This window comes from Cryobacterium sp. TMT2-18-2 (assembly GCF_004402245.1).
Lineage (GTDB): Bacteria > Actinomycetota > Actinomycetes > Actinomycetales > Microbacteriaceae > Cryobacterium > Cryobacterium sandaracinum.
The window spans coordinates 1-48,912 of record NZ_SOFU01000019.1 but is presented as its reverse complement, the minus strand read 5'-3'; the positions used below and the strand labels follow the sequence as shown (position 1 = coordinate 48,912).

Annotated in this window: 48 protein-coding genes, 3 tRNA genes and 1 pseudogene; 30 read left to right on the top strand and 22 right to left on the bottom strand. The window is 65.8% G+C overall.

What is annotated here, in order from left to right:
• On the bottom strand, positions 1 to 418 hold a 418-nt coding region (locus E3O22_RS06305), incomplete at its 3' end, for a sigma-70 factor domain-containing protein (protein ID WP_304988787.1).
• Positions 415 to 687, bottom strand: a complete 273-nt coding sequence (locus E3O22_RS06300; RefSeq protein WP_134396066.1) for a hypothetical protein — start codon at positions 685 to 687, stop codon at positions 415 to 417. The genes E3O22_RS06300 and E3O22_RS06305, both read right to left, overlap by 4 nt.
• Before the next feature lie 157 nt (positions 688 to 844).
• Between E3O22_RS06300 and E3O22_RS06295 the strand changes: the two genes are divergently transcribed.
• From E3O22_RS06295 to E3O22_RS06285, 3 genes are all read left to right on the top strand, one after another.
• The gene (locus E3O22_RS06295) at positions 845 to 1,756 is read left to right on the top strand and encodes a 1,4-dihydroxy-2-naphthoyl-CoA synthase (RefSeq protein ID WP_134396065.1); all 912 of its coding nucleotides are present in this window, start codon (positions 845 to 847) and stop codon (positions 1,754 to 1,756) included.
• A gap of 6 nt (positions 1,757 to 1,762) precedes the next feature.
• A complete protein-coding gene (locus E3O22_RS06290) occupies positions 1,763 to 2,941 on the top strand; it encodes an AMP-binding protein (RefSeq protein ID WP_166784581.1) in 1,179 nt (392 codons plus the stop codon).
• Positions 2,942 to 3,015: 74 nt separating this feature from the next.
• Complete coding sequence (locus E3O22_RS06285; RefSeq protein ID WP_134396064.1) at positions 3,016 to 3,996, top strand: 1,4-dihydroxy-2-naphthoate polyprenyltransferase; 981 nt, start codon at positions 3,016 to 3,018, stop codon at positions 3,994 to 3,996.
• On the opposite strand, the gene E3O22_RS06280 is transcribed toward E3O22_RS06285, so the two are convergent.
• Positions 3,970 to 4,281, bottom strand: coding sequence for a DUF4229 domain-containing protein (locus E3O22_RS06280; protein WP_134396063.1), 312 nt, complete (start codon positions 4,279 to 4,281; stop codon positions 3,970 to 3,972). The two genes, E3O22_RS06285 and E3O22_RS06280, sit on opposite strands and share 27 nt — an antisense overlap.
• 71 nt (positions 4,282 to 4,352) lie before the next feature.
• Between E3O22_RS06280 and E3O22_RS06275 the strand changes: the two genes are divergently transcribed.
• The 3 genes from E3O22_RS06275 to E3O22_RS06265 are packed head-to-tail and all read left to right on the top strand — an operon-like array spanning position 4,353 to position 7,482.
• Positions 4,353 to 4,838, top strand: coding sequence for a PLD nuclease N-terminal domain-containing protein (locus E3O22_RS06275; RefSeq protein ID WP_134396062.1), 486 nt, complete (start codon positions 4,353 to 4,355; stop codon positions 4,836 to 4,838).
• Positions 4,831 to 6,567 carry a 2-succinyl-5-enolpyruvyl-6-hydroxy-3-cyclohexene-1-carboxylic-acid synthase gene (menD, locus tag E3O22_RS06270; protein WP_134396061.1) on the top strand — a complete coding sequence of 579 codons (1,737 nt, stop codon included), beginning with the start codon at positions 4,831 to 4,833 and terminating at the stop codon, positions 6,565 to 6,567. The genes E3O22_RS06275 and menD overlap by 8 nt, the downstream gene beginning before the upstream one ends.
• Before the next feature lie 48 nt (positions 6,568 to 6,615).
• On the top strand, positions 6,616 to 7,482 hold the full coding sequence (locus E3O22_RS06265; RefSeq protein WP_134396060.1) for a PPK2 family polyphosphate kinase: 867 nt from the start codon (positions 6,616 to 6,618) through the stop codon (positions 7,480 to 7,482).
• A 70-nt stretch (positions 7,483 to 7,552) separates the two neighbouring features.
• On the opposite strand, the gene E3O22_RS06260 is transcribed toward E3O22_RS06265, so the two are convergent.
• Complete coding sequence (locus E3O22_RS06260) at positions 7,553 to 8,791, bottom strand: isochorismate synthase MenF (RefSeq protein ID WP_134396059.1); 1,239 nt, start codon at positions 8,789 to 8,791, stop codon at positions 7,553 to 7,555.
• Positions 8,792 to 8,850: 59 nt separating this feature from the next.
• Here E3O22_RS06260 and E3O22_RS06255 point away from each other — a divergent pair, with 59 nt between their 5' ends.
• The 12 genes from E3O22_RS06255 to E3O22_RS06200 all read left to right on the top strand — a co-directional run bounded on the left by E3O22_RS06255 (position 8,851) and on the right by E3O22_RS06200 (position 19,835).
• The gene (locus tag E3O22_RS06255; RefSeq protein ID WP_134396058.1) at positions 8,851 to 9,576 is read left to right on the top strand and encodes a demethylmenaquinone methyltransferase; all 726 of its coding nucleotides are present in this window, start codon (positions 8,851 to 8,853) and stop codon (positions 9,574 to 9,576) included.
• Positions 9,577 to 9,608: 32 nt separating this feature from the next.
• Positions 9,609 to 10,679 (top strand): polyprenyl synthetase family protein, encoded by a 1,071-nt coding sequence (locus E3O22_RS06250; protein WP_369827960.1) that lies wholly within the window; start codon positions 9,609 to 9,611, stop codon positions 10,677 to 10,679.
• A 23-nt stretch (positions 10,680 to 10,702) separates the two neighbouring features.
• Positions 10,703 to 12,088, top strand: coding sequence for an FAD-dependent oxidoreductase (locus tag E3O22_RS06245; protein WP_134396057.1), 1,386 nt, complete (start codon positions 10,703 to 10,705; stop codon positions 12,086 to 12,088).
• Positions 12,089 to 12,093: 5 nt separating this feature from the next.
• Positions 12,094 to 12,726: an A24 family peptidase gene (locus E3O22_RS06240; RefSeq protein WP_241973316.1), complete on the top strand. Its 633-nt coding sequence runs from the start codon at positions 12,094 to 12,096 to the stop codon at positions 12,724 to 12,726.
• A 382-nt stretch (positions 12,727 to 13,108) separates the two neighbouring features.
• A complete protein-coding gene (locus E3O22_RS06235; RefSeq protein WP_134396056.1) occupies positions 13,109 to 13,288 on the top strand; it encodes a Flp family type IVb pilin in 180 nt (59 codons plus the stop codon).
• Between the two features lie 135 nt (positions 13,289 to 13,423).
• Complete coding sequence (locus E3O22_RS06230) at positions 13,424 to 13,813, top strand: TadE/TadG family type IV pilus assembly protein (RefSeq protein ID WP_134396055.1); 390 nt, start codon at positions 13,424 to 13,426, stop codon at positions 13,811 to 13,813.
• Positions 13,801 to 14,784, top strand: coding sequence for a pilus assembly protein TadG-related protein (locus tag E3O22_RS06225; protein WP_134396054.1), 984 nt, complete (start codon positions 13,801 to 13,803; stop codon positions 14,782 to 14,784). The genes E3O22_RS06230 and E3O22_RS06225 overlap by 13 nt, the downstream gene beginning before the upstream one ends.
• A gap of 8 nt (positions 14,785 to 14,792) precedes the next feature.
• The gene (cpaB, locus tag E3O22_RS06220) at positions 14,793 to 15,530 is read left to right on the top strand and encodes a Flp pilus assembly protein CpaB (protein ID WP_134396053.1); all 738 of its coding nucleotides are present in this window, start codon (positions 14,793 to 14,795) and stop codon (positions 15,528 to 15,530) included.
• Positions 15,527 to 16,522: an AAA family ATPase gene (locus E3O22_RS06215; protein ID WP_134396052.1), complete on the top strand. Its 996-nt coding sequence runs from the start codon at positions 15,527 to 15,529 to the stop codon at positions 16,520 to 16,522. The genes cpaB and E3O22_RS06215 overlap by 4 nt, the downstream gene beginning before the upstream one ends.
• The gene (locus tag E3O22_RS06210; protein ID WP_134396051.1) at positions 16,519 to 18,003 is read left to right on the top strand and encodes a CpaF family protein; all 1,485 of its coding nucleotides are present in this window, start codon (positions 16,519 to 16,521) and stop codon (positions 18,001 to 18,003) included. Before E3O22_RS06215 ends, E3O22_RS06210 begins: the two co-directional genes overlap by 4 nt.
• Positions 18,000 to 18,956, top strand: coding sequence for a type II secretion system F family protein (locus E3O22_RS06205; protein ID WP_134396050.1), 957 nt, complete (start codon positions 18,000 to 18,002; stop codon positions 18,954 to 18,956). The genes E3O22_RS06210 and E3O22_RS06205 overlap by 4 nt, the downstream gene beginning before the upstream one ends.
• 9 nt (positions 18,957 to 18,965) lie before the next feature.
• Positions 18,966 to 19,835 (top strand): type II secretion system F family protein, encoded by an 870-nt coding sequence (locus E3O22_RS06200; RefSeq protein ID WP_134396049.1) that lies wholly within the window; start codon positions 18,966 to 18,968, stop codon positions 19,833 to 19,835.
• Here the strand turns inward: E3O22_RS06200 and E3O22_RS06195 are convergent.
• Positions 19,832 to 20,320, bottom strand: coding sequence for a YajQ family cyclic di-GMP-binding protein (locus E3O22_RS06195; protein ID WP_134363544.1), 489 nt, complete (start codon positions 20,318 to 20,320; stop codon positions 19,832 to 19,834). The genes E3O22_RS06200 and E3O22_RS06195 overlap by 4 nt on opposite strands.
• A 25-nt stretch (positions 20,321 to 20,345) precedes the next feature.
• Positions 20,346 to 21,362 carry a LacI family DNA-binding transcriptional regulator gene (locus E3O22_RS06190; RefSeq protein ID WP_134396048.1) on the bottom strand — a complete coding sequence of 339 codons (1,017 nt, stop codon included), beginning with the start codon at positions 21,360 to 21,362 and terminating at the stop codon, positions 20,346 to 20,348.
• 152 nt (positions 21,363 to 21,514) lie between these two features.
• On the opposite strand from E3O22_RS06190, the gene E3O22_RS06185 reads away from it, so the two are divergent.
• The 3 genes from E3O22_RS06185 (at position 21,515) to E3O22_RS06175 (ending at position 23,923) form a co-directional block, all read left to right on the top strand.
• Positions 21,515 to 21,596 (top strand) — tRNA-Tyr (locus E3O22_RS06185).
• Positions 21,597 to 21,627: 31 nt separating this feature from the next.
• Positions 21,628 to 22,461, top strand: coding sequence for an inositol monophosphatase family protein (locus E3O22_RS06180; RefSeq protein WP_134396047.1), 834 nt, complete (start codon positions 21,628 to 21,630; stop codon positions 22,459 to 22,461).
• Between the two features lie 277 nt (positions 22,462 to 22,738).
• Complete coding sequence (locus E3O22_RS06175; protein ID WP_134396046.1) at positions 22,739 to 23,923, top strand: M23 family metallopeptidase; 1,185 nt, start codon at positions 22,739 to 22,741, stop codon at positions 23,921 to 23,923.
• 27 nt (positions 23,924 to 23,950) lie between these two features.
• Here the strand turns inward: E3O22_RS06175 and E3O22_RS06170 are convergent, their stop codons facing one another.
• Positions 23,951 to 24,835 carry a GTP pyrophosphokinase family protein gene (locus E3O22_RS06170; protein ID WP_134396069.1) on the bottom strand — a complete coding sequence of 295 codons (885 nt, stop codon included), beginning with the start codon at positions 24,833 to 24,835 and terminating at the stop codon, positions 23,951 to 23,953.
• Positions 24,836 to 25,086: 251 nt separating this feature from the next.
• A complete protein-coding gene (locus tag E3O22_RS06165; protein WP_134396045.1) occupies positions 25,087 to 26,754 on the bottom strand; it encodes an alpha-amylase family glycosyl hydrolase in 1,668 nt (555 codons plus the stop codon).
• A 173-nt stretch (positions 26,755 to 26,927) separates the two neighbouring features.
• Here E3O22_RS06165 and E3O22_RS06160 point away from each other — a divergent pair, with 173 nt between their 5' ends.
• The 6 genes from E3O22_RS06160 to E3O22_RS06135 all read left to right on the top strand — a co-directional run bounded on the left by E3O22_RS06160 (position 26,928) and on the right by E3O22_RS06135 (position 32,916).
• Entirely contained in the window at positions 26,928 to 28,166 is a 1,239-nt protein-coding gene (locus E3O22_RS06160; protein WP_134396044.1) for a maltose ABC transporter substrate-binding protein, read from the top strand.
• A gap of 96 nt (positions 28,167 to 28,262) precedes the next feature.
• Positions 28,263 to 29,900 carry an ABC transporter permease subunit gene (locus E3O22_RS06155; protein WP_134396043.1) on the top strand — a complete coding sequence of 546 codons (1,638 nt, stop codon included), beginning with the start codon at positions 28,263 to 28,265 and terminating at the stop codon, positions 29,898 to 29,900.
• A gap of 1 nt (position 29,901) precedes the next feature.
• Positions 29,902 to 30,810 (top strand): sugar ABC transporter permease, encoded by a 909-nt coding sequence (locus E3O22_RS06150; RefSeq protein ID WP_134396042.1) that lies wholly within the window; start codon positions 29,902 to 29,904, stop codon positions 30,808 to 30,810.
• 7 nt (positions 30,811 to 30,817) lie between these two features.
• Positions 30,818 to 32,683 carry a glycoside hydrolase family 13 protein gene (locus tag E3O22_RS06145; protein WP_134396041.1) on the top strand — a complete coding sequence of 622 codons (1,866 nt, stop codon included), beginning with the start codon at positions 30,818 to 30,820 and terminating at the stop codon, positions 32,681 to 32,683.
• Positions 32,684 to 32,737: 54 nt separating this feature from the next.
• Positions 32,738 to 32,809, top strand: a tRNA-Thr gene (locus E3O22_RS06140).
• Between the two features lie 33 nt (positions 32,810 to 32,842).
• Positions 32,843 to 32,916, top strand: a tRNA-Met gene (locus E3O22_RS06135).
• A gap of 776 nt (positions 32,917 to 33,692) precedes the next feature.
• On the opposite strand, the gene E3O22_RS06130 is transcribed toward E3O22_RS06135, so the two are convergent.
• A complete protein-coding gene (locus E3O22_RS06130) occupies positions 33,693 to 34,229 on the bottom strand; it encodes a hypothetical protein (protein ID WP_198410576.1) in 537 nt (178 codons plus the stop codon).
• Positions 34,230 to 34,834: 605 nt separating this feature from the next.
• Positions 34,835 to 36,382 (bottom strand): bifunctional UDP-sugar hydrolase/5'-nucleotidase, encoded by a 1,548-nt coding sequence (locus E3O22_RS06125; protein WP_134396039.1) that lies wholly within the window; start codon positions 36,380 to 36,382, stop codon positions 34,835 to 34,837.
• 952 nt (positions 36,383 to 37,334) lie between these two features.
• Here E3O22_RS06125 and E3O22_RS06120 point away from each other — a divergent pair.
• Entirely contained in the window at positions 37,335 to 37,931 is a 597-nt protein-coding gene (locus tag E3O22_RS06120; RefSeq protein ID WP_198410575.1) for an SOS response-associated peptidase, read from the top strand.
• A 227-nt stretch (positions 37,932 to 38,158) separates the two neighbouring features.
• Here the strand turns inward: E3O22_RS06120 and E3O22_RS06115 are convergent, their stop codons facing one another.
• Complete coding sequence (locus tag E3O22_RS06115; protein ID WP_241976539.1) at positions 38,159 to 38,326, bottom strand: restriction endonuclease; 168 nt, start codon at positions 38,324 to 38,326, stop codon at positions 38,159 to 38,161.
• 268 nt (positions 38,327 to 38,594) lie between these two features.
• On the opposite strand from E3O22_RS06115, the gene E3O22_RS06110 reads away from it, so the two are divergent.
• Positions 38,595 to 39,062 carry an N-acetyltransferase gene (locus E3O22_RS06110; RefSeq protein ID WP_134396038.1) on the top strand — a complete coding sequence of 156 codons (468 nt, stop codon included), beginning with the start codon at positions 38,595 to 38,597 and terminating at the stop codon, positions 39,060 to 39,062.
• On the opposite strand, the gene E3O22_RS16700 is transcribed toward E3O22_RS06110, so the two are convergent.
• From E3O22_RS16700 to E3O22_RS06090, 3 genes and pseudogenes are all read right to left on the bottom strand, one after another.
• Positions 38,984 to 39,625 carry a transposase gene (locus tag E3O22_RS16700; protein WP_370448449.1) on the bottom strand — a complete coding sequence of 214 codons (642 nt, stop codon included), beginning with the start codon at positions 39,623 to 39,625 and terminating at the stop codon, positions 38,984 to 38,986. The two genes, E3O22_RS06110 and E3O22_RS16700, sit on opposite strands and share 79 nt — an antisense overlap.
• Positions 39,567 to 39,806: pseudogene (locus E3O22_RS16695) on the bottom strand (transposase); the annotation flags it as partial. The pseudogene E3O22_RS16695 and the gene E3O22_RS16700, both read right to left, overlap by 59 nt.
• A gap of 176 nt (positions 39,807 to 39,982) precedes the next feature.
• Positions 39,983 to 40,387: a heavy metal-responsive transcriptional regulator gene (locus tag E3O22_RS06090; protein ID WP_134396036.1), complete on the bottom strand. Its 405-nt coding sequence runs from the start codon at positions 40,385 to 40,387 to the stop codon at positions 39,983 to 39,985.
• A gap of 54 nt (positions 40,388 to 40,441) precedes the next feature.
• Here E3O22_RS06090 and E3O22_RS06085 point away from each other — a divergent pair, with 54 nt between their 5' ends.
• Positions 40,442 to 40,750, top strand: a complete 309-nt coding sequence (locus E3O22_RS06085) for a thioredoxin family protein (RefSeq protein WP_134396035.1) — start codon at positions 40,442 to 40,444, stop codon at positions 40,748 to 40,750.
• Between the two features lie 84 nt (positions 40,751 to 40,834).
• Here the strand turns inward: E3O22_RS06085 and E3O22_RS06080 are convergent, their stop codons facing one another.
• From E3O22_RS06080 to E3O22_RS06045, 8 genes are all read right to left on the bottom strand, one after another.
• Entirely contained in the window at positions 40,835 to 41,698 is an 864-nt protein-coding gene (locus tag E3O22_RS06080; RefSeq protein ID WP_134396034.1) for a permease prefix domain 1-containing protein, read from the bottom strand.
• Positions 41,695 to 42,027 (bottom strand): PadR family transcriptional regulator, encoded by a 333-nt coding sequence (locus tag E3O22_RS06075; RefSeq protein WP_134396033.1) that lies wholly within the window; start codon positions 42,025 to 42,027, stop codon positions 41,695 to 41,697. Before E3O22_RS06075 ends, E3O22_RS06080 begins: the two co-directional genes overlap by 4 nt.
• A gap of 833 nt (positions 42,028 to 42,860) precedes the next feature.
• Positions 42,861 to 43,334, bottom strand: coding sequence for a hypothetical protein (locus tag E3O22_RS06070; RefSeq protein WP_134396032.1), 474 nt, complete (start codon positions 43,332 to 43,334; stop codon positions 42,861 to 42,863).
• 438 nt (positions 43,335 to 43,772) lie between these two features.
• Positions 43,773 to 45,596 (bottom strand): family 43 glycosylhydrolase, encoded by a 1,824-nt coding sequence (locus tag E3O22_RS06065; RefSeq protein WP_166784579.1) that lies wholly within the window; start codon positions 45,594 to 45,596, stop codon positions 43,773 to 43,775.
• A 484-nt stretch (positions 45,597 to 46,080) separates the two neighbouring features.
• Complete coding sequence (locus tag E3O22_RS06060) at positions 46,081 to 46,866, bottom strand: acetoin reductase (protein WP_134396030.1); 786 nt, start codon at positions 46,864 to 46,866, stop codon at positions 46,081 to 46,083.
• A gap of 216 nt (positions 46,867 to 47,082) precedes the next feature.
• The gene (locus E3O22_RS06055; protein ID WP_134396029.1) at positions 47,083 to 47,688 is read right to left on the bottom strand and encodes a PHP domain-containing protein; all 606 of its coding nucleotides are present in this window, start codon (positions 47,686 to 47,688) and stop codon (positions 47,083 to 47,085) included.
• Positions 47,689 to 47,832: 144 nt separating this feature from the next.
• Complete coding sequence (locus tag E3O22_RS06050) at positions 47,833 to 48,048, bottom strand: hypothetical protein (protein ID WP_134396028.1); 216 nt, start codon at positions 48,046 to 48,048, stop codon at positions 47,833 to 47,835.
• Between the two features lie 585 nt (positions 48,049 to 48,633).
• Positions 48,634 to 48,912 (bottom strand): recombinase family protein (locus tag E3O22_RS06045; RefSeq protein ID WP_134397083.1); only part of this gene is annotated, 279 nt, incomplete at its 5' end.

Sequence of the window (48,912 nt, the reverse complement as noted above, 5' to 3'; positions counted from 1 at the left end):
CGGAGTAGTGCTTGGCGATGCTGACCACCAGGCGCAGATTCGATTCGATGAAGCGGTTCTTCGCGCGGCGGCCATCATGGGCAAGCCAGGCCAGCTCGCGGGCCAAGGACGGGTCGTCGACTCCGCGGGACAATTTTTCGCCGGCGAACAGCCCGACCTCGATGCGCTGCGCAAGGGTCACCTCGTCGACGGCGGTGAGCAGGGGCCCCTTGCCGATGCGGCGCGGGTAGTCGCCGAAGGCATCCGTCGATGAGCTGTAGCGGGCGGGAGCGGTCGACGGAGCGGTGGTGAAATTCGCTGGCGCTGGCGCTAACGCTGGCGCTAACGCTGGCGCCGAGGTCGGGGGCTGATCCGCGGCCGGTGTCGGTCGGGAGCCCGAGTGCTCCGGGGGTTGAGTCTCTTGAGTGGCCGTGCTCATCGCAGGGCCGTTCCGGTGGGTGCCGGACGGAGGGCGAGACTGGCCGTGGCACGGTCAAAGGACGAGAAGTACGCTCGCTCCCGGGGGCGGCCGAAGTCCGTCACTTCGAAGGCGTCGTCCACGCGCTGGATGAAGCCGACCAGGGCGGCCGGATCGCCGTCGGCGATCATCCGGTCGCTGATGCGCCATTCCGTGGGGGAGAGTTCATTGATCCCGATATTTCTCGCGGGTGGAGTGGGGTTCGTTTTTCGTGTGCCACTGTCGGCCATCACTGCCTCCGAGTATTTCTTAAGAGTTCAGTACACAGCGTGGAAACGACGGCCTCAAGGGGCTTGACTTTGCCGCCCAAACGGGGGTGCGAACCAGCTTCCGAGAGGCCTATGGCCAGCAGCATTCCGGCGCCGCAAGCCCGCGTAGGCTAGGAGCATGATCGAACAGGTTTCCGAAATCTTCGACCCGACCCAGTGGCGGGAAGTCGCGGGCTTCGACCGCCTCACCGACGTCACATACCACCACGACGTGACCGGGAGAATCGCCCGGGTGGCGTTCAACCGGCCCGAGGTGCGGAACGCGTTCCGCCCGCACACCGTCGACGAACTGCACGCCGCCCTCGAGGATGCGCGCGTCAACCCGCGCATCGGGGTGGTGCTCCTGACCGGCAACGGACCCAGCCCGAAGGACGGCGGTTGGGCGTTCTGCTCAGGCGGGGACCAACGCATCCGAGGCCGGGATGGCTACAAGTACGCCGAGGGAGAGACCGCGTCCGGGATCGACACGGCGCGCGGCGGCCGGCTGCACATCCTCGAGGTGCAGCGGCTGATCCGGTTCATGCCCAAGGTTGTCATCGCGGTCATCCCCGGCTGGGCGGCCGGCGGCGGGCACTCTCTGCACGTGGTCTGCGACCTCAGCATCGCCAGCGCCGAGCACGGCAAGTTCAAGCAGACGGATGCCGACGTCGGCTCCTTCGACGCCGGATACGGCAGCGCCTACTTCGCCCGCCAGGTGGGGCAGAAGACCGCGAGGGAAGTGTTCTTCCTGGCCCGCGAGTACTCCGCGCAGCGCGCCTTCGAGATGGGGGCCGTGAACGCCGTGGTGCCGCACGCCGAACTCGAGGTGGAGGCGCTGGATTGGGCCCGCACGATCCTGACCAAGTCGCCTACCGCCATCCGGATGCTGAAATTCGCTTTCAACGCCGTGGACGACGGCCTGGTCGGCCAGCAGGTGTTCGCCGGGGAGGCCACCCGTCTGGCCTACGGCACCGACGAGGCGGTCGAGGGGCGTGACGCGTTCCTGGAGAAGCGCGACCCCGACTGGGGTCCCTACGACTGGCAGTTCTAGGCGACCATGACCCGGCGGCTGAGGGTCGTGCCGGTCGGTGACCCGCTCGACCTGATGACCCCGTTGCGCCTCGCGCTGGCCGACACCGGCGACGCCGTGCTGCCGGTCCCCGGCCGGCCGGAGGCCGCCAGACGGGCGAGCCTGGCGCGCGTGCCCCGTCAGGTGGCGGTGGTGATCGAGACATCCGGCTCAACGGATGTGCCCAAGCGCGTGATGCTCAGCACCGACGCTCTACTTTGCAGCGCCGCCGCCTCCAGCGTGCGCCTCGGCGGCCCCGGTCAGTGGCTGCTGGCCCTGCCCGTGCACTACATCGCCGGGGTGCAGGTGCTCGTGCGCTCGATCGTGGCCGACACCGTCCCCGTCGTGCTGCCGAGCGGCCACTTCGACCCGGCCGTGTTCGCTGCCTCAGCCGGACGCCTCACCGAGCCGCTGCGGTTTACCGCCCTGGTCCCGGTGCAGCTGGCCCGGCTGGTCGCCGCGGCCGCAGACGACCCTCACCTGCTGGCCGTGCTGCGCCGCTTCGACGGCATCCTGGTCGGCGGCCAGGCGCTGCCGTCGCAGCTCGCCGAGCAGGCCGTCGACCTCGGCCTGCACGTGTTCGCCACCTATGGCTCGTCGGAAACTTCCGGCGGTTGTGTCTACAACGGCACCCCGATCGGCAACTCCGAGGTGCGCGTGGTCGACGGGCAGCTGGAGATCGCGGGCTCCGTGCTCGCCGAGGGGTACCTCGGTGACCCCGTGCGCACCAGCGACCGCTTCCTCAAGGTGCACGGGGGACGCTGGTACCGCACGGGTGACCTGGGCGAGGTGGACACCGCGACGGGCCTCGTGCGCGTGCTCGGGCGAGCCGACAACGTGATCATCTCCGGCGGCGAGAAGGTGTCGCTCGATGCGGTCGAGCGGGTCGTCCGGTCGCTGCCGGGCTTCGGCGAGGCGGTGGCGGTGGGCCGGCCCGACGTCACGTGGGGTCAGGTCCCGGTGCTGGTCGTGCCGGCGGAACCCGGTGCGGAACCCGGTGCGGCCGGCCTCCCCGAGGACTCCCTCGAGAGAATCGGGGAAGCCGTGGCATCCGCGCTGGGCAGGGCGGCCAGGCCCGCGCGCCTCGTGCGGGTCGCGTCGATCCCGCAGCTTTCCACCGGCAAACCCGACCGTCTTGCGCTGGGCCGGATGCTCGCCGCTCTCTGAGCTACCGAGCTACCGGCACGTACTATGAAGGCGTGGCACACGGAGCGCGGCCGGTCAGGCCCTCACAACAGCGATTGAACCCCTCGGCAGCGACCTCTTCGGCGGCCCGGAACGGAAAGTCGGGCAACCCGGCCCGGCGCAATGCCGCCGCCGGCCGCGGCCCGGCGCGAACCGGACCGGCCACGGCGGGAGACTGGGTCTCCGGAGCACGCCTGCGCACCCTCCCCCTGGCTATCGCCCCGGTGGCCCTCGGCACCGGGGCGGCGATCGTCGTGAGCGGCCCCGGCGTCTTCCATCCGGTACGGGCGGTGCTCGCCCTGATCGTGGCCCTGTGCCTGCAGATCGGCGTGAACTACGCGAACGACTATTCCGACGGTATCCGCGGTACTGACGCCAACCGGATCGGCCCGGCCCGGCTGACCGGCAGCGGAGCCGCTCAGCCCCGTGCCGTGCTCACGGTGGCCCTCGCATTCTTCGCGCTCGCCGCGCTCGCCGGCCTCACCCTGGTGGTGCTGACCGGTCAGTGGTGGCTGCTGCTGGTCGGTGTCCTCGCCATCATTGCGGCCTGGTTCTACACCGGCGGACGCAAACCGTATGGCTACTTCGGTCTCGGCGAGGTCTTCGTCTTCGTGTTCTTCGGCCTTGTGGCGACCGTTGGTACCACGTATGTGCAGGTCGGCACCGTGAACACCGAAAGCTGGCTGAGCGGCGTCGGGATCGGCCTGATCGCCATGGCCGTGCTGATGGTCAACAACCTGCGCGACCTGGAGCCGGACCGGGCATCCGGCAAACGCACCCTCGCGGTGCTGATCGGGAGCATGGCGTCGCGGGTCGTGTTCTGCCTGTTCCTGCTGCTGGCGTTCGCGATCGTCGCCTTCTTCGCGGTCTTCTACCCGCTGGCCTGGCTGACATTTTTCGTGCTGCTGCTGGCGGTGCCGGCCGGGTTGATCACGGTGACGGCGACGACCTCGACCGAACTGGTGCTGGCCCTCAAGCTGACCAGCGTCTCGGCGTTGGCCTACGGGCTGCTACTGGCTCTCGCGTTCGCGCTGTAGGTCGGCTTCGGCCGCCCGCGCATCGGCCCGGTCGAGGGCAGCGTCCTCGGACACGGCGTCGGGGTGCGCCGGCTCCGTATCGGGATGCCGCGCCTGGTACAGGCCCAGCGCGACCTTCTCGCGAGGCTTCCGCAGAAAGATGAAGGAGAGCGAGGCTCCGATCACAGCGGCGGCGATCGCGGCAATCCACCACTCGATCCGGAGGAAGAGCATCAGCGTGAGCGGAACGGCGAACAGGAGCACGCGGAAGACCGAATAGGACACCCAGGCGGGAACAACATTCATGGCCACAGTTTAGATCGCCGGGCTGTGCGCTCACTCACCGATCTCACGGGTGGGAGCCATACACTGTGGGAATGGTTCGCCTGTGGTTCGCTCTTGGAGTCGTCGTCGTCGTCCTCACCGTCTATGCGCTGGTGGATTGCGCGCTCCTCCAACGATCCCGGGTGCGCGGGCTGCCACGCTGGGTGTGGATGTTCGTCATCGTGCTCATTCCCGTGATCGGGCCGGTGCTGTGGCTGCTGATCGGTCGCGGCCGTGCCAGCACGGGCAAGATCGTGCGGTCGTTCGCCCCCGACGACGACATCGACTTCCTCAAGGGTTTGGACCGGGCCACGTCCGACCAGGAACGACTCCGCGCCCTCGAGCAGGAGCTTGCCGACCTTGACGCCCCGGATCCCCGGGACCTCGGTGCGGCAGGAACCACCGACACGACGGGAACCTCCGGCACGCCCGGACAGGGCAGCCAGGGCAGTCAGACCGGCCAGAACGGCCAAGCCGGGTTCGAGCCGAAAAAATCCGAGCCGGGCGAAGGCGATCTGCCTGGCCGGCGGGATGCCTGACATCGCCTCGAGCGGTAGCCCGGCCACAGACTTCAGCGTCTCTCTCCTCGGTGAATTCGTGCGCCTGGGCGTACGCGACCTGGTTCTCAGCCCGGGCGCCCGGTCGCAGGCCCTCGCCCTGGCCGCTGCCGAACTGGAGCGGATCGGGCTGATCCGGCTGCACGTGCGCCTCGACGAGCGCGGCGCGGGCTTCCTCGCTCTTGGCCTTGCCGTCGAGGCCGGCCGGCCGGCGCTGGTCGTCTGCACCTCGGGCACGGCCGTGGCGAACCTCCATCCCGCGGTGCTCGAGGCGCACCACTCGGGGGTGCCCATGATCCTGCTGACGGCCGATCGGCCGAGCGAGCTGCGCGGCATCCGTTCGAACCAGACCACCCTGCAGCCCGGCCTGTTCGGTGTGGCGACGCGCCTGTGCGTGGATGCGTCCGCACCGGAGGGTGCGGCCGGCGAGCACGCCGATGCCATTGCCCTGGCCCGACAGGCGACGGATGCCGCCACCGGTGCCACCTCACTCGATCCAGGCCCGGTGCAGCTCAACCTGGCGTTCCGGGAGCCCCTGTCGGCGCCGGTGGCGCTGACTCCCGAAGCGATCTCCGGCCCGGTCGGACTCGGCGAGTCGGCCGCGGTGCTCGCCGCGCCCGTTTTGGACGCGTCCCCGACCGAACCGGTCTTCCCGGTCACGGGCGGACCGCGCACCGTGGTCATCGCCGGCACGGGCGCCGGCCCCGAGGCCGAGGAATTCGCGCGTACCGGCGGCTGGCCGCTGCTGGCCGAGGTGTGCAGCGGCGCCCGGTTTGGCCCGAACCTCGTCTCCGCCTACCGCGAGCTGCTGCTGGCCTCCGACCTCGGTGGGCGGGTCGAGCGCGCTGTCGTGTTCGGTCACCCGACGCTCAGCCGCGAGGTGCCGGCCATGATCGTCCGCGAGGGTGTGGAAACCATCGTGGTGGCTCCCACCGGCACCGAATGGTTCAACCCCGGACACCGGGTGCGCGTCTTCGCCCGCGCCGCCGCCCCGGACGCCGCGGCCATCGCAGCGGCCGAAAGCCTCGAGGGGCGGGAATGGCTGGGCCGCTGGGTGATGTCCAGCCGGCACCTGCTGGCCGCGGGAGCCGCCCGGGAATCGATCCCGATCGGCGATCGCGGAATCACCCGCGAAGAGCTGGCCGCCATGCGCGCGCCGGTCACCCGGCCCATGCTCGTGGACGCCGTCTGGCGCGCCTCCTGGCCGCACGACCGTCTCGTTTTCGGTGCCTCCCGGTTGGTGCGGGTGGCCGACCGCCGCGTTCCCGGCAAGAAGATCTCTGTGCACTCCAACCGCGGTCTGGCCGGCATCGACGGCACGGTCGCCACGGCCGTCGGCATCGCCCTGGCCAGCCAGACCGGTCCGACGCCGCAGTCCACCGGGGTCACCCGCCTGGTGGTCGGCGACCTCACCCTGCTGCACGATGTCGGGTCGCTCCTGCTCACCCCGGGGGAGGCGCTCCCGCGGCTCCAGATCATCGTCGGCAACGACGGCGGCGGCACCATTTTCGACGGTCTGGAGGTGGCGGCATCCGCCCGCGCCGACGCCATCAACCGGGTACTCTTCACCCCGCAGCAGGCCGACCTCGCCAACCTCGCCGCCGCCTACGGCTGGTCATACGGTCTGGCGGCCACCCGGAGTGACCTCGAGCGCGCGCTGACCGCGCCGCACGCGGGGCCGAGCATCCTCGAGGTTCCGCTGGTTCGCTAGGTTTGCCGGGGCGTCTGCGGGACACTGTTCTGCAGCGAAGGGTGCACCGTGGCTGAACGCAGCGAACAGGAATTCTGGGCCGGGGAACCGAGGGGGTTGCTGCGGGTGACGCCGGGGTTCCGGCTCGCGGGCGTGGACCCCGCCTCGACGCCCGGCTTTGACGGGGTGGAAAAGGACAACGCGGACGAAGCGCTGGCCGTCGGGGCCGGCGTGCTGTCGGACCTGCAGGAGATGCTCTTCGCGAACAGCCGGTCCGGCGACCCGCGCCGCGTGCTCCTCGTGCTGCAGGCCATGGACACGGCCGGCAAAGGCGGCATCGTGCGCCACGTCGTCGGCGCTGTCGACCCCCAGGGCATCCGTCTGTACGCGTTCAAGGCGCCCACGGAGGTGGAACGGTCCCACGACTTCCTCTGGCGGGTGCGCAAACGGCTGCCCGACGCCGGCCTGATCGGGGTCTTCGACCGTTCACACTATGAGGATGTGCTGGTCGGCCGCGTACGGGCGCTGGCCCCGGCGGCGGAGATCGAGGAGCGCTACGGCCTGATCACCCGGTTCGAGCAGGAACTCGTCGACGCCGGCACGACGATCGTCAAGGTCATGCTGCACATCGGCTCCGACGACCAGAAGAAGCGCCTGGCCGAGCGGCTGGAACGCCCGGACAAGCATTGGAAGTACAACCCGGGCGACGTCGACGAACGCATGCAGTGGGCCGCCTACCAGGAGGCGTACCAGCTCGCCCTCGAACGCACGTCGACCGTCGCCGCGCCCTGGTTCGTGGTGCCGGCGGAGAAGAAGTGGTACGCCCGCCTGGCCGTGCAGCACCTGTTGATCGACGCCCTGCAGCGCCTCGACCTGACCTGGCCGTCGGCGACCTTCGACGTCGAGGTTGAGAAGGCCCGCCTCGCCGCGACCTGAGTGTGGCCGTTCCGGCCGAGCGTGACCCCCGGAGCGGGGATCCTCGCTGAACGGAGTCTGCGGAGGCTGGTCAGCCGAAGGCCTCCACGACGGGGCGGAACTTCATGCGGGTTTCGGCGAGCTCGCGCTCGGGCTCGGAGTCCAGCACGATGCCGCAGCCGGCGTAGGCCGTGACGCCGCCGGCGGGGCTGACCTGGGCGCAGCGCAGGGCGATTGCCCACTCGCCGTCGCCATCGGCGCCGACCCAGCCGACCGGGCCCGCGTAACGGCCCCGGTCAAACGGCTCGAGTTCGCGGATCAGGGCGAGGGCCGTCTCGGTGGGCGTGCCGGCGACCGCGGCCGTCGGGTGCATGGCGGCGATCAGGTCGAGGGAGTTCGATCCGTCGCTCAGGGTGCCCTCGACGTCCGTTGCCAGGTGCCAGAGGTTCGGCAGCTTCAGGGTGAACGGGATTTCGCTGGTGGTGAGGTGAGAGGTGTGCGGGCGGAGCGAGGCCAGCACGCTCTGCACCGCGAAGGCGTGTTCGTCGCCGTCCTTGGCGGAGGTGGCCAGCTGGAGGGCTGCCTCCAGGTCGGAGGCGGCATCCGCGCCCCGCGACATCGTGCCGGCGAGCACGCGGGCGTTGACCTCGCCGTGGTCGGCGCGGATGAGGGTCTCCGGGCTGGAGCCGACGAGGCCGTCGACCGCGTAGGTCCAGCAGTCGGGGTAGCCCAGCGCCAGCTCGCTGATGGCGCGGCGCAGGTCGGATTCCGTCGGTAGCCGCCCGACCAGGTCGCGGGCCAGCACGACCTTGTTGAGGTCTCCGGAGGCGATGCGGGACACGGCTTCGCCGACCGCGTCGCGGTACCCGGCGGGCGGCAGGGCGCCCGGCAGTAGGGAGATGCGGTATTCGGTGCCGAGGGGACGGAGCGCCAGGGGAATCTCCGGAGGCGTGGTGCCGGTCGGCCAGATGCGCGTCACCCAGCATCGGCCGTTGTCGCGACCGATGATGACCTGCGGCACGATCAGCACGCTGGTCTGGGCCGAGGAGGCGTCGAAGGCGAAGGCTCCGAAAGCGAGCAGGCCCGTGCCGGTGCTTGCGATCGGGTCGGACACGGTGGCGGCGGCCGCGACGTCGCGCCAGGCGGTGGCGGCATCCGTCAGCCGGGTCGCTCCGGAGAACTCGAGCCGCAGGGCCGTGCCGATGCCGGCCAGACCCTGGTTGCGCCGCATCCAGAGCAGCGGTGCTCGGGTATCGAGCAGAAGAATCAGTTGGCGGATGTCAGCGATGGGGGTGGTTTCGACCGTCAGAGCCTGAGCATTCACCTGCATAGCCTATGCCAGAGGCTGTGGAGAGCGCGGCGCGTCCGCGGGCAATCTAGACTGTGGGGGTGAGTAGAGCAGACCTCAATAAGCAGCCAGAGCAAGTCGCTGCCATGTTCGATCAGGTCTCCACCCATTATGACCGCACGAATGCCGTTCTCTCGGTAGGAAACGCGGCCCTGTGGCGGATGGCCGCGACCCGCGCCGTGAACCCCCGGCGCGGCGAACGCATCCTCGACATCGCCGCCGGAACGGGCACGTCCAGCGTCGCGCTGACAAAGACGGGCGCGCACGTTGTGGCCGCCGACTTCTCGGAGGGCATGATCGCGGTCGGCCGTTCACGTCACGCGGACAACCCGCGGGTCGAGTTCGTTCAAGCCGACGCCACCGCGCTGCCGTTCGCCGACAACGAGTTCGACGCCGTGACCATCTCGTTCGGCCTGCGCAACGTGGTCGAGCCCAAGAAAGCCCTGGCCGAGTTCTACCGGGTGACCAAGCCCGGGGGGCGCGTCGTGATCTGCGAGTTCTCTACGCCGCCGTTCGCACCGATCCGGCTGGGCTACTTCGCCTACCTCACTCGCGTGATGCCGATGATCGTAAAGCTCGCGTCCTCCAACGCGGAGGCGTACGACTATCTGGGCGAGTCGATCGCGGCCTGGCCGAACCAGCAGACCCTCAGCGCCTGGCTGCGAGAGGCGGGCTTCGACGCCGTCGCCTACCGCAACCTGACCGTGGGTATCGTGGCACTGCATCGCGGCGTCAAGCCGACGGATGCGTCAAACGCACCGTCTTGAATCCTCCCAGATCCGATCGTTAGGCTGACAGAGTGAAACCGAGCATGCCCCTGTTCCGTCGCGGCTCATCCGTGACGAGCCAGCTCGGCCTCAGCGATCGCATTTTCTCGACCGCCCAGGACCGTGGCCTTGCCGCGGGCATCGACGGGGGAATCGATCAGGTCGAGGCCAGTCTGCTCGCCGAGGTGACCTTTGCCGACGAGATCGCGAACGTCACCAGCCGCTACCTGCTCAACGCGGGCGGCAAGCGCGTACGCCCCATGCTGGCGCTGCTCACTGCCCACCTCGGCAGCGGCAACCACGCGGACGTCATCACCGCGGCCACCGCGATCGAGATCACCCACCTGGCCTCGCTCTACCACGACGACGTGATGGACGACTCGGACAAGCGCCGCGGGGTGCCGAGCGCGCAGACCGTGTGGGGCAACTCGGTGGCGATCCTGACCGGGGATCTGCTCTTCGCCCGCGCCAACCAGCTGATGGCACGGCTGGGCGAACGGGCCATCCGTTTGCAGGCCGACACCTTCGAGCGCCTTGTGCTCGGCCAACTGCACGAGACCGTCGGTGCGCAGCCCGGCCAGGACCCCGTGGAGCACTACATCCAGGTGCTCGCCGACAAGACCGGGTCGCTGATCGCGGCGGCCGCCCAAGCAGGCATCATCTTCTCCGACGCCCCGTCCGAGTTCGAAAAGCCGGTGATCGCGTTCGGTGAGAAGATCGGCGTCGCCTTCCAACTCATCGACGATGTGCTCGACCTCTCCCCGCAGCCGGAGGAGACCGGCAAGGTGCCCGGCACCGACCTGCGCGCCGGGGTGGCCACCCTCCCGCTGTTGCGCCTGCGCGAGCGTGCCCCGCACGACGCCGACGCCGCCGCCCTGCTCGAACGCCTCGAACGCGACGTGATGGCCAGCAACGGCGTCGCGACCGCCGCGGCGGACTCCGCGATCACCGCGCTGCGCGAGCACGACGTGACCGGGCAGACCCTCGCCGAGGCGCACGGCTGGGCGCATGACGCGGTCGAAGCCCTCGCCCCGTTGCCGGACGGCTCGGTCAAGAAGGCCCTCACCCGTTTCGCCGACACGATCGTTGAACGATCCAGTTAGACGATCAAGCTAGAAAGGCTTCCATGACCAAGTTGCGATTGGCCATTGTCGGCGCGGGACCTGCGGGTATCTACGCCGCCGACATCCTGCTCAAGGCGGAACGGAACTTCGAGGTTTCGATCGACTTGTTCGATCACCTGCCGGCGCCCTATGGACTTGTGCGCTACGGCGTCGCCCCGGACCACCCCCGGATCAAGGGCATCATCACGGCCCTGCGCGATGTGCTCGACCGCGGCGACATCCGTGTCTTCGGCAACGTGCGGTTCGGTATCGACATCACCCTCGACGATCTGAAGAGGCACTACAATGCCGTCATCTTCGCGACCGGGGCCGTGCGCGACGCCGACCTGGACATCCCGGGCATCGACCTGGACGGGTCCTACGGGGCCGCCCGCTTCGTGAGCTGGTTCGACGGGCACCCCGACGTGCCGCGCACCTGGCCGCTGGAGGCTCAGGAGGTTGCCGTCATCGGAAACGGCAACGTGGCACTCGACGTCGCACGTATGCTCGCCAAGCACGCCGACGACCTGCTGAGCACCGAGATCCCAACGAACGTCTACGAGGGACTCAAGGCATCGACGGTGACGGATGTGCACGTGTTCGGCCGCCGTGGACCAACCTCCGTGAAGTTCACCCCGCTGGAGCTGCGGGAACTCGGCGACCTGCCCGATGTGGACATCGTCCTCTATGACGAAGACTTCGACTACGACGATGCCGCGCGGGACGCCGTGGCCAGCAACAAGCAGGTCTTCGTGATCGACAAGGTTTTGAACAAGTGGCGGGAGCGCCCGGCCGGCACGGCCAGCCGCCGCCTGCACCTGCACTTCTTCGCCAAGCCCGTAGAGATCGTCAACGACGGCGAGGGCCGGGTCGGCGCCATCCGTTACGAACGCACCACCCCCGACGGGCAGGGCGGCGTCGTCGGCACCGGCGAGATCCGCCAGCTGCCGATCCAGGCCGTCTACCGTGCGGTGGGTTACTTCGGGTCGTCGCTGCCGGGCGTTCCCTTCGACAGGAAGCGCGGCGTGATCCCCAACCGGGAGGGGCAGGTTCTCTGGAAGGGTGACCCGTCGTTCGGGTCGAAGAGCGCCAACACGCAGCTGTACGGCGTCTACGCCACCGGGTGGATCAAACGCGGACCGGTCGGGCTGATCGGGCACACGAAGTCAGACGCCATGGAGACCGTGCGGCACCTGATCAACGACCTCGGCAACTGGTGGCGCCCGGAGTCGCCCTCCGAGCGGAGCATCGTGAACCTGCTCGACGAGCGAGGGGTGCAATACACGAACCTCGACGGCTGGCACCGGCTCGACCAGCACGAGCTCGCGCTCGGCTCCGACGAGGGTCGCACGCGAGTCAAGGTCGTTCCCCGCGACGAGATGGTCACGATTTCCCGCGGCGAGAGCTGACGCGCGTGGCGCCCGGGCTGTCGATTATCGCCGGCCTGATCGGCGCCGCACTCGGGATTTTCCTGACCGGGATTGCCGAACGGATGCTGCGCATCCGCCGCCGCTTCGCGTGGCCGGTGCGTGCCGCGGTGACCGTGTCGACCGGACTGCTGGTCGCCCTGGTCGTGTGGAAGTTCGGGACAGGGTGGGAGCTGCCGGCGTATCTGTACCTGGCACTGATTGCAGTGGTGCTCAGCGTCGTCGATTTCGCCGAGAAGCGACTGCCGAACGCGCTGGTCTACCCCTCGCTGATCGTGCTGCCGCTGTTGTTGACGCTCGCGGCGGCGGCATCCGGGGCCTGGCAGGCCCTACTCGGGGCCTTCCTTGGCGGCGCCGCGCTGTTCGCGTTCTATTTCGTGCTCGCCCTGATCTCGCCCGGCGGCATTGGCATGGGCGACGTGAAGCTGGCCGCGGTGATTGGCCTCGCGCTCGGATATCTGGGCTGGACCCCGTTTCTCGTCGGCGCTTTCGGTGCCTTCCTGATCGGCGGCCTGGTTTCGCTGGTTGCCCTTGCGCTTCGCCGGGTGACCCTACGGAGCTCCATCCCGTTCGGGCCGTCCATGCTCGCGGGTGCCTTCCTGGGCGTGTTGCTGGCCTGAATTCACCCCGGAAGGGGGCCAGGACGCGCGTTGAGACGGGGCTACGGTGACGCTGTCGCCGCCCCTGCGGCGAGTTCGCTTCACCCGAGGAGCACCTGTGTACCCGAATCTTTCTGCCCGCGGCGCGCCTGGAGACACCTCCCGCACGATTCCCTGAGCCACTCGAACTGACCGGCCCGAACCCGAATGACGGCCTCACTCGCGACAAACCCACGTCGCGAGTTGTTGTCCTGCCGTTTTCAGAATTTCCACAGCTTTCGCTCAGCTACCCCCCAGACGGGGAGCCCCTTCTCTGGGGAGTAGTGAGGTTTTCTCGGCGAACGTAACTTGTGGTCATTCGCTCGGCCGCCCTGGCCGGCCCACACAGAACGGACAACCCGAGATGAAGTTCTACACCAAGATCCAGGCCCTCATCAACAGCATGCGCACCGACGAAGAGGGCGCCACCGCGGTGGAGTACGGCCTGATGGTCTCGCTCATCGCCGTCGTCATCATCGGCGCGGTCGGAGCCATCGGCATCGCCCTACGCGCAATGTTCGTTGGTGTCGAAGGCAACCTCTAACCGATGCAAGCCCGGCGCCTAATCGTCGCCGAACCCCCTGCGCCGGCGGCGGCTCGCCATGGCGAGCCGCCGCCCGCACTCACCCCCCCCCCGACTTTCACCCGCAACGCCAGGCCTACCCGAAGGGGCCATTTCATGATTTTCAGGCGCACCGTCACAAGCGAGCGCGGAGCGGCCGCCGTCGAGTTCGCGCTCGTCCTTCCCCTGCTCCTCCTGCTCGTACTCGGAGTGATCGAGTTCAGCCGGGTCTACAACGTGCAGATCTCTCTGAGCAATGCGGCCCGTGAGGGTGCCCGGACGATGGCCATCCACAACGACCCCGCGCGGGCCAAGACGGCCGCCAGCCTGGCTGCTCCGTCGGTCAACCCCGCGCTCACCACGGGTGACATCACCGTCAGGCCGGCCGATTGCGCCGCCGGATCGGCCGTGACCGTCACCATCGACTACGAGGTAGACCTGCTCACCGGGTACTTCGGTGTGACGCTGCCTCTCACCGGTAAAGGAGTCATGCAATGCGGAGGATAACTGCACGTCTGGGCAATGAGCGCGGCGCGAGTGCCGTCCTGGTGGCGGTACTGCTGGTGCCGCTCCTTGGGTTCGCGGCAATCGCCGTGGACGTCGGTGCCCTGTACGTCGAACGCGGCCAGCTCCAGAACGGAGCGGATGCCGCAGCGCTCGCCATCGCCCAGGGCTGCGCCACGGACGGCGTCTGCACCGGCTCCGCGGCCACAGCCGCCGCCTTCGCCGACGCTAATGCCAACGACGGGGCCGCCAACGTTCTCACCCCCACCTTCCCGACCAGCAACAGCGTGCTCGTCACCTCGAGCACTCGGGTGGCCGACACCAATGCGGATGCCATCAGCCACCCGTTCGCCCGGTTCATCGGCATCGATTCGACGACCGTGCACGCTGCCGCCACCGCCGAGTGGGGCCCGCCGCGGGAGAGCATGATCGTCTTGCCGCTCGCCATCTCGCTGTGTGAATTCCAGCCGGCCCTGGACGGAACCCTCGTGCTCCTTCGCTACGACCAGAACCCGGCGTGCACGACCCCGGACGGCCGCCCCATTCCCGGTGGATTCGGCTGGCTCGACCGGGTGGAGGACGAGTGCGAGGCCGCCATCGACCTGACCGTGGCGCGCGCTCCGAGCGAGCCGGGCAACTCGTTCCCTGGTATCTGTGACGACACGCTGACCGATCTCGAAGGCCAGACAATCCTGGTGCCCATTTTCGACCGGGCCTACAACCCGAGCGGAAACGAAGTGACCAGTGGCCAGGCGGCGTCGTATCACCTCTACGCGTTCGCTGCCTTCACCATCACCGGGTGGAAGTTCTCCGGCGGCCCGGCACTGACCAACACCGATCCCGCCGCCCCGAGGTGCGCCGGCAATTGCCGTGGAATTCAGGGGTACTTCGATCGTTGGGTGTCCGTTGACGCGGCAGGCGCGGCTATCGGTGGCCCCGACCTCGGCGTAGACCTCGTCAGACTTTCAAACTAGGAGATCTCATGAAAACTCGACTCATTGGCGCGATCCTCGCGATCGTCCTGGCCGTTGTTGGCACCGTCGTGCTTACCGGCTACGTGAACAGTGCTGACGCGCGAGCGGCCAACGGGGCTGAGTTCGTGGAGGTTTACCTGGTAGCGGCTGAGATCCCAGCCGGCACCGAGGCGAGTGCGATCAGCGACCTCATCACTGCGAAGCAGATTCCGACCGTCGCCGCCGTTCCCGGACGCGTGGCGAAGCTGAGCGACCTGAAGGGCCTGGTGGCAGACACCGCACTCATGCCCGGCGAGCAGCTGCTCGAGTCGCGCTGGGTGACGCCCGCCGAGCGGGCAGCCAGCGGAGACGTTGCCCTGCCGGAGGGGATGCAGGCGGTCAGCATCGCGCTTCCCGTCGAACAGGTGGTCGGCGGCACTGTCAAGCCGGGCGACACCGTCGGTGTCGTGATTTCCGCGACGATCAAGGGCACTGACGGCGCCGAGGACACGCCGATCAGCCGCCAGGTCTTCCACAAGGTGCTTGTCACCGCGGTACGAGAGGGAAACAAGACTCCTCCTGCCGAGGGAGCGGACGCGGCAGCCGAGCCGTTCGACACGGTCATGGTCACCCTGGCTCGGTCGACCGCAGACATTCAGAAGCTAGTCTGGGGCCAGGAATTCGGCAGCGTCTGGCTCACCATCGAGCCGAAGACGGCTGACGAAACGGGTTCAGCGGTCATCGGTGGCAGCACGGTGTTCGAATGAGCCGCCCCCGACTGAGCCCCTGGCGTGACGGGGTGCTGGGGTCGGTAGCGCAGACGGCCGTTGACGTCGAAACCGGCGACCAGGACCAGGACGAAACCCCGGGCGAGATTGGGCGGGCGGATGTCACCGCCCTCGACGCCTGGCCGGCCGTCGATGAGCAGTGGGAACCCCCCACCGTCGACCCGCCCACAATCGAGGTGACTCCCCAACCGGAGGTCATCCCGCACCAGATCATCGCGGTGGCAGCAGCCAAGGGCGGTGTCGGCAAGACAACCGTCGCGACCAACCTGGCCGTGGGCCTCGCCCGGCAGGCTCCGCTGTCGGTGGTGCTCGTCGATGCCGATGTGCAGTTCGGGGACGTGGCCATGGCCCTGTCGCTGACTCCCGTGCGAGCACTGCCGGATGTTGTCACCGCTTCCGCGGCGGGCGACGCCCTGGTGCTCAAGGCCTATCTCACTCCGCATCCGGACGGCTACTACGTCGTGTGCGGCGCGGAGTCGCCGGCCGACGGGGACCGGGTCACCGGCGAGCAGCTCGGTCACCTCATTCGCCAACTCGCCGGAATCTTCCGGTTCGTGATCATCGACACGGCGCCTGGCCTGGGCGAGCACGCCCTGGCCGCCCTCGAGGCCGCCACCGACGCCGTGTTCCTCTGCGACATGTCCGTGCCGGGCGCACGCGGCCTGCGCAAGGAGCTCGCAGTTCTCGCCTCCATCGGCATCCTGCCGCCGGCCCGTCATGTCGTGCTGAACTTCGCCGACCGGGTGAGCGGGCTGAGCGTGAAGGACGTCGAGGCAACGATCGGTGTGCCGGTGGACGTCGCCGTTCCCCGGTCGAGCCTGGTGACGCTGTCCACGAATCGAGGCATTCCGCTTCTCCAGAACAGAAAGAAAAATCCCGCGTCGGCTGCCCTGACAGAGCTGGTGCGCCGATTCGACCCCAGCGCGTCACTTAAACGCGGTCGCTTGCATCGAAGGGTGGTTGTCGCATGAAACTGACCGACCGAGTGGAGGCGGCACGCCGCGATGGTCCACTGCACAAGCTCGACAAGAAGGCTGGCAACGGCAACGTCTCTGCATCGAGGGCGGTGACGGACGTTGCCCTTCAACCCTCCACCGAGGCCACAGCTGCACCGGAGGCAGAGACTCCCGACGCGGAACCCGCGCCCATCCCGGCGCCGCCGGTAGACCCGCTGGCAGAACTCAAGGAGCGGGCGGCGCAGGAACTCTTCGGCCGTATCGGCACGCGCCTGAACGACCCGAGCCTGAGTGAGGAACAGCTGCACTCGTATGCCAGGGCCGAACTCGGCAGCATCGTCGCCGCCGAACAGGTTCCGCTCAGCCCGGAGGAGCGAAGCCGGCTGATCGCCGAGATCGGCGCCGACGTGCTGGGGTACGGCCCGCTGGAGGCTTTGCTCGCCGACGTCGGCGTGACCGAGATCATGGTCAACGGGCACGAGCAGATCTTCGTCGAGCGGGAGGGCCTTCTCACTCGCAGCGCTGCCCGCTTCACCAGCGAGGCCCAGCTGCGCCGGGTGATCGAACGCATCGTCTCGAAGGTGGGGCGCCGCATCGACGAGTCGTCGCCGCTGGTCGACGCGCGCCTCGCCGACGGCTCGCGGGTGAACGCGATCATCCCGCCGCTCGCGGTCGACGGCTCCTCGCTCACGATCCGCAAGTTCGCGCGCGAACCCTTCACCGTGAACGACCTCGTCGGCTTCGGAACGCTGAGCGCCGAGATGGCCCAGGTGCTGGATGCCTGCGTGAAGGCCAAGCTCAACATCATCGTGTCCGGCGGCACCGGAACCGGGAAGACGACGCTGCTCAACGTGCTCTCCGCCTACATCCCGTCCAATGAGCGCATCATCACCATCGAGGATGCGGTGGAGCTGCAACTGCAGCAGGACCACGTCATCCGGCTGGAATCCCGGCCGGCCAACATCGAGGGCAAAGGCGAGGTCACCATTCGTGACCTGGTGCGCAACTCTCTCCGGATGCGGCCGGACCGAATCGTGATAGGCGAGTGTCGTGGTGGCGAGAGCCTGGACATGCTGCAGGCGATGAACACCGGGCACGAGGGTTCGATCTCGACAGTGCACTCGAACTCGCCGCGCGACGCGATCGCCCGGCTCGAAACCCTCGTGCTGATGGCCGGAATGGACCTGCCGCTGCGCGCGATCCGAGAGCAGATCTCGTCGGCGATCGATGTGATCGTCCAGATCACCAGGCTCAAGGACGGCACCCGCCGCGTCACGCACGTGACGGAGGTGCAGGGCATGGAGGGTGACATCGTCACGCTGCAGGACGCCTTCGTCTTCGACTACAGTGCCGGCGTCGACGAGGCCGGACGACTGCTCGGCCACGCGGTGGCGACCGGAGTACGGCCCCGGTTCGCCGACAAATTCCGGGACCTTGGCATTCCGTTGTCCCCGAGCGTGTTCCAGGCCAACCTCGTCACCCGGAGCCAGCGATGAACGAGTTAGCTCTCTACGGAGGCATCGCCGCCGCGCTGATCGCCCTGTTCGTGATCGTCTTCCTGGTGATCGCACCGCCACGGCCCCGGGTGCCGCTGGAGCGCCGTCGAGCGCCGGGCGCGGTGGACACATCGACCCTCACCCGGGTGACCGACCGCACGGTCGAGGCCATCGAGGGGGCGATCCTTCGTCGCGGCCGCGCGCCGTTTACCGCGGAGGAACTGGAACAGGCCAGCATCCGGATGCAGCCGTCCGGCTTCGTGCTCATGGTGCTCTCGACGTCGACCGTGCTGGCCTTGACCGGCCTGCTCCTGGGGAACGGCACCTTCTGGGCGATACCGCTCCTGGTGACCTTCGCGGCGCTCGGCCCGATCGGCGCGAAGGTGCTCCTTCAGGTGCGTGCCGGCCAACGCCGGGCGAAGTTCGCGGAACAGCTCGACGAAACCTTGGCGCTTCTGGCCGGCGGCCTGCGGGCCGGTCACAGCCTGCTGCGGGCGGTGGACGCGGCCTCCCAGGAGACGCCGTCGCCGTCGGCGGATGAGCTGGCCCGGGTCGTGAATGAGACCCGCATCGGCCGGGACCTCGGAGATGCCCTCGACAACACCGCCACCCGGATGCGGAGCGAGGACTTCCAGTGGGTGGCGCAGGCGATCGCCATCAACCGTGAGGTCGGTGGCAACCTGTCCGAGGTGCTCGACCGGGTGGGTCACACCATCCGGGAACGCAACGAGATCCGTCGCCAGGTGAAGTCACTCGCCGCCGAGGGCAAGATGTCAGCCTGGGTGCTGATCCTCCTGCCGATCGGGGTGTTCACGTTTCTGCTGCTGACGCAGCCGAACTACTTTGCCGGCTTCTTCGGCAGCATCTGGGGCATCGCCGCCCTGGTCGTTGCCGCCATCCTGCTCGTCGCCGGCTCATTGTGGATGATGGCCGTCGTCAAGGTGAAGTTCTAGGAGAATCCGATGCCCTCACTCATTGCAATCCTCGCCTCTCTCGCCGTCGCCGGCGGGTTCGCGGTCCTGGTCGGCATCCTCGTCGGGGGCCGCGCCGGCAAGCCGGTCACTGACCTCGGGGATGCAGGTCTCAACCTCGTCGGGACGACCACAGCGCCCGTCAAACGCGGCCGAACGATGCGCGAACTGGCCCCCCGAGGGTACCTCGGGATGCTCGACCGCAGGCTGGCGCTCGCGGGTCGGCCTCCGGCCTGGACCATCGACAAGATCCTCATCGCCAAGCCACTCGCGGGCACCGCCGGTGCGCTCCTCGCGCTCCTGTGGATCAGCGCAGACCCGGCGCCGACGCGATTCGTGCTCGGCGCTCTGCTCGTGCTGCTGTGCTTCTTCGTGCCCGACCTTCTCCTGATCAGCCGCGGGCAGGAGCGACAAGAGAAGATCCAGAACGCCCTGGCCGACACCCTTGACCAGATGACGATCGCCGTGGAGGCCGGTCTGGGCTTCGAAGCGGCGATGGCCAAGGCGGCGACGAACGGCAAGGGGCCGCTCGCGGAGGAATTCATCCGCACCCTGCAGGACATGAGCATCGGCCGCACCCGAACGCACGCCTATCAGGCGCTCGGCGACCGCACCTCGTCATCGGACCTGCGTCGGTTCACCCGGTCGGTCATCCAGGCCGACACCTACGGCATCGCGATCGCGGACGTGCTCCGGGTGCAGGCCGGGGAAATGCGCCTGCGCCGCCGTCAGCGCGCCGAAGAGAAGGCGATGAAGATCCCGGTCAAGGTGCTCTTCCCGCTCATCTTCTGCATTCTGCCGGTGCTGTTCATTGTGCTGCTCACCCCAGCCGTGCTGAGCATGATCGAGGCGTTCGCCTAGCGGAAGTTGACGAACTGCAGGGCCACGTCGAGGTCCTTGCCCTTGAGTAGGGACATGGTGGCCTGCAAGTCGTCGCGGCTCTTCGAGCTGACCCGCAGCTCGTCGCCCTGGATCTGGCTCTTGACGCCCTTGGGGCCCTCGTCGCGGATGATCTTGTTGATCTTCTTCGCATTTTCCTGGTCGATCCCTGCCTTCATCGAGGCCTCGATCCGGAACTCCTTGCCCGAGGCGAAGGGATCACCAGCGTCCAGGCTGCGCAGGGAGATGCCGCGCTTGATCAGCTTGGATTCGAAGACCTCGAGGATGGCCTTGACGCGCTCCTCGGAGTTGGCCTTCATGAGCACCTTCTCGCCGCTCATCTCGATCGAGGCGCCGACATTCTTGAAGTCGTAGCGCTGGGCGACCTCTTTGTGGGCCTGGTTGAGGGCGTTGTCGACCTCCATCGGGTCGACCTTGCTGACGATGTCGAACGTTGAGTCTGCCATGCCTGCAATAGTACCCAGTGGGTGGCTATTCGCCCGGCCGGGCGGTGCTGGAGCGCACGAGGAGTTCGAACGGCATCGGGGTGTTCAGGGACGAGAGCTGGTTCTGGCCGGGGCGCAGCCGGTCCAGCAGGATCTCGACGGCCTTCTCGCCCTGCCCCTGCGGGAATTGGGCGATCGTGGTGAGGCCGAAGAAGTCCGCGAGTTCGTGGTCATCGATTCCGATCACAGACACGTCCCGTGGCACGACGAGGCCGAGGTCCCGTGCCGCAAGGATGACTCCGATCGCCATCTCGTCTGAGCCGGCGAATACGGCGCTCGGCCGACCGCGCGGGTTGCCAAGAAGTTGTATGGCCGCTTGGTAGCCGCTTTTCATCGTGAAGTCCGCAGGCCTGAACAATTCGGCAGCCGGAGTGATTCCAGCTGCCGTCAGGGCTAACTCATAGCCGACCCGGCGGTTGGTGGGAAGATGGAAGTCCCGGTCGACGTCCTCATTTCCGCCGATGTGTGCGATCCGTGTGTGGCCCAGGGAGAGGAGATGTTCCGTGGCGAGCCTGGCCACGGCAACATCATCGATCGTGAGCGTGCGAACACCCTCGATCGGGCCGCCGACGCCGACCAGCGGCTTGTCGAGTGCGTGCAGGGTGGCAACTTCGGTCGTGGTCAGTTCGAGCGAAATCGCGATGACAGCATCCACTCTCTGACGCAGCAGGAAATGGTTGAACACGATGCGGCGCTCGCCTCCGCCGCCGGTCAGGCTGAACAGGGTGAGGTCATAGCCGTTTTTCAAGAGGGATTTCTGAGCACCCTCGACAACGCTGGAGAAGAACCAGCGGTCAAGGAACGGAACGACGACACCGATGTTCTTCATCCGTCCGGAGGCGAGACTCGATGCCGTGGAGGAGACGACGTAGCCGAGTTCCCCGGCGGATGCTTCGACCTTTAACCGGGTGGCAGGGGATACATGGCCGTTGCCGCTGAGTGCGCGCGAAACAGTGGCGGTAGAGACGCCCGCGTGGCGGGCGACGTCATCGATGCCTACCATGAGGTTCCTATCGGGAATGAAGTTGAGTCATCTCCGATCATATCCACCGTCCGATAGGTACTGGACGTGCCGATTTCTCACTAGGGACCAAAACCTTGTACTCTGACTGAGCGTCTCCGGTCACGTGTTTTGCATATGGTCGGGTGCGTACTGGCAAGTTACCCAAGTGGCCAAAGGGATCTGACTGTAAATCAGCCGTCTTAGACTTCGGGGGTTCGAATCCCTCACTTGCCACTCTCTCTACCGCATCACCTAGCGTTGAGCCATGACCACACGCGCCTCAGCCGGATTGCTTCGCCTCGCCCAGGACACCGCGCTCGCCGCGGGGCAACTGGCTGCCCGGCGGAGAACTGTTGGGGTGCAGGTCGCCGCGTCGAAGTCCTCCCCGGAAGACGTCGTGACCCTGGCCGACCGGGAAACCGAGTCGCTGATTCGGGCTCTCCTGGCCGACGCCCGACCCGATGACGGTTTCTTCGGCGAGGAGTCGGCGGCCACCCGCGGCACATCCGGCCTGACCTGGGTCGTGGACCCGATCGACGGCACCGTCAACTACCTCTACGGTTTTCCGGCCTGGGCGGTCAGTATCGCCGTCGTCGAGGGTGACCCCGATCCGGCCACCTGGACCACGCTGGCGGGCGCCGTCTACAACCCGACCGGTGACGAGCTGTTCACCGCGGCAGCAGGTGACGGGGCGTGGCTGGGCGCCCGTCGGCTGCAGGTGCCGACGGACGTGCCTCTGTCGCTGGCGTTGCTGGGCACCGGTTTCTCCTATCGCGCGGCCGAACGAGAGCGGCAGGCGGACGTCGTGCGGGGCCTGATCGGCGAGGTGCGGGACATCCGCCGCATCGGGTCGGCCGCACTCGACCTGTGTTCGGTTGCCGCCGGGCGGCTGAACCTCTACTACGAGCGCGGGCTGAGCCCCTGGGACCACGCGGCCGGCGCGCTGGTGGCGCGCGAGGCCGGCGCTCGAGTCGGTGGCTTCGGAGCCGACCGCGAGGGTATGGGCCTGCTCATCGCCGGGGCTCCCGACCTTTATCGGGTCTGCCAGCCCCTTCTGGCCAAACTTTTCGATGACTTCATGGCCGACGCGGAAGCGTAGGCGACTGAACCGCTTCGAACGAGACGGATGCCGCGGAAACACCGGTGACCGACGTGCTCGGGGCGGCCCGGAGAGATCGCCGGAAACGGAGGCAGTGCCCCTTTTTCGGGTGTCATTCTGCGTCGAAGCGTAGGGATAACCGGCCTCCGGGCGGTAACCTGTATTGATTCGTTACTTTGGTTGAGGCCAAGACGACTATGTTGCTCCCGACCAATGCGCCGAAAGAACCGATCCTTTGCTCCCTCACTCCTCCAGCTCGGCTGCCTCGCTGCCGGGTGTGAGTGACCCCGCAACGAAGCCCCTCACGCGTCGCGAGCTGCGCGAGCGCGAGCGGATGTCCGTCCCAGTGCTGGACATTCCAGGCTCCGCGGACATCGACGCGCCGCCCGCCGCCGATCCCGCTGATGCCGGGCCGTTGACGCCGGACCTCGATCTTCTGGTCGCCGCGAGCCTCGCCGGACCCGAATTCGAGTCCGTGACAATTGCTGACTCGGACCGCCTGATCGCCGCGCCGGCCGCCGCCGACGCTCCGGTCTCCGACGTGGACCGGCTGCAGACGGTCGTCTCCGCCGTCACGACGTCCACGGAGATCCCCTTCCCCACCCGGGCGCAGCGCCGCGCGGAACAGCCCGCCTCCCGCCCCCGCCGCGCATCGGCCCGGGAGCGCCTGGCGCCCGCCGTTCACCCGGCCGCCGTCACAGCCCCGGCACCCTGGCCCCGCACCACCGCGACGGTCCCCGCCAATCGGGTGCGCAAGTTCGCCACGACGGGCGTCACGATGGTCGCCATGGCCTTCGTCGCCCTGATGGCCGTGGCCACCTCCCTGCCGGCCGAGGCGCTGCTGTCCTCTGCCGATGTGCAGGCCGCTGCCTACAACGCGAAGCTGAGCGCCCAGGGCGAACCTGCCCAGACGCTCTCCATGACCGGCGGAGCGGACACCATCTCGGTCGAGCGTGACGGCTACGAGTCGAAGACCATCGCCGAGGTCGCAGCGGCCAGCGGCATCCGGATGGAAGCGACCTTCACGAACAACCCGAACGGCACCGTGCAATGGCCCTTTTCGGTGGGCGTGCACATCGGTGACGAGTTCGGCTTCCGCGACTGTGCGGGCTGCTCCTCCAACCATGGTGGCCAGGACTTCAACCCGGGCCTCGGCGCACCGATCCAGTCGATCGCCGACGGCGTCGTGCGCTACGCCCAAGACGGCGAAGGCAGCCTCGGCGTGCACATGATCATCGACCACATGATCGACGGCGAGCTCGTCTCCAGCGTCTACGCGCACATGATCCACGGTTCGATGCTCTTCAAGACCGGCGACGTCGTCACGGTCGGCCAGGTCATCGGTCAGGTCGGCGACACCGGGATGTCCACCGGCCCGCACCTGCACTTCGAGATCCGCGTCGGCGGCAAGGACGGCACCAAGGTCAACCCCCTCGTCTGGCTGTACGCCAACACGAACTAGTTCGACCCCGACTCAGGCCCGCGGGAACTAGCCGGCCGCCTTGGCTTCGGCTTCGGTCTCGTCCTCGTCCTCAGGCTCGGTCACTGGCGCGGACTCGGCGGCCCGGGCGCGGCCGATGGCAGCGAGGAGGCCCTCGGGCAGTGCCAGCTGCGACAGCCCGGCGATCTCGAGCAGGTGGGTCTCTCCGCTGCCGTCGGGCTCCATGGCACGGACCTGGTCGTGCAGGCCCTCCATTTTCAGGTCGAGGCGATTGGCGGCATCCGCCGCCTGCTTGAGGTCGCCCACCAGATCCACCGGAACCGCCCCGTGGTACTTGTAATAGATCTTGTGCTCGAGGCTCGCCCAGAAGTCCATCGCGACCGTTCGGATCTGGATTTCGACCGTGACCTCGTCGACCCGGTCGGACAGGAAGACGGGGATGTCGACGATCAGGTGCAGGCTCTTGTAACCGTTCGGCTTCGGGGCGGCGATGTAGTCCTTGACCTCGAGCACCGTGACGTCGAGTTGGCTGGTGAGCATGTCGAGAATGCGGTACGTGTCCGAGATGAAGCTGCAGGTGATGCGGATGCCGGCAATGTCCTGGATCTGGGCGCGAATGTCGTCGAGGACGAGCGGGCAGCCCTTGCGGACGGCCTTCTTCAGGATCCCCTCGGGCGTCTTCAGCCGAGAGTTGACGTGCTCGATCGGGCTGTAGTCGTGGATGGAGGCGAACTCCTCCTTCAAGATGTTGATCTTCGTCATCATCTCGTCGGTCGCGAACTTGTACGCCAGCATGAATCGGGTGAGCTCTGTCGTGAGCTCGCGAAGTTCGGCGAGATCCCCGCGCGTCGGGGCCGCCTGGTCGGCTTCGGTTTCGGGGTCGGTGCCGGGTCCCGGTTCGGTTCCGTGTTCGGTTCCGCTGTCGATCCCCATGCCGGTCACTGCTACTCCTTCGATGCGCTCCCCGTTCAGGCGACGCCCTCCGATTGTCCCATGGCGGCGCTGCGGGGTCAGTGATCGCGTCGCCGGAGCACGCGGCGGCCGTCGCCTTCGAGCGCCGTTCCGCCCCGTGCCCCAAACGAATTAGACGGAAATTTTGCTCTACAACCGGGTTTTGAGCTCTAAACCGGTCGTTTGGGGAATGCCCGTCGAATTCGGTAGGGCAAAGGCTCGGAGGGCGGGGGCTAGGCGCGCAGCCAGACGGTGGTGTCGCCGGGGAGCGTGTTGCCGGGCAGCGGGCCGCTGGCGAGGAGCAGTTCGCCGGCAGGCAGAGGCACGGATGTCGCGCCCGTGTTCGCGACGACCGTCACCGCGCCATTGCGCAGCGCCACGATCTCGTCAGCGTGGCCGTCCAGCCACTCCACCGAGCCCAGCCCGAGGGCGTGCTCCCGGCGCAGGCCCAGGGCCAGCGTGTACATCTCGAGGGTGGAGCCGGCGACGCCGACCTGCGCGTCGCGGGCGAGGCCCGCCCACTCGTCCGGCTGCGGCAGCCAACTCTCGGCCGAGGGGCCGAAGCCGTAGGAGGGAGCGGCGGCTTCCCAGGGGAGCGGCACCCGGCATCCGTCACGGCCGTAGCGCTCTCCGTTGGTGCGAAACCAGGTGGGGTCTTCGCGGGCGGAGTCGGGCAGGTGGATGACCTCGGGCAGACCCAGTTCCTCGCCCTGGTAGAGGTAGCTGGAGCCGGGCAGCGCGAGCATGAGCGCCGAGGCGGCCCGGGCCCGGTGCAGGCCGATCACGTTGTCGGGCAGGTCGGGCGTCGTCGGCCCGATACCGTGGCCCTGCAGGTTCTCGTGGTTGAGCGCGAGCCGGGACGCGTGGCGCACGACGTCGTGGTTGGAGAGCACCCAGGTGCTCGGGGCACCAACCGCGCCGAACGCAGCGAGGGAATCGTCGATGACGCGGCGGAGGGCCGGGCCGGCCCAGGCCGTCTCGAGGTAGGCGAAGTTGAAGGCCTGGTGCATCTCGTCGGGGCGAACCCACTCGGCGACGTGGCTGAGCGGGTCGACCCAGGCCTCGGCAGCGAGGATACGGTCGCCTGGGTACTCGTCGAGGATGAGGCGCCAGTCGCGGTAGATATCGTGCACACCGTCCTGGGCCCAGTAGGGCGCGGTTTCGGGCCACTCGGTGATGATGCCTGGACCCTCCGTCGAGGCGCCGCCCATGCTGCCGCCCGCGACCGGAGGCGTGTAGTCGGGAAGACCGGCCGCTTTGATCATGCCGTGCGCGACGTCCACCCGAAAACCGTCCGCCCCGCGGTCGAGCCAGAACCGGAGCACATCACGGAATTGCGCCTTCACCCATTCGTTGTCCCAGTCGAAGTCGGGTTGGGTGGTGTCGAAGAGGTGCAGGTACCACTGGCCGGGAGTGCCGTCCGGGTTCGTGACGCGGGTCCAGGCATTGCCGCCGAAGACGGAATCCCAGTTGTTCGGGGGAAGGTCGCCGTTTTCGCCCTGGCCGTCACGGAAGATGTAATGCGCGCGCTCCTCACTGCCCTCGGCGGCGGCGAGGGCAGCTTCGAACCACGGATGCTCACTGGAGGAGTGGTTCGGCACGAGGTCCACGATCACGCGGATGCCCAGCTCGTGTGCCGTGTGCTGCAGGGTGTCGAAGTCAGCGAGCGTGCCGAAGAGCGGGTCGACATCGCAATAATCGGCCACGTCGTAACCAGCGTCGTTCTGCGGTGACGTGTAGAACGGCGAGAGCCAGATGGCGTCGATCCCGAGAGCCCGGAGGGCAGGGAGACGATTGGTGATGCCGGTCAGATCGCCCATCCCGTCACCGTTGGCGTCCGCAAAGGACCGAGGATAGATCTGATAGATAACTGCGGTTCGCCACCACTCTGAGCCTGTCATGAAAAGAAACCCTACGGCATTTTCATGATGATGGAAGCGCTTGCACGCCTGTGGGCTGCGCGCATCACCCGCCCGAGATATAGATCCGACTATTTCAGTTGTCAATGGTTCCGATACTTGCTATACATGTAAACGCTTGCATAAATCTTCAATGTCCTGAGAAAGGCACACCAATGATGGTGAACATGAAAGGTCTCGTCGCTGCCGGCGCAGTAGTGGTCGCAGCGTCCCTCGCATTGTCCGGATGCTCCGGCGGGGCCTCCCCGCAGGATGGCGACGGCGATAAAGCCGCCGCCAACACCTTGACGGTTTGGGTCGATGCCGACCGCGGCACGGTCCTCAAAGACGCGGCGGCGGCATTCACGAAGGAATCCGGCGTCAAGGTAAAGCTCATCCAGAAGGACTTCCCCAAGATCCAGGAAGAGTTCATTGCACAGGTTCCGACCGGCAAGGGCCCCGACATCACGATCGGCGCCCACGACTGGATCGGGAACCTCGTCTCGAACGGCGTGCTCAAGCCCGTCGAACTCGGTGATACGACCGCTGACTTCCAGCCGGTCGCCGTCACCGCGATGACCTTCGAGGGCAAGACCTACGGTGTCCCCTACTCGATCGAGAACATCGCCCTCCTCCGCAACACGGCCCTGGCGCCGACCGCGCCGGCGACGTACGCGGACATGGTCGCCGCCGGCACCGCCGCCGGCACTGAGTTCCCGTTCCTCGTGCCCGTTGGACCGGAATCGGACCCGTATCACCTGTACCCGTTCCAGACCTCGTTCGGCGCCCCCGTGTTCGGCACCAACTCCGACGGCAGCTATAACGCTGAAGACCTCTCGATCGGTAACGCCGGTGGTGAGGCCTACGCGGCCTGGCTCGCATCCGAAGGCGCCGCAGGGCACCTCAGCGTGAACATCACCAACGACATCGCCAAAGAGAAGTTCAACGCCGGCGCATCGCCGTTCTTCCTCTCCGGTCCGTGGAATGTCCCGGATGCCCAGATGGCCGGCATCGACGTCGCGATCGACCCGATCCCGACTGCCAGCGCCAACCCTGCCCAGCCGTTTGTCGGCGTGCAGGGCTTCTTCGTGAGTGCGAAGACCAAGAACGCTCTCGCTGCCAATGAATTCCTGGTGAACTACATCGGCTCCGAAGAGGTGCAGACGGCGCTCTACGAGGTCGGCGGGCGCCCGCCGGCGCTGACCAGCGCCTTCGAGGCAGCTGCCGCCGACCCGATCACCGCCGGTTTCGGTACGGTCGGAGCAACCGCCGTTCCGATGCCCAACATCCCGCAAATGGGCAAGGTCTGGCAGTTCTGGGGTGTAACCGAGGCCGCGATCATCGCGGGCGAGGGTGACCCGGCAGCGCTGTGGCAGAAGATGACTGGCGAAATCCAGGGCGCCATCGCGAAGTAACACCGTGTGCCCGGCTCCATCAGGGAGCCGGGCACAGCGTGCTCCCTCACCACACATCAGGCAAGGTTGCCGGCAGGCGCCAGAGATCGGACGAAGATGCCCACCCCACGAACAGGTCGCGATCGCACCGCGCGCGACAACTCGCTGGTCACCCAGTTGAGGCAATCCAAGCGGGCGGGACGAATTGCCGAGGCGGCGTCCGTCGGGATCAAGATTCTCCTGGTGAAAATTCTGCTCCTCGGTATTGTCGACGCGATCAGCGTCTACGCCCTCTTCGTGCTCTTCCTGAAGCAGGACTGGGTCGTCTTCGGACTCGTTCTGGCAGTCACTCTGATCGTCAACTGGATCTACTTCAGCAAAAACGCCCTGCCGGCCAAGTACCTCACCCCCGGCCTGATCTTCCTTGTGATCTTCCAAATCTTTGTTGTGGGCTATTCCGGCTACATCGCTTTCACGAACTACGGCACCGGGCACAACAGCACCAGGGAGGACGCGGTTTCATCACTCATCGCCTCCGCGCAGCAGCGAGTGCCGGACTCGGTCGCGTATGACATCACCGTGATCGAGCAACTGGGTGCCTACAGTCTCCTCGTCACCGACCCTGACGGCCGGATCAGCGTCGGCAGTGCCGACGCGCCCCTGCGTGAAGTCACCGATGCCGAGACGGATGCCGACGGCGTCGCCACCGCACTTCCCGGCTACACCTCGCTCAAGTTCAGCGACATCGCTGCCAATCAAGAGGTCATCGCGGCCCTCTCGGTGCCGCTCACCGACGACCCGAACGAGGGGGTGCTCCGCACCCCGGACGGCTCAAAGGCCTATCTCTACCTGTCCGATCTGGTCTACGACGAGGCCGCGAGAACGATGACGAACACCACGACGAACGTCGTCTACGCCGAGGACCGCACGGTCGGGGCGTTCGCCGCGGAGGACGGTACCGAACTGCGCCCCGGCTGGAAGGTCGAGGTCGGATTCGATAACTTTGCCCGTGCGTTCGGCACGGATTCCATTCGGGGGCCGCTGATCAACGTGACCCTGTGGACCTTCGCCTTCGCTTTCCTTTCTGTCGCCACCACGTTCGCGCTCGGGCTCTTCCTGGCGCTGGTCTTCAATGACCTGCGGATGCGCGGACGCAACGTCTACCGCGTCGTCTTGATTCTTCCCTACGCGTTCCCGGCATTCCTGTCCGCGCTGGTCTGGGCGGGGCTGCTCAACCCGCAGTTCGGCTTCGTCAACCAGGTGCTGTTCGGCGGGGCGGAAATACCCTGGCTCACAAACGAATGGCTGGCAAAATTCAGCATCATCTTCGTGAACCTGTGGCTCGGCTTCCCCTACATGTTCCTGGTCTGCACGGGTGCTCTTCAGTCGATTCCCGGCGAGTTGCAGGAGGCGGCAACGGTCGACGGGGCGCGGCCCTGGCAGGTGTTCCGGCTGATCAAGCTGCCGCTGCTGCTCGTGTCGGTGGCCCCGCTGCTCATCTCGTCGTTCGCGTTCAACTTCAACAACTTCAACCTCATCTACATGCTCACCAATGGCGGGCCGAGAGACGTCACCGCGGGAGTGAATGTCGGTGCGACCGACATCCTCATCTCGATGGTCTACAAGGTCGCCTTCGTCGGTGCGAACCGCGACTACGGATTGGCGAGCGCGTTCTCCATCATCATTTTCCTGCTGGTCGCGATCGTGTCGATCATCAGCTTTAGGCAGACCAAGGCGCTAGAGGAGCTGAACTGACATGCAGGTCAACAATCGGGAGACAAGCGACCGCATCGTCGCGCGAAGGTCGTCATTCCAGTTCAAGCGCTGGTTCAAAGCAACGGGATGGCGCCACCTGATCGGCGTGTTCATGGCCGTGTTCTCGGCGTTCCCCCTCGTCTACGTGCTCTCGGCAGCGCTGCAACCCGGTGGCACCCTGATCACGGCAAATGGGCTCTTCAGCAAGGTGAGCCTCGACAGCTTTGTGACGCTCTTCAACCTGCCCCAACAGCCATACGCCGCCTGGTACGGCAATACCCTGATCATCGGAGTGATCACTTCGATCGGCACGGTGTTTTTGGGCGCCCTTGCGGCGTATTCCTTCTCCCGGATGCGTTTTTTCGGTCGCCGGGGGGGACTGCTCACGCTCGTACTGTTGCAGATGTTTCCCCAACTGTTGGCTGTCGTTGCGATATTCCTCCTGCTCAACGGCATCTCCGATATCTTCCCCGCGATCGGACTGGACTCGCAGGTCGGCCTGATCATGGTCTACCTCGGCGGGGCTCTTGGGGTGAACACCTACTTGATGTACGGATTTTTCAACACGATTCCCGCTTCGATCGATGAGGCCGCCAAGTTGGACGGTGCTGGGCACGCGCGCATCTTCTTCACGATCATCCTGCGACTGGTCGCACCCATTTTGGCCGTCGTCGGCCTCCTCTCCTTCATCGGCACGACGAACGAGTTCGTCATCGCGAGCATCGTGCTGATCAGTCCGGAGAATCAGACCCTCGCGGTGGGCCTGTACCAGTTCGTGTCTCAGAAATTTTCCACTAACTACTCGGTCTTCGCGGCCGGCGCCGTGCTCGCGGCCCTGCCCGTGATGGCCCTGTTCCTCTGGCTGCAGAAGTACATCGTCGGTGGCCTGACCGCCGGATCGGTGAAGTAGGGCGCGCATGCTTCCGCACCACGACGGGTCGGCCCTGTACGTCTCCGACCAGGCGCCGCGGCCGGGCGACACGGTCGGCGTGCGGGTGCGGGTGCCGGAGGCGTGGGGCGCCGTCGCATCCGTGCACGTGCGCTCGACACCCGACCGGGAACCGCGCTTCCACGAGGCCCGCCTGCTCGGCGCGGCGGAGGGCTGGCGGTGGTGGGAGGCCGAGGTCGAGATCCTGAACCCGGTCAACGGCTACCGGTTCCTGATCAACCGGGTCGACGGCGGGCACTGGTGGCTGAACGCCGCCGGAGCGCATTCCTTCGAGACCGTCGACGCGGAGGACTTCAAGCTGCTCAGCCATCCGGCACCGCCGGACTGGGCCGCGTCGACCGTGATGTACCAGATCTTCCCGGATCGTTTCGGGCGTTCCACGGCCGCCGCGCTGCGCGAGAAGCCGGCCTGGGCTGTGCCCGCGGCGTGGGGCGACCCGGTGGCGGCGGAGCAACCGGCCCGTTCGCACCAGTTCTACGGTGGGGACCTCGACGGCATCGTCCTGCACCTGGACCACCTCGAACGGCTTGGCGTCACCCTGCTCTACCTGACGCCCGTGTTCCCGGCCGGCTCGTGCCACCGCTACGACGCGCGGAGCTTCGACGTGGTCGACCCGGCACTGGGCGGCGATGCTGCCCTCGTGCGGCTGGTCGAGGCTGCCCACGAGCGGGGCTTCAAGGTGATCGGCGACCTCACGTCGAACCACTCCGGCAACCGGCACGAGTGGTTCCGGGCGGCGCACCGCACCCCGGATGCCGTCGAGAGCTCCTTCTACTACTGGCTCGACGACCGGCACGAGGACTACGCGTCCTGGCTCGACGTGCCCAGCCTGCCGAAGTTCAACTGGTCCTCGATCGAGCTGCGCCGCCGGTTCATCGAGGGGCCGCAGTCGGTGGTGGCGAAGTGGCTGCGGGCCCCGTACCACCTTGACGGCTGGCGCATCGATGTGGCGAACATGACCGGCCGCCTGCAGGGGGAGGACCTGAACGCCCTGGTGCGGCAGACCATCCGTCGCACCATGATCGCGGAGAACCCCGACACCATCCTGCTCGGCGAATCGACCAATGATGCGTCGGACGACTTCCAGGGTGACGGCTGGCACGGCGCGATGACCTATACGACCTTCACCCGACCGGTGTGGAGCTGGCTCTCGAAACCGCACAGCCCCTCGACGTTCTTCGGGCTGCCCTACGGCACCATCCCGCTGACCGACGGGCGGGCGTTCGTGGACGCTCACCTCCGGTTCACGGCCGGCTACCCCTGGCGCACTCGCCTGGCCACCATGAACGCTCTCGACACGCACGACACTCCAAGGTTCCGCACCCATGCGATCGACGGGGGAGTGGCCGTCGCCTTCGGGCTGAGCGCGACCCTGCCGGGCATCCCGGTGGTCTTCGCCGGCGACGAATTCGGACTGGCCGGCGACGACGGCGAGGGCTCGCGCACGCCCATGCCGTGGGATACGGCGGGCGACTCCGAGGTGGCGGCCACCATCGACCTGTACGCCGCGCTGATCCGCTTGCGCACCGCCCACCCGGCCCTGAACGGCGGCGGGATGCGCTGGGTGCACGTGGGAGCGGATGTGCTCGTCTACGTGCGCGAGTGTGCGGAGGAGTCGGTGCTGTTGGTCGCGGCCCGCGCCGCGTGCGCGGTGACACTGCCGCTCGGGTCCGTGGCAGGGGAGCCGACCCGGCTCCTGGGCGACGCCGCCGTCAGCGTGGCGGGCGGACGAATCCGTCTGGAAACGGACGGGCCGAGCTTCACCGCGTGGGCGCTGCCGGGGGTTTCGGTGCCCGATTCCGCCCCACGGTCATCGAGCCGGCCGACTTGGTGATAATATTTACCGGTTGCCGAAATTTGGCTTGGTTTTCGTTCACACGGATGCTTCGCCCCCTTAGCTCATTGGTAGAGCACTTCCTTGGTAAGGAAGAGGTAGTGGGTCCGATTCCCACAGGGGGCTCTGGCTTGGAAGCTCTTGCAGCCGACAGGTCGTGGCGGGGTAGCTCAGTTGGTTAGAGCACACGGCTCATAATCGTGGTGTCGCGGGTTCAATTCCCGCTCCCGCTACACATAAAGGCCCTTTGACCAGGAATTCTACCGGTCACGGGGCCTTTCTTTTTGCCCGGATGCTGACCGACTCCGCTCTAGATCTGAAGTGCGGGCGAAACTCCGGTGCGCATACTCTCGCGGCCGGCGGGTGGTGGGTTGCTGTGCTTGCCCGAGTCGGACGCACACCCTCGTCGGCCCGAGACGCACGAGGCTCGGGTTGCACCTGCAACCGGGGCCTACTCGCTCGACGATCGCGCCCCTAACCCGAAGGGCACGACGCGAGCGACCCCCTAAAAGAGTTCAGTCAACGACTACATGATTAAGGGGACTACAGCTATGGGCGCATCGCACAATCGCGGCGAGGGTCCCGGTGGCTCGGAACTATCTTCTGAGGCCTACGAGAGGTTCTCCATCTACTTGGGCGTGGGGAAGGCGGACGAGGTCGCGAACGACGTGCGATCCGGTGAAATGTCAGCTGATGACGCTGAGGCATGGAGCAGGACCGTCCAGGAATCACATGAGAATTCCCGCCACAGGCCTGACATTGCGCCACAGGATTGGCAGGCGTTCGAGGAAGGGTGGCGCCCCGAGGGGCGGCAGGAAGAGCCCTGCCGGCTGAGGGGGGCTGAGATAGCGTGTCGCGGGACAAATGTTCTCAATGCCCGACCGCAGAGGCCGATGCCGCGAGGAAGTGCCGAGCGCACGAAAGCGCGCAGAGATGCTCGGCAGCATCTCCCGGTGGTGCGGGTCTCGCAGCTCGCGGGGGAGGTTCGGTCGCCGGTTCGCGCGGTGGGTCAGTTCCGGTTAATCCCGTGCCCGCGGCTGTCGAGGGCGAGCTTCCAGACGGACTCGCGCTGCAGGATCGTCTCGGACTTTGTCTTGGGGTCGAAAATCTCCAGGATGGAGTACTGGAAGCTGCCGATGATGCGCTGGAGTTCGTGGTGACTAAGCCTGACGTTCTGGTAGCCAGGGAACGTGCCGAGCTTGGTGTCCGGTGCGAGCTCATACACCTCGGGGTTGAGCTTGCTGTCCTGCAGCGTCCCGTACCACCGCAGGTACAGGTCTCTACCGACCGGCCTCTCCAGCTTGACGATGAGTCGTTTGATGTACTCCGAATACTGGTCAAGCAATTCCAGTTCGTAGCCAGGCCCGCCGATGATCTCCGGCACGATTGAGCGCACCTGGAAGAACCCGCCGAAGATGACGTACTGGGGTCCGTACGGGTAGTACTGGGCGAAGGTGAGCAGGAACTCGGCGCGGTCAAGGTTGTTGTTCTGGTGCCGCTCGCGGTGGCGGCTCATGTCAAGCCAGTCCTCGAGATCGTCGGCCATGAGCAGATCCCACGCTGAGGCACCTCCGACCCCTGCTCGGATGTTGAACTTCGCCTTGGTCAGGCTGGGTTGCGGGACCGGCATGAAACTCGTGAACCGAATCAACTCTGCGCCTTATGAACGACCTGCTGTGCTTCGAGGCTATCGTCGGTCCGGGGGTGCGTCGCACCTCGCAGCCGCGCTGACGAATCTGTTCGCTTGGACGAGCAGATTGAGGCCAAGGTGCGAGAAGCAAGCGTGTTGGACGGCCCCATCTGAGCCTGAGGTGTGTTCTGGCCGATCTCGACCGCGTCAGGTCAGGTAGCGCTTCGGCCCTGCCATGGGGAGCCTCCCTGTTCGGGGAGTCGGATGCCGCGGTTCGTTGGCAGCGGTGAGGTCAGTGGGTCCCGCTTAGATTGCCCCGGCGGGTCCCACTTGGGTTGACAAATCCAGAACTGATGATTGCACTGGCGATGAGCTGAATTGTCACCATGATGCGCGGGCTGGGCGAGCCGTTGGGGTGGGCTTGCTGCCGGCGGAACACGACAATAGATCCTGCGTGGAGGGTTGCCGCGCTGATCGTGAGTGCAACGCCGTGCGCGAGGCCGCCGATTTCGGCGTCGGTCTTACGGCAGGACGGTGATCCGTCCCTCCGTCGTCGCGTCGACGACGCCGAGCGACTTTGCGTGGGCCATGATCGCCTCCGCGTCGCTTGGCGCTCCCGAAGCTGGGACCAGCACTGATCCTCCCGAGAACCCGGCGACGCCGTCGCCGCCACCGACGACGTAGTTTGTTACCGCCACCGAGTATGTGGATGCGACGTCGATTGGTTCCCCGGCGACCCGGACGTCGCTTACGCGTGAGCCGACGGCAGCACTGGGGGAGTAGGAGTAGGAAATCCCCGACACCTGGGGGAAGCCGCCTCCCAGAATGTCCACGTGTCCAACGCCCTGCTCGAGTGCCGCGACGATCCCGGCCCCGGACGCCTGCACCACCATGACTTTGTTGTCGAAGGGTGCGATGGAGTACGCGTCCCGCGTGGTGAAGTCCGGCCCTGGTGCCTCTGCGCGCAGGCCACCACCATTCATCCACCCGATCTGGGTGCCGTGGTACGCGCGGAAGGCATCCGCAACCCAGTTGCCGAGAGCTGTTTCCTGGCGGCGGGCGGCGTTATCAGGGTTGAGCAGCGGGGTCTGGACAGTGGCGAGGACCGTGGAGAGGTTGGCCGCCATATCGGCCTCGTAGAACTTCTCGAGCTGGCGCAGAATCGGGTCCGGGGTGACCGTGTGGTCCACCTCGATCACGGACGGGGCGACGATGTACTCGCCGCCCTCTTTGGTGATGTCGAGCCGGATGAGCGAGCCGATGTTCCCCTCGGGCGCCATCAGAGGGACCCTGCCGGAGTAGGAGATGACGGACTCGTACTCAGCCATCTCCTCGCCGAAGATGGCATCGATCTCCGGTACGGCCTGCGCCAGCACCCGGTTGTCGTCCATCGAGTGCTGTGTCACTGCCACCACGACGTCCACCTTCTCTGTCGCTGTCATGTCGGCCACGGCGGCCCGTGCGGCTTCGACGGGATCGGTCTCGTCGAGCTGGTCGCTGGCCAAGGTCGTATCGATGGCGTCGGTCAGGCCGATGAAGCCCACTCGCACCTTGCCGATGCGCTGGACCTCCCACGTGCCTCCCGCCACGAACGGCTCGCCCTCAGCGTCGACCAGGTTGGAGGTGATCCACGGAAACTCCGACGCGGCAACGAGCTCGCGGGCGTTATCGATCCCGAAGTCGAAGTCGTGCTGGCCGAAGTTCGCGAGGTCTACGCCGATCTTGTTGAAGGCGTCGACCATCGGGAACCCCTTGTAAAGCCCGCCGAAGAGCGTGCCTCCGGCCAGGTCGCCGCCGAAGACGACGGATGTCGCTGGGTTGTCCTCACGCACCGTGTCGATCGCAGTGGAGAGACGGGCGACACCGCCGCGGTCCTGTCCGCCGGAGAGTACTGCGCCGATCTCGTGGGCGTCGTTGAAATACAGCAGGGTCGCGGAATTCGACGCGCGCGCGTTGTCGGCATCGGCGGCCTGATCGGGCGGGGCGGCCTGGGCCTGGGCCGGTGCAGTCGCCGCCAGTACTATCGCAAGGGCCGCAATGGACAGGAGCCGGATCAGGGGGCGAGGCAAGGTGTGGTCCCTTCGAAGTCGGAGCGTGCGTACCCGACCAAGGTCCCCGCAGGGTGTGAACGTGACCTGTCCTGCCAAGGTCATTTCAACGTCCTACTGAATAACAACTGACTTCACACTTTCCAGCGCGGCGGCTTCCAAAATAGCGGCAGATTCGTGGTCCCGAGCACGACAGGCGAGCTGTTAAGTGTCTTCGACGCGACCGGCGACAACGCCGTCGACTGGCAGCCCTCCTACAGTGTTGCCCCCACGAACCGGGCGCCAAGCGTGCGGGAGTGGATCCACGACGAAACAGTCACGCGCGACGTGGACTTGGCGTCGTGGGTGTCTATTTTCGAAGTCGTCTGCACAAATGTTCGTACTCGCCTGCACAGCAGCGAAAAAGCGAAAGCGGCCGTTCGGCTGCCCAGCAAGCAGCCCAAACTGTCCGAGGCTCAGGAGAAGCAAGCACCTGGTCGACGTGTCCCAGGGGGTGAGGCCCACACTCTCCCGGGGCAATCCAGCGCGCCGGTGACACTGCCGCCTGTTCACTGTGTGCAGAGGAGTTCGGAACAAACGGGCGCCTTGTGCAGAGGAGTACGAAAAAGCCAATGTTCACACTCGCCTGCACAACCCCGAAACACAGGGGTTCGTTGTGCTGACGACTTCGGAAAATGACACCCGCCTCGGCCGCGTGCCGCGTCCCGGTGACGGGCCTGAAGGCCAAGCGCGGGTGCGCGGGTGGTGTGTCCATCATGAGCGACGAGCTGGGTGTGCCGAACTGCGAAATGTGCCTGGTGCCCATGGTGATCGAGGGCACCGATGAAGGCCCCTCCTGGTGCTGCCCCGAGTGCCGCATCGTTCGACTCGCATGAGGCCCCCTTCAGTGATGTTGCTCAGAAGGTGTTACGGTCGACCCCATTGCTGACGAGGCCGGGGTGGAGCTAATTTCAACTGCATATGCGGTAGATATGTGGTCCCCAATACGACAGACGAGCTGCTGAGCCTCTTCGACGCCACCGGCGACAATGCCGCTGACTGGAAGCCCTCGTACAGTGTTGCGCCCACCGACCCGGCACCTATCGTGCGGGAATGGATCCACGACGCAACAGTGCAGCGAGACCTGGACCTGGCTTCCTGGGGATTGAAGCCAGGTTGGGCGAAGCCGGGTGGCCCGGCCCCCATCAACGCACGCTTGGAGTCGGTGGCCAGTAATGGCATGTTCCGCAGCGCGTTTGTCAGCCAACGGTGCCTGGTGCCCATGGCCGGCTACTACGAGTGGCAGCAGATGGACGACGCCAAGCAGCCCTACTTCATTCACAGCGACGGTGATTTGCTGGCCGCGGTCGGCCTCTACGCGTCCCGCCAAGAGGACGATGGGTGGAAGATCACGTTCACGATCATCACGCGCGCAGCGCGAGACGCGTCAGGTGAAATCCACGACCGCATGCCCGTGTTCTTGACCCCGGACGTGTGGGACCAATGGCTGCACCCGGAGAAGATCAGCGACAAGGAGGAAACCGTGTCGATGCTTGACCACACAGCTCCATTGCCATCGCAAGAACGGTGACGGCGCACCCGGTAGCCCGGACAGTCAACGTCGTCCGCACGCTCAACAGCGAGGACCGGCGACTGATCGAACCGATCAGCTTCTAGTGGGAAGCTACGCCGACTGGAATTCTTCTTTGTGGACCACACGTGGAGCTGTCAATCGAAGAAGTCGTCGTCCACTTCGACAACGGCGTAGGTCTGTCACGATTGGACGCCGACTAGATACTTGATGATCAAATCCACGAGTCATTGACCGTCGATGAGGATGATGCGAGACGGTACGTCGGCGGTGTAGCTGATGGCGGCCGGTGTGAACGCGCTCGTCGTGATGAAGACACCGCGGGTGGCACCGAATCCATCGAGAGCGCCGACGAGCGCCCGGCTCGTTTCGCCCGCGTTGCACTCCGCTCCCACGGGCGTAAAAGGGTGCTCCGCAGATTCCTACGGAATCCGACCTGTGGCCGCCCTTGACTCCCGCTCCGCTGCGTTCAACGGACCAAATTATCAGCCGATGGCGAGCCATCGGCTGATAGCCGAAATATCGACGTAGTTCAGGCCCCGTGTTGTCTGACGTCGATGGTCTGCCGGACTGAGAAGGGAACAAATCATGAATGACTCACTGACCGTTTATACGCTTGGTTACGGGTATGAGGGGTGGCGAGGGCGCTGTCAGACTGGTCGCATGCCGATCACCCTGGTTCCGATCAACGCCCAACGGTTCCCCTCGTGGCAGGAACGGTGTCACGCCGAGTACAAGGCAGACCTGATCACTGCTGGTGAGACGCCACATGCTGCCGATCGGCATGCCGCCGATTCTCTAGAGCGGGCATTCCCCGCAGGTGCCCCCACCGCGGATAACGCTGTGTTTGACCTCGTTCACGACACGGATGGCACCGTCGGGTACCTCTGGATCGGTCGCGACAGCTCGGGCGATGACACTTCGTGGTGGGTCTGGGACGTCGTAGTCGAGCCCGAATACCGAAATAAGAGCTACGGGCGAGCGGCGATGCGGCTCGCTGAAGACCATGCCCGAGCGGCAGGCGCGAGCACGCTGGGCCTTAGCGTGTTCGGTCACAACGAGGCCGCGCGGGGACTGTACGAGTCAGTCGGATATGAAACCACTACCGTCAAGATGCGGAAGCAGCTCTGACTCCGCTCAGTCTTCGCTTTCTGAGATGGCGGTGAGCCACTGAAGGGACGCTGCAAGACAGAGCGCGGCGGGGTAGTTCCGAGCGGTCTTGTCGGAGCGCATCGCAATGCCGCGCCATTGCTTAAGTCGGTGAAGCACCGCTCGACGACGTTGCGGCCCTTGTGGTCGACCGCGTCGAACACGATCGGATGGCCCGGGCGCTTACGACGGTGAGCGATTTGGTCATCTCGTTCCGGAATCGTCGTCCTCACATCCCGCGCCCGCAGGCAGGCCCGGTTCGACTTCGACGGGTATCCCTTATCCGCGCGCAGCCGCTCCGGCCGACGCCGGGGCCATCCAGCCGTCGGAACGCGGATCTGGTCCATCGTTGTCGGCAGCATAATCGTGTCCGCAACCTGGCCACCCGTGACGACGAAGCTGAGCGGCCGGCCTTTGCCGTCGCACACGAGATGTGTCTTCGTCGTCAGCCCACCACGCGACCGGCCGATCGCATGATCGGGCGGCTCAGCGCTGGTTTTGTTGTAGTCCAACAGGCGCCTTTTTGAGTCGTGGCAGTGTCGCACCGTGTTGATGCACGCGAACAAGCGTTGAGTCGATCGACGCCGCCCAATCGACTTGCTCTTGTGCTTCCGCGACGCCTTGGACATGCTCGAGAAATCGAGCCCAGACGCCGATCTTGGCCCACCGGTCGAAGTTGCGGTAGATCGTGTTCCAGTTCTCGAACCGCTCCGGCAGGTCCCGCCAGGGAACACCCGTTCAAAACCGCCAGATCACTGCCTCCACCACGAGCCGACGATCTACCGGTGGCCGGCCTCGCTGCTTCGCCGGAGGGAATAGCGGACCGAGCAGAGCCCCGGTCTCGTCCGACAGCACATTACGCGTCACATTCCCAGCGTCATGGCATGAGTAAACGTTGCGTGCTAATGCCGAGCTTGGGTGATGACGTGGCAGACACTGCCCGCTTCGCGATCGCCTGGGTCGAGATGCTGGCTCGCGTCGATGATGTGTTGCAGCTCTATTTCAAGAAGTACGAGTTCTTGTTGGCGGCGGTGCACATCCGCAAGTCTTTTTGAGAGGAGGTTGGAGACGTGTTCGCACGGCACCTCGCCAGCTTCTCTCACAGTGATGATGCTGCTAATTTCGGCCAATGTCAGACCAGCCGTCTGGGCGGACCGAATGAACCGCAGGCGCGATAGGGCCGCTTCATTGTAGCGGCGGTAACCGTTCCCCCCACGTTCGGCGTGATCCGACAGGCTGCGCCGCTCATAAAACCGGATGGTCTGTGCGGTTACGCCGCTCGCGATGGCCAGGTCTCTAATCTGCATATTCCCATTCCACCACTTGACCTTGCACTGCGGTGCAACGTTTACGGTGAAGGCATGGATATTACGTTGCAGTACTTCGATGGGTGCCCGAACTGGAAAATTGCTGCTGAGCGGCTGGCGTTGATCGCGGCTGCATGCCCCGGCATCGTTGTGACCCGGCGGTTGGTCGAGGATCTGGAAGACGCAGAGACAATCGGTTTTCGAGGTTCTCCGAGCATGCTGGTGGGCGGAACAGACCTCTTTCCCGACCTATCGGCCGCGGTGGGACTGGCCTGCCGCATCTACAAGACCCCCACGGGACTAGCCGGCGCCCCAACCCTGGAGCAACTGCGCGATGCGATCGCCACAGCATCAGCGGCATAGGTAAGGAATACGACCTGTTCGTGATCGATGCCGCCCATCTGATGCAGGGCAAAGGCATCAGCGAGAATGAGGGTGTGTTAGGCCTCAGCGGTCTCGAAGATTGGCACGGTTGATGGTGTTGGCGACGCTCCGCGCCCAGGTTGCGGGGAGGGCGACGAGTAGGCCCGCGGCGACGAGAAGCAGTGTGAGGGCCGTGCTTCCGATGATCCAGGAGCCCTGATTTGCGGTCTCTGGCAGGTAGGTCACTACGAGTGGCGGTACGGGAGATAGCGCCCAGAGCAAGACGGCAAGCGTGAGAGCTGTAAAGCGGCGGCGCTCGTGGGTTTGCGCCAGCTCAGCAGCCCACTCGGTCACGGAGGGATTTGGGCCGAAGTTTCCTCCTTGTAGCCGGGCGAAGGGCGTGAAGTTTTTGGATATGCCCGCCAGCAACACCACCCCGCCGGCTGCGACGAAAAGTAGAAGCACGGTTCCGGCCACGACTGCGGCTCCGCTATCCACTGGTGAATCGTGCATAGCTGCGGTATTGAGCAACAGAAGCAGTGGGATCGGAGACATAACGCAGAGTGCGACGCCAGCACCGAGCCGGTATCGCGTGTTGCGATGCGCTCCGGCGAACCCTTCGGCCTCCTTCATCGTTACGGGCGGCTGGGTGGCTACCCATGCCCCTGCAGCGAGGGCCGGAGCGGCAGCTCCTGAAGCGAGGTTCATCGAGGTCGCATCGGCCGGAGCGATTTCGGCTGTGATACCGAGCGCTGGCGCCACTTCGTCGAGGTTCCCGAAGTCAGTGATGACCTTCCCCACGGCCTCGTTCTGCGTCGATCCTTCGGCAATGAGGCTGCTGTACGCGTCTTCCATCATCGTTTGCAGTTCGGCTTTCGCCTCGAGCAAGCGAGGCGTCTGCGGATACGAGCTGAACATCGTCTCTAGGTAGGCGATAACCACGTTCATGAGCGGATTCCTTCCACGAAACGATCAACTACAGACTTGGTGTCGCGCCACTCATCGACCTTCTGATCGAGGTAGGCGAGACCTGATTCGGTGACTTGATAATAGGTGCGGGACTTGCCGGACTCAGATGTACCGGGAAACGACGTCACGAGACCGGAGGCTTCGAGGCGCTTCACGGCGGAATACAGGGTTGTTTGCTTGATGGAGTAGTCCGCTCCGGTCACAGCGCTGATCTGCTGCACGAGCTCATAAGCGTAGGACGGCCCCTTCTGGAGTAGCGAGAGCACCATGAGATCGACGTACCCGCGAATCGCGTCTGCGCTAATCATGGCTACTCCTTCCGTGCTTTGCTACGTTGATCGTACTACGACGCACGTAGCATAAGCAACTTCAATCGCACGATGAGTCACATACCCACCCTGACCCGGGAACGTGACCCCGCTGAGGCGGTGCTGGTCGTCTACGGTCGATACTCTTTCGGCGGCGGCGATGTTGGCAGGTCGCCTGGGGCAGCGCGGCCTCCGAAAGTTATGGTGGCGATCGAGGACTGCCAGCACCGATGCCCTTAGCAAGCAAGGACAGGATTGCCCCCAGTATTTGCCATGGCCGGGCATGGCCACGTGATTGAGTCATGCGGTTCCCCGATCTCTGTGTCGTGTGCGTCCCGGCGTCGAGAGCCTGCACGATCGCGCAGCTACTTCGCGGCGCGAATTTGTCACCCTACGAGGGTGACCAACGCGTATCGCGTCGACACGAGTACAAGATCGTCTTCAGGTCTGCCCGGTGCCAACCAGTTACAACACTGCTGAAAGGGCGTGACATTCTGTCGTCACGCGCGGGCATCCGCTGTCCCGGAAGCCGGACTCTCATGGGCACGGACCCAAGGTCCGTGGTGGCGTGAATGAGCTGCGCACGCGAGTGCGGAATTTGTGCAGCCGAGTATGGAAATCGACACGAAACGGCTGGGGGCTCGTGCTGAAGGGACCGTCCCGTTTGCCCTGCCCGAGAGAATTCGCAGTCAGGCCCGTCTAAAGGAACGCCCGTCCCGTGAATAGGGACCGCAGCCTCCGCCTCGACCACTACCCGCTCTCGCTCCAGTTCCGCGGCCTGGCGGGCCCGGACCTTCCCTGCCACGTCCAGCAGATCCCACATCTGCTCGCCGTCACTGACACCCCGCGGGCGCCGGCGCGCCGGGTTCGGCCGCGGAACAGGGCGTAGTGGTGCGGAACACGGGCGCCCCGATCTGTGCCTGGGCGTCGTGGAAGAACACCACGTTGAATACCGGTCCGGTGCCGTCGTCGAGGGAGAGGAATACGACGCGGTTGCCGCTTCGCATTGGGGGTGTGTGGGTGGCGCGGCGGACCCCGGCGACCAGGACTTCGGTGCCGCCCGGCAGTTTCATTAGCTCCGACGCCGGCGTGACCCCGAGTTCCTTGAACAAAGGGTAGAACCGGGTCATTTGGTGGTGGCCGACGGCGAGGCCGAGGTCTCGGAGTTCCACGTCTGTTTGGGTGCGGCCGCGGAGGTCGAGGGCGGTGACTGACCGGTAGAAGTCAGGCAACGGTAGGTCAATGTCGGACACGAGCTGGTCGGGTCCGACGGGGAGGGCGCGCCCGCCGGCCTTGGATATGGGCAAGGAGATCGCCGCGGCGGGCCCGGTCGTAGCCGATGAACGAGTCCAGGGCGCCGACCCGGGCCAGGGCATCGAACGTGCGCCGGCGCGGCCGGCACCCCCCCCCTCGGAAGTCTCGTATGGAGGAGAACGGTTGGTGCTCGGCGATCCGCTGGCGCTCGAGCGCGCTGGAGCCGGCGAGTTCGGGCAGGGCTAGTACTACAGTCGCGTTTATGGGACGTGTCCGCGGGTCTTGTAGTGGTGGTGTTTCGCGGTTTTTGGTGTCGTCGTCGCCACTTGAAGCGTGTTGTGTTTTGTCAACTTTGGGTCGGCCATTTCAGCGAAGAATCGGGCCAGTGTGGCGCGGTTTCTGGCCACCCAGGTCTGCGCGGAAATGTTCACAACTTAGCGCACTGCGTTCACGCCATGAGCAATGATCGGTGCCCTTCGTGCCACCAACGACTATTCCTTCCGGCTGAGCTTAGACACCCGCACATAATCGAACTCTGCGGTGAACTTTTGGCTAGCGTCTTGCAGTCCAAAAGCGGCGAGCGCAAGGCGTGGTTCGTCTCCGATCGCGTGCGTCCAGGTGCCCCCGCGGACCCAGGTTTTGCCGTCCTGGCTGGTGTAGGCGGTGTAGCGCTCGGTGTCTCCACCGGCAGCCGCGCTGGCCGCACTTTGCAGTTTCTCGACGGCGATGCGCAGGTAGGTCCATTCCTCCGATGGCGGGCCGACAACCGTGTTGCCGTACCGTGCCCATCCTTCTGGCACCGGGGAGATCTCCTTGGCGAACTCGGTCTGTCGGGTGTTGAAGATCGATGTGTTGGAGAGTTCGACGAAGTTGTCTTCGTCCCCGTAGGCGAGCACTCCCGCCTGTGCGAAATTGAAGCAGCAGCCCTCGTCGGGCACCGAGACCCGCACGCGTGTCTCGACGACGTAATCGCGGTCGGGTGCTTCGCGCACGAGGACGGATGCCGTGTCGACGTCTGCGAAAAGGTCGGTCGCCTCGATCGGAACCGTGAGTACCCCGTCGACGATGCTGGATGCGGGCGGTGTCAGAGCCGACGAGGTCGATTCGTCTCCGGCCCAATCCCAAGACCAAGCAGGCAACAACTCCGTGCCGGAAAACTCGTCAGTGTAGTCAGGTAGCAGTTGGCCAGGGGTCTGCTGCCGCTCAATCCGGGGCGTTGGACGCGCCTTCTCGCCCTCTTGGCCGGCGGGCGCGAATAGTTCGCGATCAGACGGACCGCGCCCCCCGTTCACGGTCGGCCATCCATCGACCCAGTCGATGGCGTCGAGGAGAGCCGGGCGTTTCGTGAATCCGGTGGCTGTCTCGAAGAATGGATCGCGCTGGTCAACCGCGTGATATATCGTCCACCATGCGCCCGCGGCATCCTGAAACACCGTGTTATGCCCCGTGCCGACCCAACGATTGCCATTCATGGTGAGGAACGGCGTACCTCCGGTCTGGGTATCCGTTAGCGAAATTCCTTGTGCGTCGACGAACGGACCGAACGGATCAGCCGAGCGGCCGACGAAGACGCTGTAGCCGGTCAGCGCTCCGTTGCAGCAGTTGGTCGCAGAAAGGAAGAGGTAGTAGAAGCCGTCTTTTTGCACCACGTTGGAACCCTCGTACTTATTGTCGAGGGCGACGAGGGTCGAGGTGGATTCGTCGACCGATGATCCGGTGGCGGAGAAAGTCACGTCTGCACCGAACACGCCCCCGTAATAGCTGCCGTAATACAGCACACTCGCCTCGCTCACCGTGTCTCCGAGCACATCCGGGTCGTAGGTCCACAGGAAATTGCAGCCCTCACCGTTCTGACGTGGGTCGATCACAGGTTCGTCGGAGAACAGCCATGGGCCGGTGGGGCTCGCACTCACAGCAACACCTATCGCGTTGTCGCTACCGCAATCATCGACACCGCTCACCGCTGCGATTGTGTCGGTGACACCGACGAACATGTAGTACTGGTCGAAAAGGTCGGAGTACACCACCTCGGGTGCCCAGAGCGCCGCATCGGGCTCAGCCCAAGAGGGAAGAGTGTCGAACGCGTCCCCTACGTAGGTCCAGTCGACCAGATTCTCGGAGGCCATGGTCGGAACTCGGTGGAACGCCAGATCGCCGTCTGCATTGAGATCTTCGTCGTTGAGCGGATCGGTGGTGCAGTACATGTACCACGTAGTGTCTTCTGGAGCTTGCCCGCGCAACACAGTTGGGTCGGCGCAGCTCTCGACAACGTTGCCGTCTCGACCCTCCGGAGACAGCGGATTGGTGTAGGACACATATCGACCGTTGAAGTACGACCCCTTACCCATAGACACGGGTAGGCGCAGATGCCCGCTTCCTCTCGCCGGCGGATGAAGCCACAGGTCGATGTTCGGCACCAACTCTAGTAATTACAGTCCGGCTGAAATTCGACGTGATTTCATCCGATTTGATAACGCCGCCACAGAGTTCCAGGAGTCACACACCAGCGCCTCGGCTCCGGAGTCCACGCGGACGCGAGGATGGACCGGATCATCCACAACACGATCTGGGTCGAGACGGGCACCTACAACGTGAGGCAGCACGCGGTACTGATTCGCCCTGGGCCGGTACCCGGGACAAAGGATGTCCTTGATTCCGAGCGCCGTCCCAAGGAAACGGTTGGGGGTTCGAATCCCTCCAAGGGTACCCAGTACACGCGCACCGATGGCGAGGTCCGGATTGTTCCCGACCTCGCCATCCGTTCGTCGCGGGGCGTCGCTCCCCAGAACGTGCCAGGCTCTAGTTGTAGAGCATCCCGCCGTCGACGAGCAGGACCTGGCCGGTCACGTAGTCGGAGTCGGGGCCAGCGAAGAACGACACGATCTTGGCGACATCCTCCGGGGTCTCGATACGGCCCAGCGCGATGCCCTCGACGTTTTCCTTGAGGTTCTGACCGCGCGGCTTGCCGTTGATGGCGCTGAGCTTCTCGTCGATGAGGTCCCACATGCCGGTGCCGACGATGCCGGGAGCGTAGGCGTTGACGGTGACGCCTCGGGGTGCGAGCTCCTGGGCGGCAGCCTGGGTGATGCCGCGCACGGCGAACTTCGACGCCGAGTAGGCGCCGAGGATGGGGAAGCCCTGAATGGCGGCGATGGAGGCGGCGTTGATGATCTTGCCAGCGTGGCCGAGCTCGTCGAACTTCGCGACGGCGGCCTGGATTCCCCAGACAACGCTGTTCACGTTGATGCGGAAGATCTTCTCCATGTCTTCTGCCGTGATCTCGAGCATGGGTGTGACCTGCGCGATGCCGGCGTTGTTGACGATCACGTCGAACCCGCCGAGCTTCTCGGCCGCGGTGTTCACGGCGGCGAACACGTCGTCGCGGTTGGAGACGTCGGCGGTGACGAAGACGGCCTTGCGTCCGAGAGCCACAATTTCGGCGACGACACCGGCACCCTTCTCGGCCTGGAAGTCGAGGTCGGCGACGGCGATGTCGTAGCCGTCCTGGGCGAGGCGGAGGGCGATGCCGCGTCCGATTCCCTGTCCGGCTCCGGTGACGAGTGCGACTTTGTTAGAAACGGTCATGGTGGTTCTCATCTCTGGTTCGGGCATGCTGAGCGCCGTTTGGCGTCGTTGACCCGCGGCCCGGACGGTGTCGGTCAGACAACCGTTCGGACTCATTCAGGTTAGGCGACAGATCCGCCGGCCGTTGCCGCCATCGCAGGCTTGACGCTGGCCGGGTGCGCCGCGAACACTCTGCCCGCCCAGAGGAGCGCCGTCCAGTGAATATCGTCCGCGACCTCACGCCCTCCGCTTCCACATCTGAATGACGTTGTCCGCGGCCTCCGCCTCCGCCTCGACCACCACCCGCTCCCGTTCCCGCTCCGCGGCATGACGCACCGGGATTTTCTCCGCCACGTTGGATACCGGCCCGCTGCCGTCCTCGAGCGAGGGGAAGACGACGCGTTTGCCGCGTTGGAGAGGATGGCGGGGGTCCCAGTGTCCTCGGCGAGGCCCAGCATCCGGGTGGCCGCAGCCATTGAACCGCGTTGCCCGGTCGGTGCGAGATGGCAGACGACTTCGAAGGTGATCGAGCCGATCGGCATGACGCGGAGCCATGCACGCAACCCCGCAACCGCCCCCGCCGTGCGCGAGCAGGGTCACCCGTCCTAGCGGCCGGTGTTCGTCATCGTGGACGGCCAGGTCCGCGCCGAGGCCCGGCCGGATCCCGGCGGCCGCGCACGCCCGCACGTGTTTGATGGCCCCGTACAGCCCGTACCGGTCGGTGAAGGCGAGGAAGTCAGCGCCGGCGGCGGCCGCCTGGTCGACGAGCGCCTCGAGCATGGTCACGCCGTAGTGCGGCGAGTACGCGGAGGCGACGTGGAGGTGCGGGAAGCCCCGTCCCATCCGCACCTCCAACCCCTGCTATCGAACGTTTATTCGACATGGGGAGTGCAGGTATCTAACATCTTCACCAGTCACGGAGGTCCTCGCGTGGCACGTTAACGTGATTGGGGCCTTTCGTGGGGAATTGCTCGGAACCTCACGCGGTCAGAGAAACCGGTTGGGATGCGTAATGCCGAACGTTTTGAGGGCGGGTGTGAGCATTTCTCCGATTCGTTTGGGCAGGTCGGCGCGTTCCGTAAGTCGATTGGAGATTTCCTGCACGCCGTAGAAGTACGCGACCGGGTGCCACGCCTCCCGGTCGTGGTCCAGGCCGGCAAGTATCTCTTCGGCGGCCTCGGTCTCGCGGAGCAACATCCTCATGCGCGCGACCCAGCCGACATGCGGTGTTGGCAGGGTGGCTGGGATCAGTTGGTACTCCCGCCGAGAGGGGGGTGACCGAAGGGGCTCGCACCCAGGCCGCCTCGTTCAGATTCCGCCGCCGGCGCGCTGAGGGCTCGCACATGTCGAGGGGTGCTCGGCCGTCAGCGGCGACGCAATTGTATGTCGCTGGCCTGGGTACGCGGTTCTGATTCGGTTCCTACGCCGTTCCTGAGTGCTCACGCAGAANTTCGGGTCGAGACCGGCGATTCGACGCGCATGGTCTTGGAGTGCTTCTTCGCTCACAGTGTGTCCAGCATCTGCGAATCGTTCACGCAGCGCGTCGAGGACTTGGTGTTCGCTGTGGCCGGCGAGGTCAGCTTCCTCCTGTGCGAGAATCCCCGCCACCTTGTCCTCGTCCGATTGAGAATGCTGGTCTTGGATCGGTTCATTCTGTGTGCCGTCACCATTCATGCTGGTCCTCCGATCTCAGGGGTTCTGTTGGGAAGCCTAACGTTCAGAGTGACGCCTTGTCCGCCGCGACCTCCCGAGGAGTCGCCTAGTTCTGGCGCGCTCCCATGATCATTCTCAGACGGCCGCAAACGTAGCGTATTTGCCGGAGCTGTTCAGCGCGGCGTAGAGCGTCTGCCGCGACACCCCGAGGTCCCGGGCCACCAACGCTTTCGGCACGCCAGCCTCGACCCGCTCGCGGGCCTCAGTGATCTGCTCCAGTCCGAGCTTCGGAGCCTTCTCGTACTTCCCGTTCCTCTTCGCGATGGCGATGCCCTCTGCCTGCCGTTCACGGATGGATTTGCGCTCCAGCTGTGCGATAGCGGCGAGAACCGTGAGCATGAACTCACCTTGGGG

Bases quoted from the DNA above. Each gene is read 5' to 3' on its own strand.
- E3O22_RS06055 (WP_134396029.1), bottom strand. From the start codon at position 47,688: ATGGGACGGGGCTTCCCGCACCTCCACGTCGCCTCCGCGTACTCGCCG.
- E3O22_RS06090 (WP_134396036.1), bottom strand. From the start codon at position 40,387: ATGCAGATTAGAGACCTGGCCATCGCGAGCGGCGTAACCGCACAGACC.
- E3O22_RS06110 (WP_134396038.1), top strand. From the start codon at position 38,595: ATGCCGATCACCCTGGTTCCGATCAACGCCCAACGGTTCCCCTCGTGG.
- E3O22_RS06180 (WP_134396047.1), top strand. From the start codon at position 21,628: ATGACCACACGCGCCTCAGCCGGATTGCTTCGCCTCGCCCAGGACACC.
- menD (WP_134396061.1), top strand. From the start codon at position 4,831: ATGCCTGACATCGCCTCGAGCGGTAGCCCGGCCACAGACTTCAGCGTC.
- E3O22_RS06215 (WP_134396052.1), top strand. From the start codon at position 15,527: ATGAGCCGCCCCCGACTGAGCCCCTGGCGTGACGGGGTGCTGGGGTCG.
- E3O22_RS06225 (WP_134396054.1), top strand. From the start codon at position 13,801: ATGCGGAGGATAACTGCACGTCTGGGCAATGAGCGCGGCGCGAGTGCC.
- cpaB (WP_134396053.1), top strand. From the start codon at position 14,793: ATGAAAACTCGACTCATTGGCGCGATCCTCGCGATCGTCCTGGCCGTT.
- E3O22_RS06150 (WP_134396042.1), top strand. From the start codon at position 29,902: ATGCAGGTCAACAATCGGGAGACAAGCGACCGCATCGTCGCGCGAAGG.
- E3O22_RS06235 (WP_134396056.1), top strand. From the start codon at position 13,109: ATGAAGTTCTACACCAAGATCCAGGCCCTCATCAACAGCATGCGCACC.
- E3O22_RS06275 (WP_134396062.1), top strand. From the start codon at position 4,353: ATGGTTCGCCTGTGGTTCGCTCTTGGAGTCGTCGTCGTCGTCCTCACC.
- E3O22_RS06290 (WP_166784581.1), top strand. From the start codon at position 1,763: ATGACCCGGCGGCTGAGGGTCGTGCCGGTCGGTGACCCGCTCGACCTG.
- E3O22_RS06050 (WP_134396028.1), bottom strand. From the start codon at position 48,048: ATGAGGATGTTGCTCCGCGAGACCGAGGCCGCCGAAGAGATACTTGCC.
- E3O22_RS06295 (WP_134396065.1), top strand. From the start codon at position 845: ATGATCGAACAGGTTTCCGAAATCTTCGACCCGACCCAGTGGCGGGAA.
- E3O22_RS06165 (WP_134396045.1), bottom strand. From the start codon at position 26,754: ATGACAGGCTCAGAGTGGTGGCGAACCGCAGTTATCTATCAGATCTAT.
- E3O22_RS06160 (WP_134396044.1), top strand. From the start codon at position 26,928: ATGATGGTGAACATGAAAGGTCTCGTCGCTGCCGGCGCAGTAGTGGTC.
- E3O22_RS06300 (WP_134396066.1), bottom strand. From the start codon at position 687: ATGGCCGACAGTGGCACACGAAAAACGAACCCCACTCCACCCGCGAGA.
- E3O22_RS06190 (WP_134396048.1), bottom strand. From the start codon at position 21,362: ATGGTAGGCATCGATGACGTCGCCCGCCACGCGGGCGTCTCTACCGCC.
- E3O22_RS06200 (WP_134396049.1), top strand. From the start codon at position 18,966: ATGCCCTCACTCATTGCAATCCTCGCCTCTCTCGCCGTCGCCGGCGGG.
- E3O22_RS06155 (WP_134396043.1), top strand. From the start codon at position 28,263: ATGCCCACCCCACGAACAGGTCGCGATCGCACCGCGCGCGACAACTCG.
- E3O22_RS06080 (WP_134396034.1), bottom strand. From the start codon at position 41,698: ATGAACGTGGTTATCGCCTACCTAGAGACGATGTTCAGCTCGTATCCG.
- E3O22_RS06230 (WP_134396055.1), top strand. From the start codon at position 13,424: ATGATTTTCAGGCGCACCGTCACAAGCGAGCGCGGAGCGGCCGCCGTC.
- E3O22_RS06195 (WP_134363544.1), bottom strand. From the start codon at position 20,320: ATGGCAGACTCAACGTTCGACATCGTCAGCAAGGTCGACCCGATGGAG.
- E3O22_RS06130 (WP_198410576.1), bottom strand. From the start codon at position 34,229: ATGGCCGACGATCTCGAGGACTGGCTTGACATGAGCCGCCACCGCGAG.
- E3O22_RS06060 (WP_134396030.1), bottom strand. From the start codon at position 46,866: ATGACCGTTTCTAACAAAGTCGCACTCGTCACCGGAGCCGGACAGGGA.
- E3O22_RS06075 (WP_134396033.1), bottom strand. From the start codon at position 42,027: ATGATTAGCGCAGACGCGATTCGCGGGTACGTCGATCTCATGGTGCTC.
- E3O22_RS06085 (WP_134396035.1), top strand. From the start codon at position 40,442: ATGGATATTACGTTGCAGTACTTCGATGGGTGCCCGAACTGGAAAATT.
- E3O22_RS06245 (WP_134396057.1), top strand. From the start codon at position 10,703: ATGACCAAGTTGCGATTGGCCATTGTCGGCGCGGGACCTGCGGGTATC.
- E3O22_RS06205 (WP_134396050.1), top strand. From the start codon at position 18,000: ATGAACGAGTTAGCTCTCTACGGAGGCATCGCCGCCGCGCTGATCGCC.
- E3O22_RS06260 (WP_134396059.1), bottom strand. From the start codon at position 8,791: ATGCAGGTGAATGCTCAGGCTCTGACGGTCGAAACCACCCCCATCGCT.
- E3O22_RS06210 (WP_134396051.1), top strand. From the start codon at position 16,519: ATGAAACTGACCGACCGAGTGGAGGCGGCACGCCGCGATGGTCCACTG.
- E3O22_RS06170 (WP_134396069.1), bottom strand. From the start codon at position 24,835: ATGGGGATCGACAGCGGAACCGAACACGGAACCGAACCGGGACCCGGC.
- E3O22_RS06145 (WP_134396041.1), top strand. From the start codon at position 30,818: ATGCTTCCGCACCACGACGGGTCGGCCCTGTACGTCTCCGACCAGGCG.
- E3O22_RS06280 (WP_134396063.1), bottom strand. From the start codon at position 4,281: ATGAATGTTGTTCCCGCCTGGGTGTCCTATTCGGTCTTCCGCGTGCTC.